This window comes from Microcoleus sp. N9_A1 (assembly GCF_036701795.1).
Classification (GTDB): domain Bacteria; phylum Cyanobacteriota; class Cyanobacteriia; order Cyanobacteriales; family Microcoleaceae; genus Microcoleus.
Genome location: NZ_JAUBRI010000014.1, coordinates 8,192 through 65,862, shown reverse-complemented (window position 1 = coordinate 65,862; position 57,671 = coordinate 8,192). Strand labels below are relative to the sequence as shown.

At 46.7% G+C, this 57,671-nt stretch carries 46 protein-coding genes, 2 tRNA genes and 1 pseudogene (1 of these 49 cut by a window edge); 26 read left to right on the top strand and 23 right to left on the bottom strand.

Annotated features, from left to right (window positions below):
* On the bottom strand, positions 1-248 hold the 5' portion of the coding sequence (locus QUA58_RS09215) for a sugar ABC transporter substrate-binding protein (protein ID WP_333393802.1). 1,036 nt of this gene lie to the left of the window's left edge; only the first 248 of its 1,284 coding nucleotides appear in the window; it begins with the start codon at positions 246-248; the stop codon falls past the left edge of the window.
* Positions 249-688: 440 nt separating this feature from the next.
* Here QUA58_RS09215 and pilM point away from each other — a divergent pair, with 440 nt between their 5' ends.
* The 6 genes from pilM to QUA58_RS09185 all read left to right on the top strand — a co-directional run bounded on the left by pilM (position 689) and on the right by QUA58_RS09185 (position 9,021).
* On the top strand, positions 689-1,783 hold the full coding sequence (pilM, locus tag QUA58_RS09210) for a type IV pilus assembly protein PilM (protein WP_333253435.1): 1,095 nt from the start codon (positions 689-691) through the stop codon (positions 1,781-1,783).
* Positions 1,784-2,210: 427 nt separating this feature from the next.
* Positions 2,211-3,116 (top strand): PilN domain-containing protein, encoded by a 906-nt coding sequence (locus QUA58_RS09205; protein ID WP_333393770.1) that lies wholly within the window; start codon positions 2,211-2,213, stop codon positions 3,114-3,116.
* Positions 3,113-3,916, top strand: coding sequence for a pilus assembly protein PilO (locus QUA58_RS09200; RefSeq protein ID WP_333393769.1), 804 nt, complete (start codon positions 3,113-3,115; stop codon positions 3,914-3,916). Before QUA58_RS09205 ends, QUA58_RS09200 begins: the two co-directional genes overlap by 4 nt.
* Positions 3,917-4,295: 379 nt before the next feature.
* Positions 4,296-6,683, top strand: a complete 2,388-nt coding sequence (locus tag QUA58_RS09195; RefSeq protein WP_333393768.1) for an AMIN domain-containing protein — start codon at positions 4,296-4,298, stop codon at positions 6,681-6,683.
* Positions 6,684-7,413: 730 nt separating this feature from the next.
* Positions 7,414-7,722: an HU family DNA-binding protein gene (locus QUA58_RS09190; RefSeq protein ID WP_333253437.1), complete on the top strand. Its 309-nt coding sequence runs from the start codon at positions 7,414-7,416 to the stop codon at positions 7,720-7,722.
* 15 nt (positions 7,723-7,737) lie between these two features.
* Positions 7,738-9,021 (top strand): aminotransferase class I/II-fold pyridoxal phosphate-dependent enzyme, encoded by a 1,284-nt coding sequence (locus QUA58_RS09185; protein WP_333393767.1) that lies wholly within the window; start codon positions 7,738-7,740, stop codon positions 9,019-9,021.
* Positions 9,022-9,149: 128 nt separating this feature from the next.
* On the opposite strand, the gene QUA58_RS09180 is transcribed toward QUA58_RS09185, so the two are convergent.
* Entirely contained in the window at positions 9,150-9,386 is a 237-nt protein-coding gene (locus tag QUA58_RS09180; protein WP_333393765.1) for a hypothetical protein, read from the bottom strand.
* A gap of 15 nt (positions 9,387-9,401) precedes the next feature.
* Between QUA58_RS09180 and QUA58_RS09175 the strand changes: the two genes are divergently transcribed.
* Positions 9,402-10,880, top strand: coding sequence for an NAD(P)/FAD-dependent oxidoreductase (locus QUA58_RS09175; protein WP_333393764.1), 1,479 nt, complete (start codon positions 9,402-9,404; stop codon positions 10,878-10,880).
* A 184-nt stretch (positions 10,881-11,064) separates the two neighbouring features.
* Positions 11,065-11,487, top strand: coding sequence for a hypothetical protein (locus tag QUA58_RS09170; protein WP_333393763.1), 423 nt, complete (start codon positions 11,065-11,067; stop codon positions 11,485-11,487).
* On the opposite strand, the gene QUA58_RS09165 is transcribed toward QUA58_RS09170, so the two are convergent.
* From QUA58_RS09165 to QUA58_RS09150, 4 genes are all read right to left on the bottom strand, one after another.
* On the bottom strand, positions 11,460-12,761 hold the full coding sequence (locus tag QUA58_RS09165) for an FAD/NAD(P)-binding protein (RefSeq protein ID WP_445301868.1): 1,302 nt from the start codon (positions 12,759-12,761) through the stop codon (positions 11,460-11,462). The genes QUA58_RS09170 and QUA58_RS09165 overlap by 28 nt on opposite strands.
* Before the next feature lie 159 nt (positions 12,762-12,920).
* Positions 12,921-13,007: transfer RNA gene (locus QUA58_RS09160), tRNA-Ser, on the bottom strand.
* Between the two features lie 60 nt (positions 13,008-13,067).
* Positions 13,068-15,683 (bottom strand): ComEC/Rec2 family competence protein, encoded by a 2,616-nt coding sequence (locus QUA58_RS09155; protein ID WP_333393762.1) that lies wholly within the window; start codon positions 15,681-15,683, stop codon positions 13,068-13,070.
* A 367-nt stretch (positions 15,684-16,050) separates the two neighbouring features.
* A complete protein-coding gene (locus tag QUA58_RS09150) occupies positions 16,051-16,533 on the bottom strand; it encodes a DUF4079 domain-containing protein (RefSeq protein WP_333253398.1) in 483 nt (160 codons plus the stop codon).
* 252 nt (positions 16,534-16,785) lie between these two features.
* Between QUA58_RS09150 and QUA58_RS09145 the strand changes: the two genes are divergently transcribed.
* Positions 16,786-17,832, top strand: a complete 1,047-nt coding sequence (locus QUA58_RS09145; protein WP_333253400.1) for an endonuclease/exonuclease/phosphatase family protein — start codon at positions 16,786-16,788, stop codon at positions 17,830-17,832.
* Between the two features lie 829 nt (positions 17,833-18,661).
* Here the strand turns inward: QUA58_RS09145 and QUA58_RS09140 are convergent.
* Positions 18,662-19,000, bottom strand: coding sequence for a DUF1815 family protein (locus tag QUA58_RS09140; protein WP_015176985.1), 339 nt, complete (start codon positions 18,998-19,000; stop codon positions 18,662-18,664).
* Between the two features lie 317 nt (positions 19,001-19,317).
* Positions 19,318-20,049 carry a RadC family protein gene (gene radC / locus QUA58_RS09135; protein WP_333253405.1) on the bottom strand — a complete coding sequence of 244 codons (732 nt, stop codon included), beginning with the start codon at positions 20,047-20,049 and terminating at the stop codon, positions 19,318-19,320.
* Positions 20,050-20,288: 239 nt separating this feature from the next.
* On the opposite strand from radC, the gene QUA58_RS09130 reads away from it, so the two are divergent.
* The 9 genes and pseudogenes from QUA58_RS09130 to QUA58_RS09090 all read left to right on the top strand — a co-directional run bounded on the left by QUA58_RS09130 (position 20,289) and on the right by QUA58_RS09090 (position 31,747).
* The gene (locus tag QUA58_RS09130) at positions 20,289-23,222 is read left to right on the top strand and encodes a TonB-dependent siderophore receptor (RefSeq protein WP_333253407.1); all 2,934 of its coding nucleotides are present in this window, start codon (positions 20,289-20,291) and stop codon (positions 23,220-23,222) included.
* 14 nt (positions 23,223-23,236) lie between these two features.
* Positions 23,237-24,205 carry an iron-siderophore ABC transporter substrate-binding protein gene (locus tag QUA58_RS09125; protein ID WP_333253409.1) on the top strand — a complete coding sequence of 323 codons (969 nt, stop codon included), beginning with the start codon at positions 23,237-23,239 and terminating at the stop codon, positions 24,203-24,205.
* Positions 24,206-24,209: 4 nt separating this feature from the next.
* Positions 24,210-24,611, top strand: coding sequence for a DUF1636 family protein (locus QUA58_RS09120; protein ID WP_333253411.1), 402 nt, complete (start codon positions 24,210-24,212; stop codon positions 24,609-24,611).
* A 27-nt stretch (positions 24,612-24,638) separates the two neighbouring features.
* Positions 24,639-26,420 carry an ABC transporter ATP-binding protein gene (locus QUA58_RS09115; RefSeq protein WP_333393760.1) on the top strand — a complete coding sequence of 594 codons (1,782 nt, stop codon included), beginning with the start codon at positions 24,639-24,641 and terminating at the stop codon, positions 26,418-26,420.
* Positions 26,421-26,524: 104 nt separating this feature from the next.
* On the top strand, positions 26,525-27,556 hold the full coding sequence (locus QUA58_RS09110) for an iron ABC transporter permease (RefSeq protein WP_333393759.1): 1,032 nt from the start codon (positions 26,525-26,527) through the stop codon (positions 27,554-27,556).
* Positions 27,553-28,593 (top strand): annotated as a pseudogene (locus tag QUA58_RS09105) (FecCD family ABC transporter permease). The gene QUA58_RS09110 and the pseudogene QUA58_RS09105 overlap by 4 nt, the downstream one beginning before the upstream one ends.
* A gap of 105 nt (positions 28,594-28,698) precedes the next feature.
* Positions 28,699-29,517, top strand: a complete 819-nt coding sequence (locus QUA58_RS09100; protein ID WP_333253417.1) for an ABC transporter ATP-binding protein — start codon at positions 28,699-28,701, stop codon at positions 29,515-29,517.
* Positions 29,518-30,447: 930 nt separating this feature from the next.
* Positions 30,448-31,464, top strand: a complete 1,017-nt coding sequence (locus tag QUA58_RS09095) for a succinate dehydrogenase/fumarate reductase iron-sulfur subunit (RefSeq protein WP_333393757.1) — start codon at positions 30,448-30,450, stop codon at positions 31,462-31,464.
* A 94-nt stretch (positions 31,465-31,558) separates the two neighbouring features.
* Entirely contained in the window at positions 31,559-31,747 is a 189-nt protein-coding gene (locus QUA58_RS09090) for a chlorophyll a/b-binding protein (protein WP_333253423.1), read from the top strand.
* Positions 31,748-32,203: 456 nt separating this feature from the next.
* Here the strand turns inward: QUA58_RS09090 and QUA58_RS09085 are convergent, their stop codons facing one another.
* The 4 genes from QUA58_RS09085 to QUA58_RS09070 form a co-directional block, all read right to left on the bottom strand.
* A complete protein-coding gene (locus QUA58_RS09085; protein ID WP_333253425.1) occupies positions 32,204-32,821 on the bottom strand; it encodes a pre-peptidase C-terminal domain-containing protein in 618 nt (205 codons plus the stop codon).
* A 230-nt stretch (positions 32,822-33,051) separates the two neighbouring features.
* Entirely contained in the window at positions 33,052-34,500 is a 1,449-nt protein-coding gene (locus QUA58_RS09080; protein ID WP_333253427.1) for a trypsin-like peptidase domain-containing protein, read from the bottom strand.
* Between the two features lie 178 nt (positions 34,501-34,678).
* On the bottom strand, positions 34,679-35,809 hold the full coding sequence (locus QUA58_RS09075) for a redoxin domain-containing protein (RefSeq protein WP_333393756.1): 1,131 nt from the start codon (positions 35,807-35,809) through the stop codon (positions 34,679-34,681).
* Between the two features lie 275 nt (positions 35,810-36,084).
* On the bottom strand, positions 36,085-36,897 hold the full coding sequence (locus tag QUA58_RS09070; protein WP_333393754.1) for a Ycf66 family protein: 813 nt from the start codon (positions 36,895-36,897) through the stop codon (positions 36,085-36,087).
* 118 nt (positions 36,898-37,015) lie between these two features.
* Between QUA58_RS09070 and QUA58_RS09065 the strand changes: the two genes are divergently transcribed.
* Positions 37,016-37,186 carry a hypothetical protein gene (locus QUA58_RS09065; RefSeq protein ID WP_333393752.1) on the top strand — a complete coding sequence of 57 codons (171 nt, stop codon included), beginning with the start codon at positions 37,016-37,018 and terminating at the stop codon, positions 37,184-37,186.
* Here QUA58_RS09065 and psbX read toward each other — a convergent pair.
* Positions 37,183-37,302, bottom strand: a complete 120-nt coding sequence (gene psbX, locus QUA58_RS09060; RefSeq protein WP_193975715.1) for a photosystem II reaction center X protein — start codon at positions 37,300-37,302, stop codon at positions 37,183-37,185. The two genes, QUA58_RS09065 and psbX, sit on opposite strands and share 4 nt — an antisense overlap.
* 124 nt (positions 37,303-37,426) lie before the next feature.
* Between psbX and QUA58_RS09055 the strand changes: the two genes are divergently transcribed.
* Complete coding sequence (locus tag QUA58_RS09055; protein WP_006634856.1) at positions 37,427-37,711, top strand: YggT family protein; 285 nt, start codon at positions 37,427-37,429, stop codon at positions 37,709-37,711.
* A gap of 105 nt (positions 37,712-37,816) precedes the next feature.
* On the opposite strand, the gene accC is transcribed toward QUA58_RS09055, so the two are convergent.
* Positions 37,817-39,169 carry an acetyl-CoA carboxylase biotin carboxylase subunit gene (accC, locus tag QUA58_RS09050; protein ID WP_333393751.1) on the bottom strand — a complete coding sequence of 451 codons (1,353 nt, stop codon included), beginning with the start codon at positions 39,167-39,169 and terminating at the stop codon, positions 37,817-37,819.
* 228 nt (positions 39,170-39,397) lie between these two features.
* Between accC and QUA58_RS09045 the strand changes: the two genes are divergently transcribed.
* The 5 genes from QUA58_RS09045 (at position 39,398) to QUA58_RS09025 (ending at position 40,808) form a co-directional block, all read left to right on the top strand.
* A tRNA-Leu gene (locus tag QUA58_RS09045) sits at positions 39,398-39,481 on the top strand.
* A 20-nt stretch (positions 39,482-39,501) separates the two neighbouring features.
* Positions 39,502-39,681, top strand: coding sequence for a hypothetical protein (locus QUA58_RS09040; protein ID WP_333393750.1), 180 nt, complete (start codon positions 39,502-39,504; stop codon positions 39,679-39,681).
* Positions 39,682-39,831: 150 nt separating this feature from the next.
* Complete coding sequence (locus QUA58_RS09035) at positions 39,832-40,044, top strand: helix-turn-helix domain-containing protein (protein WP_006634859.1); 213 nt, start codon at positions 39,832-39,834, stop codon at positions 40,042-40,044.
* 37 nt (positions 40,045-40,081) lie between these two features.
* Positions 40,082-40,480 (top strand): DUF433 domain-containing protein, encoded by a 399-nt coding sequence (locus QUA58_RS09030; RefSeq protein ID WP_333230798.1) that lies wholly within the window; start codon positions 40,082-40,084, stop codon positions 40,478-40,480.
* Positions 40,473-40,808, top strand: a complete 336-nt coding sequence (locus QUA58_RS09025) for a DUF5615 family PIN-like protein (protein ID WP_333393748.1) — start codon at positions 40,473-40,475, stop codon at positions 40,806-40,808. The genes QUA58_RS09030 and QUA58_RS09025 overlap by 8 nt, the downstream gene beginning before the upstream one ends.
* A 35-nt stretch (positions 40,809-40,843) precedes the next feature.
* Here the strand turns inward: QUA58_RS09025 and QUA58_RS09020 are convergent, their stop codons facing one another.
* The 9 genes from QUA58_RS09020 to QUA58_RS08980 form a co-directional block, all read right to left on the bottom strand.
* A complete protein-coding gene (locus tag QUA58_RS09020) occupies positions 40,844-42,397 on the bottom strand; it encodes a hypothetical protein (RefSeq protein WP_333393747.1) in 1,554 nt (517 codons plus the stop codon).
* A gap of 17 nt (positions 42,398-42,414) precedes the next feature.
* Positions 42,415-42,771, bottom strand: coding sequence for a hypothetical protein (locus QUA58_RS09015; protein WP_333393746.1), 357 nt, complete (start codon positions 42,769-42,771; stop codon positions 42,415-42,417).
* Positions 42,772-42,784: 13 nt separating this feature from the next.
* The gene (locus QUA58_RS09010; protein ID WP_333393745.1) at positions 42,785-46,291 is read right to left on the bottom strand and encodes a CHAT domain-containing protein; all 3,507 of its coding nucleotides are present in this window, start codon (positions 46,289-46,291) and stop codon (positions 42,785-42,787) included.
* Positions 46,292-46,371: 80 nt separating this feature from the next.
* Positions 46,372-47,049, bottom strand: coding sequence for a DNA-binding response regulator (locus QUA58_RS09005; protein ID WP_333393744.1), 678 nt, complete (start codon positions 47,047-47,049; stop codon positions 46,372-46,374).
* Positions 47,050-47,570: 521 nt separating this feature from the next.
* Complete coding sequence (locus tag QUA58_RS09000; RefSeq protein WP_333393743.1) at positions 47,571-47,930, bottom strand: hypothetical protein; 360 nt, start codon at positions 47,928-47,930, stop codon at positions 47,571-47,573.
* A gap of 34 nt (positions 47,931-47,964) precedes the next feature.
* Positions 47,965-48,330 carry a papain fold toxin domain-containing protein gene (locus tag QUA58_RS08995; RefSeq protein WP_333393741.1) on the bottom strand — a complete coding sequence of 122 codons (366 nt, stop codon included), beginning with the start codon at positions 48,328-48,330 and terminating at the stop codon, positions 47,965-47,967.
* Between the two features lie 142 nt (positions 48,331-48,472).
* On the bottom strand, positions 48,473-49,744 hold the full coding sequence (locus tag QUA58_RS08990; protein WP_333393740.1) for an FAD-dependent hydroxylase: 1,272 nt from the start codon (positions 49,742-49,744) through the stop codon (positions 48,473-48,475).
* Positions 49,745-49,956: 212 nt separating this feature from the next.
* A complete protein-coding gene (locus tag QUA58_RS08985; RefSeq protein ID WP_333393739.1) occupies positions 49,957-53,463 on the bottom strand; it encodes a PAS domain S-box protein in 3,507 nt (1,168 codons plus the stop codon).
* Positions 53,464-54,042: 579 nt separating this feature from the next.
* Positions 54,043-55,176, bottom strand: coding sequence for a serine/threonine-protein kinase (locus QUA58_RS08980; protein ID WP_333393738.1), 1,134 nt, complete (start codon positions 55,174-55,176; stop codon positions 54,043-54,045).
* A gap of 498 nt (positions 55,177-55,674) precedes the next feature.
* Between QUA58_RS08980 and QUA58_RS08975 the strand changes: the two genes are divergently transcribed.
* On the top strand, positions 55,675-57,671 hold a 1,997-nt coding region (locus QUA58_RS08975), incomplete at its 3' end, for a calcium-binding protein (RefSeq protein ID WP_333276543.1).

Below are 57,671 nucleotides of genomic sequence, written 5' to 3'. Positions count from 1 at the left end.
CTTTCCATAGCAGACCAAGGAACGTCCACCCAACGCACCTTCACCCCCGGATTTTCCGCTTCAAAACCGGCGATCGTCTTGTTGAAATACTCAGTAAACTGAGGTTGAAGCTGCATAGTCCAGAACTCGATTTCCTGCGTATTATTTGCCTGGGAATTAACAGCAGGCTTGCCGCAACTCACCACCGCAGCCAGCAGCAGCCCCACCAGTCCAAAAACAGCAAACAGTTGCCAAGATTTACGTTTCATAGAATAAAATTTGAGAGTTATGGGAACCGTCAGACAAAAAAGCGTGAAGTGAAGCGAAGCTATCCCCTTCCCCGCAGGGGTTCCCGAAGGGTAGGGTAGGGAATCGCCCGAATCAAGCGCGATCAAGTCAGTAACAGAGTTTTGTATCTGGACACCGCGATCGAGAGAGTCGGTTTTTGTGTAAAATCGGCAGTTTTTAGGTCGATCGAGCTGGAATTTATTGACATTCGCAGCAGAATAGCTATTGTCAAGTAAATTGGATAGCATAAAATCGGAACTAGCGATCGCGCAACACAGACTGAGCTGTGCAGCTACGGCGGGATACCGAGATTACAGCACTCTTGCGGCAGTTGGAAACCAACCCTCCAACACGCCTGGGCGCTGAATCAGGCTGGCCAACTACAAAAGAAAAAAATAGCAATTATCGGCGACCCAATCACATGGTTAACTTTTTCAAAGGTCTACTTTCCCAACGCCAGCCAGGAATCGGGATCGAAATAGCCCCAGACCGCATCAACATCATTCAGCTCGAAAAGAAAGCTCAGGCATTAAAATTAGGCATCCTAGCCTCAATAGAAGTTCCAGAAGACTATATACAAGAAGGACAAATAGTCGATCCGCCGGGAATGGCAGAACTCATACGCGCCGTCCTCGCAGAAAACAAAATCAAAGCCAAGCGAGTAGCCACAGCCATTCCCGGCCGCGAAGCCGTCATCCGCCTCATCCCTGTTCCCGCCGAGCTCAACGAAGAAGAACTGCGGGATTACATGAACGCAGAAGCAGGACTGTACTTGCCGTTTCCCAGAGAAGACGCCGACGTAGACTATCAAAAAATAGGCCTTTTTGTAGATGACGACGGCGTAGAAAAAGTGCAAGTCGTGTTAGTAGCAACCCGCAGAGAAGTTACCGACACATACATCGAAACCTTCAAAGAAGCCGGACTGATTATAGACGTACTAGAAGTAACCAGTTTTGCCTTAATCCGCACCCTCAAAGAACAACTGCAACAATTTTCCTCCCAAGAAGCAGCAGTTCTCACCGCCATAGAATTTGACAGTACCGAGTTAGCTATAGTAGTGGACGGCATACCTCAGTTCAACCGTACCATCCCGATCGGCACCTACCAAATCCAGACCGCCCTCAACCAAGCCATGAACCTGCCGCCAACCAGAGACACCAGCGAACTGCAAGGCATGACCCTGCCCGTCACAGATACAATGGGCGCATCGGGAGACGCCAATCCCGGCACAAATGCAATGATTAAAGTATTGGGAGAACTAGCAGACGAACTGCGCCGCTCAGTAGACTTTTACCTCAACCAGAGCGAAGAACTCGAAGTAGCGCAACTGCTGCTAGCAGGCCCGGGAGCTGCGATCGGCAAACTAGACGAATTTTTTATGCAAAGATTAAGCTTGCCCGCATCTCAAGTCGATCCCATCGAAACCCTAGGACTCGAAATCAGCGAAGAAATTACCCCAGAACAGCGAGCAGGTTTAGGAGTCGCCCTAGGTTTAGGACTAAGGGAGGTTATGTGAACTAACAGTTTTAGATGAGAGAAAAACCGATTTGAGAATTTTAGGTAAAAACCCCTGCCAAAAGAAGAAGGCAGAAAGCAGAAGGTAAAATATTGGAGGTAGAAGGTAGAAGGTAAAAGGTAGAATATATCTGAGGTAGAAGCAGCCCCTTCCTTCAGTAGAAGGCAAAAAGTTGTTTCTTTCTTCCCTAAATAAATCCTTCACTTGTACCAACAATCTTGGGTTCTGTCTAAAATCTCAAATTTCAAATTTAAATCTATAGCAACAGCCAAGACTGTTAGGACATTCTTAATTGCTCAAACATAAGCGGTAGAGCACTTTTTCCTTCTACCTTCTACCTTGTACCTTTTACCTTTTACCTTCTGCTTTATGCCTTCTGCCTTGTGCCTTCTGCCTTCTTCCTTCTGCTATAAAAACGAGTGAAGCCATGTACAGCCTAGATATTAATTTTCTCAACGACCGTCCGGACTACAAACCCGTCGCAGCAGCCAAAAGCTCAGCTAGAAAAAGTTCTGGCGGAGCCAAAGACCAACTGCCCCTAATTGGGGCGGCGCTGTTTGCCTTCGGCATCAACGCCGCAGTCATGGGCACCTGGTGGTGGGCGACTAATGAAAATAACAAGTTGACCGAACAACAAACCACCATCGACCAAGAACTGGCAACGTTAAACACTCAAGCTAACGAAATCAAAGCCATCAACGCCGAAACCGACCAAGTTACCGCCGAATACAAAGCATTAGCCGGAGTATTCGAGCAAATTAAACCTTGGTCGGCGATGCTGCAAGACCTCAGTGCCCGTACTCCAGCGGGAGTGCAAATTGGCAAAATCGAGCAAATCGACCCGAGTCCCTCCCCCGTTGCAGCAGCACCCCCACCCCCCGTAGCCACCCCCGCAGCCAGCCCGTCCCCAGGGGCGAGTCCGTCTCCAGCCAGCCCCGCCCCGGCAGCAGCTCCCCCCCCTGTCGTCCCGCAGCAGGCAGCAAAAATACAAATTTCAGGGATAGCCAGTACCTTTGCTCAAGTTAACGACTTTATGTTGCTAGTCCAGCGCTCCCCTTTCTTCCTTAACACCGATACCAAACTGATAGCGGCCACATTAAAAAACAACCCTGCACAATTACAAGTGCGTAACCAAAACGCAGCACCACCAGAACTTCCCAAACTGCGACCGGTGGTGGAATATAAAATTGAAACGACGCTCAGCCCGACGGGAGCCTCCGAGTTGCTCCCCGAACTCCGCAGCAAGCAGGCAGACGGGCTAGCAATACGGATAGAAACACTTCAAGAAAAAGGAGTGCTAGAACCACAAAAACCAGAGGTGAAAAAACAATGACATTAGCAAATGAGTATGTTGGTCCTAGCGGACAAGCAGAAGAGACAGGGACTCAGGAAATATTCGGCATTAAGCTGACACCCCAAGTCCAAGCCATAGCCATCGCGGTTCTCGGCCTCGTCATTGCCGGCGGCCTCGTCTACAAATTCGTACTGCCCGACTTCCAAAAACTTAGCGAAAGCAAGCAAAAACTTAGCGAAAGCAAGCAAACGCAACTGCAATTGCAAGCTCAAATTCAAAAAAAGGCAGAAGCAGAAGCCAAGCAAGAAGAAGCAAAACAGCGCCGGGCCCAAGTGACGGCAATGTTTGCCAGTGACGCCAGCGCCAACACGATTTTGCTTGACATGACCCAACTGGTTAATAGAATCAACGCCGGGGTGCAAGGAGATGACCTCAAGGCTAAAATTACCAAATTTGAGCCGGATATGCCCCCAGCAGCAGCAACCGCCGCGCCGGGAGCTCCAGACCCTGATATTCTGGCCGATACCTCCTTCGGGCCGTCCCTAGCTGGCAAGCTCAGACGCAAAAAATTTAAGGTAGAGTTTGAAGGCACTTTCGCTCAAACCCGCAATTTTATGCGTAACTTGGAGTTGATGCAGTCGCTGTTGGTAGTGAGGAATTTGAAATCTGAATTGCTAGCATCAAATCAGCCAATTGAAGTTGACTTTTTGAAAGGGAAAATAGTTCCTGTGGAGCAGCCGCCAACTAAAATTAAAACTGCTTTTGACTTGCACGCACTGCTGCCGTTAAAGCAAGAAGAAAAACCTCCAACTCCGGCTCCGAGTCCTGGTGCTAAGTAGCAGTAGTGGGGCGGATAGATTATTAGCTATTGTTCCCAACTCGCTCTTTCACAAGAAAGGAGAAGGCAGAAAGTTGAATTTGGAAGATTGAAGGTAGAAGTAAAAAAAATATGAATGCCACACAAACATTTTTTATATGGCAATCAAAAATTTGCTCTAAAACCTAATTTCTTCTAATACCAGTTTCCCCAAAAATGGAACTGTAGGATAGCTTCTAACCCTTATGTCATCAGTTATTCCCAATTCTTTAATCGAAAATCGAAAAGGGGATAACTTCTCCCTTCCAAAAGGCTCGAACCCTTGAATCTTTCAGTCAGTTTAGCAGCTAGCGACAAAAGACTGCGAACAACAAATAACAAAGTGTAGTAGAGGAGAGAACGTGAAACAGCATCTACGGTTAAGTGGAGGACTCTTGGGCAGCATGGCCGGAGTTCTCGTAGCGCAAGCCCCCGTCTGGGCGGCGCCGACTCAAGTCACAGGAGTGCAAGTAAGTCAAGCCAATAATGGGGTAAATATTGTCCTAGCTACTGAAAAGGGCGATCGCCCGCAAGTTTTCGCCATCAATAACGGCAATACTTATCAAGCCACAATTATCAACACCCAGCTCCGCTTGCCACAAGGCAACAGCTTCCGTCAAGATAACCCCGCTCCGGGCATTTCTTCAGTAGAAATCAGCCAGGTAGAGGCTAACAGCATCCGCGTTGTGGTAGCCGGCACCAACGGAGTTCCCAACGGACAAATTGTGCCGGGACAAGGCCAAAGCATCGTTCTCAGCGTTGCCGGAGTTGGCGGCACAGCACAGTCTGCCCAAACTGTACCCCCGCCGCCTCCGGGACTGCCACTGAGCCAAACAGCTCCCCGGCCGGCTCCCCAAGTCCGCACCTCGCAAGCCCCAGGCGTGATGCTGCCAAATCCAGAAGTTACTGTTACCAGGAACGATCGCCCGCCCCTCCCCAGCGAAATACAATCCCAAAGCAATCAAGCTGCGCCTTTCCAACCGCGGGCAGTTGCTCCGCCCTTGGGAGATATCGCAGTGTCTAACATCGCCCCCGGCGCGGGAAATATTGAACTGAGTTCGGGAGAACGCATCCCCCGCTTGGTGCTGCGGGATGCCCCAGTCCGGGACGTTTTGGCTCTGCTGGCTCGCGCTGCTGGCTTGAACATTGCTTTTACAGGCGGCGGGGCCCCTGGTCAACCTGGCCAGCCCGCAGTGCCTGGTCAGCCAGGAGCTTCCGGCTCGGATGAAGGGCCAAAGATTTCCTTGGACATCGAAAACGAGTCGGTGCAAGATGTCTTTAATTACGTGCTGCGGCTCAGCGGATTACAAGCTAACCGCCAGGGGCGGACGATTTTTGTAGGGACTAGCTTGCCGATCGACTCGCGCAATATTATCATTCGGACTTTGCGGCTCAATCAAGTTCGCTCTACGGATGCGGCTAACTTTTTGAGCGCTCAAGGGGCGGAAACTCAACTGCCGATTACTCGGGTGACTATTCAAAGCGTGGGCCAGGGAAATGCGGCGCGGGATGTGGAAATTCGGGAACCGGACATTAAGGCGATCGGCGCTAAGGACGGCAACGGGCCGCTGTTGCTGAGGGGACTGTCGGTGCTGGCGGATTCTCGGCTCAATTCCATCACTTTGGTGGGAGATCCGCGCAAAGTGGATATTGCCGTAGCTTTCTTGACTCAGCTAGATCTGCGCCGCCGTCAAGTGGCTGTCAACGTCAAGGTGATCGATATCAACTTGTTGGGAAATAACGAAACTAATAGCAGTTTCTCTTTCGGAATTAATAACAATTTCTTTGTCAATGACGGCGGGGTGGCAAGTCTCAATTTTGGTGGCATCAATCCGCCCAGTGAGGGTGATGCCCGAAACGGGATACTCGCTCGACCGATCACCGACAACCCCCTAGGAACCCCGGACGTTTTCTACGATGCGAACGGCCGGCGTATCGTGCCGTTTACAGGTCAAGGTCTCGAAGGCCCCGCCAAAGGTGTGTTCCTCCGACCGACAGCCCCAGTTACTAATGACCCCACGCGAGTTGGAATTGAGAATTATGAGCCAGGATCGAGGGACGCTTCGGGAAGTGCAGACTTCGCCTTGTTCCCCCTGTTCCAATATCCCAGGAGGTTCCTGTCGGCGTTGCGGGCAACTATTGAGAGCAACAATGGCAAAATCCTGACCGATCCGACTCTAGTGGTTCAAGAAGGGGAAACGGCGAATGTGAATATTACTGATGAGGTGATTACTAACATCACACAGCAAACGCAGAGCACCGGAAATACAAGTACCACAACAACGACGGCCGTCAAAGACAGGGCGGGTTTGCAGTTAGGGGTGGCGATTGACAGGATTGACGATAATGGCTTTGTGTCTCTGCGGGTGAACCCGATTATCAGGACACCCGGCAGGACTCAAGACCTTTCGACTGGCGGGAACGTTAATACGATCGCTCTGCTGGGCGAGCGATCGTTGCAATCCGGGCTAATTCGCCTGCGGGACGGTCAGACTTTGATTGTTTCGGGGATTATCCGAGACGAAGAACGGACTACAGCGAACAAGATTCCGATTTTGGGAGATTTGCCGATTATCGGTTCGCTGTTCAGGAGAACCAATAAGACCAACCAGCGGGCGGAGTTGATTGTATTGCTGACTCCGCAGATTTTGGATGATAGCGATCGATCGAACTTTGGCTACCAAAACAACATCAGTCCCGACGCACGCCAACTGTTGCAGCGCAGTCAGCCCGTCCAGCCGAGACAGTAGGAACGAAGGAAAAATGCCTTGCTGTCAACTTTCCACGCTCTTTCCCCTGAGTCCCAAAGTCCGACAGTCCGACAGTCCGACAGTCCGACAGGGGTTGAAACCCCTGCCTCACAGCTAAAGTCCTCTAAAAGAGGACTAAAGAACTCATTAGTCCTCTGCAAAAAGACTATAAATCACTCTTTCAGTCGTCTTCAGACGACTTCAGCTATGAGACAGGGACTTCAGTCCCTGGCGGGTTTCGGGAGAAGGAAACAGCCCTGCCCCACGGGGGAAAGAAAGAGGGGAAAGAAACAAGGAAGAAGGAAAAAACTTTTCCTTTAGCCCTTGACAAATTACATTTTATTCCTTCTATTTCTCCTTTTTTATGCTTTCAAATCCACCGAGGCGAGAAATCTTCTCTCCAAGGTGGTATTTTTTTACTTAAATTTTGGGATTAATTACAAAAATTAGCAAGTTCCATATAAATTAAAGGTTCCACCGATCCATAACGGTCGGCAAGACTTTAGAATAATGCAGTGAAAATTAGATGCTGTGGGGTTTTCAGCAGTTAGAAACAAAAATTCCTTTTCTGACCAATTACCCTAGGGTAATTGGTATTCAGCAGGAGTTGTGATTCGGGGAAGCGGACGGGAGCAATCGGGAACCACCCAAACCTCCCAAGGCACACCTCAATCCAGTTGATAACTCACAGCTAATAGTTGAACTAACTCTGTTTAACGTAATTTTGCAAATCCAGAAGGAGTTGGCAATGAACAAAGGTGAATTGGTTGATGCAGTCGCGGAAAAGGCTACCGTGACGAAAAAACAGGCAGATGCTGTTTTGAGTGCGGCCCTTGAAGCAATCATGGAAGCTGTCTCCAATGGCGACAAAGTGACGCTGGTCGGTTTTGGCTCGTTTGAGTCGCGGGAACGCAAGGCCCGCGAGGGTCGCAATCCCAAAACTGGCGACAAGATGGAAATCCCAGCAACCCGAGTTCCTGCATTTTCCGCAGGGAAGTTGTTTAAGGACAGAGTTGCACCGCCGAAAAACGCAGAATAGCTGGCGAACTGAGTCTTGATTAGACCTGTACACGGTGGGAATTTAGCTTGGGCAGCCGCACTGGCAGGCTGCCCTGCCTCTGCTATTCTCGATTTTTCTGCCAGTATCAGTCCTTTGGGCCCTCCTGAGTCTGCCCTGGCTGCGATTCAATCACACTTGAGCAGTCTGACGGCTTACCCTGATCCGGATTATGGAGAGCTCAGGACTGCTTTAGGTGAGGCTTTGAATGTTGACCGGGATTGGATTTTGCCGGGGAATGGTTCGGCGGAATTGTTGACTTGGGCGGCTTGGGATTTGTCGAAGCTGGAGGCGACTTATTTGGTGACTCCGGCTTTTGGCGATTACTCGCGGGCTCTTTCGGCTTTCGGGGCGAAGGTGATCAAATGTCCTTTGGATCTTCAATCTTGCACCATTTTCAAAAACGGGCAAGATGCCCATTCCACAAGAGATGAATTTTCTTGTGGAACAGGCATCTTGCCTGTCCCTAAACAAGTAATTGAGCATGGTGCAACATCTCAGTTGGATCTGAAATCGTTGGGCGCTGGGGCAGGAAACGAGTTAGTAACGGATGATTTGTCGGTTTCTAACCGTTCCCTTGTCTCCCCTTCTTTCCGTCTCCCGGTGCCTCTTGCTCTCGATGCCCCCTCTCGACGAGGTTTGCTCCTGAACAACCCGCACAATCCTACGGGTTTGCTGTTTGCTAGGGAGGCGATTTTGCCTTATGTGAAGCAGTTCGGTATGGTGGTGGTGGATGAGGCCTTTATGGACTTTCTACCGCCTTCTGAGCAGGAAACTTTGATCGATGCTGTTGAGGAGTTTCCGAATTTGGTGATTTTACGATCGCTCACTAAATTCTATTCTCTGCCGGGACTGCGGTTGGGCTGCGCGATCGCCCATCCCGATATTCTGCGCCGCTGGCAGCAGCAGCGCGATCCTTGGCCTGTGAATGCTTTGGCTGCTGCTGCTGCTGCTGCTGTGGTTCGAGATGCTGCTTTTGAGCTGCAAACCTGGGATTGGCTGCCTCTTGCTCGCTTTGAGCTGTTTGAGGGTTTGGCTAATTTACCGGGTTTGCAACCTTTTGCAGGGGCGGCTAATTTCTTGTTGGTTGAGTCGTCTATGTCGGTTTCTTCGATTCAAAAAAGTCTGTTGGAACGACACCGGATTTTGATTCGGGATTGTTTGAGTTTTCCTGAGTTGGGCGATCGGTTTTTTCGGGTGGCTGTGCGCTCCAGGGCGGACAATCTGCGGCTGATTGCTGGACTTACGGATGTGATTAGTCAGTTGACTGTTGTCAGTTGACTGTTGTCAGTTGACTGTTGGCAGTTGACTGTTGTCAGTTGACTGTTGTCAGTTGACTGTTGTCAGTTGTCAGTTGTCAGTTGACTGTTGACTGTTGACTGTTGACAACAAATAACAAATAATACCATTTACGATTGCATCGGAATAATATATTTGGATGATATAGCGTGCGAGCGAGACGCTCGCACACTCATAATTCCGATGCGGCCGGATTTGATATAACAAATAACAAATAACAAATAACAACTGCCAACTGCCAACTGACAACTGCCAACTAACAACTGCCAACTAACAACTGCCAACTGCCAACTAACAACTGACAACTGCCAACTGACAACTGCCAACTGACGACTGCCAACTGCCAACTGACTTCTTTATTTATGCTTGACTATGATTTAGTGATTATTGGTGGAACTCCGGCCGGACGTTATGCTGCTTTGACTGCAACTAATTTCCCGGCTCGCGTTGCTTTGGTGGAACCGTTAAGTAATTCGCAAGATTTACCGACTGGGGGGAAAGAGTCGATCGACCTTGGTTTGAGATACAGCCAAACTTTGAGGGAGGCTGCTCGTTTTGCCCACCAGATTAGCCGCCCACAGTTCGGACTTCGCCGAGATCTGGCTAATTCGGAAATGCCGATCTCATTGCAATTTAACGGGGTTAATCAGTGGGCTGACGGTGTTGTTTCTAATTTGTCAGAAATTGACGATCTCAGCGTTTTGGGCGCTCGCGGGGTTGATATTATTTTTGGTAGCGGCGAGTTTGTTGCGAAACCGGATTTGGCTTTTGTTGTGGGCGGGCGAAAATTGCGATCGCTCTGTTATTTGCTAGCTTGTCCAACTCTGCCGGCGATTCCCAATATTGAAGGACTTTCGTCTGCTGGCTTTTTTACTTCGGAAACTGTCGGGGAATTAGCAAAACTTCCACAGTTGCCTAAAAGTTTGGCTGTAATCGGTGCAGATCCCAGCGGTGTCGAAGTGGCTCAGACTTTTGCTCGGCTGGGGGTTGCTGTCACTTTGGTAGTGAAAAGTTCGCACATTTTGGCTAAAGAAGACCGAGAGGCTGCTGGGTTGGTTCAAGCTGGAATGGAAGCTGAAGGAGTGCGGATTCTGACTGCTACTGAGGTAACTCAAGCTAGGGTGATTGAGGGTAAAAAGTGGATTCAAGCTGGGCCAAGGGCGATCGAAGCTGAGGAGATTTTTCTGGCCGCCGGTAGAGGGCACAATTTTTCCTCATTAAATCTCGAAGCGGCTAAGGTTAAATTCAGCGATCGCGGGGTGATTTTAAATGAAAAGCTGCAAACAACAAATCATCGCATTTATGCGATTGGCGATGTTGCTGGGGGTTATCCGTTCCTTCACATCGCTAATTACGAAGCTGCGGTTGCTGTGAAAAATGCTTTGTTTTTGCCGCTGTTTCAAATAGATTATCGCGGGATTCCTTGGGCGATTTTTTCTGATCCGCAGTTGGCGAGGGTTGGCTTGACTGAAGCGCAAGCAAGGCGCCGTTTTGGAGACGATCTCATTGTTTGTCGGGAATATTTCAAGAATGTTGAAAGAGCTCAAATGTCAGGGGATACAACTGGTTTTTGTAAGATTGTCGGGCGTCGGAACGGGGAGATTTTGGGAGCGAGTATTGTGGGGCCGCAAGCTGCTGAGTTGATTCACGCGATCGCTTTGGCTGTGCGTCACGGGATGAAGGTTGAGGCGATCGCCCAACTTCCTTATATTTGGTCGAGTTTTTCGGCAATTAACGGTCAAACTGCTGCTGTTTGGGAGTCGCAGCGCTTGGGGAGCAATACTTTTATGCAGAATTTCTGGGAGAATTTGTTTCACTGGCGCAGGTATTGGAAAAGATAGTTTTGGGCATAGGGCATAGGGCATCAGGCATCAGGCATTGGGCATTGGGCAAACAGGGCATCGGGCATTGGGAAGTATATTTCTATTCAAAGCTATTGATTTAGTGGTTAACTATGAATATGATAATCAATGTCAAAACTTGAAACACAGTCTAGATACGCTCATAATATCCGAGGTTTGATTCATGGATTGCAAAACAGCTACTTTGGTTTACGAAACCGGAAATCCCCTGGAAAAGATTCGCGAGATTTTTCCTGAAGCTTGGCAATTTTTGACACATCAGTCTTTGGCTTTTGTTGCCGGGAAAGATGATGAGTTTGATGCGGAAATTAAAAAGTCGATCCTCTCCGAGGGCTGCGCTAACGGCAAAACGCCTTTTGGGTTCAGAATTACTCACCGCGATGATACTGAACAGTTGACAAAAGATATTTCTGAACTGTTGGGCGATATTACTTCTCGGTTGCTTTTAGAACAGCATTTTTCTCAAGTTGTGGGTCGTCCTCTCTATTTCAGCACGATTTGCTGTTCTAGCCACCTGACTGCCGATCGCCAATTGACTCTGGATAAGGTTTTGCCGATTCAGCGGGCTGCGGTTAAGTTGCAATAGTCGTCAGTCATTCTAATTATGGCTGGCGAGAGTGCAATGCTGGATTTGACGATCGCCGGTACAATGCGATCGCAGGCCATTCTCGCCCCTGAAAGGTTTCTGGCGACAGGGCCCACTTGCAGCGCTGCTAAACCACCGGTCAAAAATAATTCGCATCCGGGCCAGCGCAGGTGTTTGTCTAAAACTGGCAAACCTTTAACTATTTCAATGGGATGCGTTTCTAGCATTTCTTGGAACAAAGGTTCGGCTGCAATGTCTAGTTTAGTGCCAGTTGCTAGCCAAATTCGATCGGCAAATAACGTCTCTCCACCGCTACAATCAACAGTCCATCTGTTATTTTCCCACCGAATGGCAACAACTTCGCACTGTTGGTGAAAACTCAGTTGTTCGCTGTGGGAAAGCCGGCGCAACTGTGTCATAATTTCAGGTGTCATCGAGCCGCCGTTGCGAGCTTGTTGAATAATTTCCCAACGCTTCTGACAATCCGCTTCGGCCTCGAATCCTTTCAGGTATTTTGGCCCCAACCAACCGGGTTCGGCATCAAATAGTTTTTCTTGGAAAGAGCGCCTCGTCATTAACAAAACTTTTGCTCCTCTGGCAATTGCTCCTACTGCTAAATGTCCGCTGGTTAGTCCGCCGCCGACAATTAATATTTGTTCTCCTTGTAAGTGCAAACTTGGCAAATCTACTTGATGGGAGTGGCGAATTCTTTCGGCGGGATGCTGTGTTTGAATTTGATTTGCCCACGCTGGTAAATGCGGTTTTCCACTTCCGGCGGCGACAATTACTCGGCGGGCGATCGCACTTTTTCCGTCTTCAAACCACAGGCGGAAACGGCCGGATTTCGGCTGAATGCGGGTAACTTTTGCTTTGATAACTCGATCGCGCAATTCCCACTTTTTAACTGTATCAGCACAAAATTCCTCAAATAACCGACTTCCGGGTAAGTCGTAGGGGGGGAACAATTCCGAGGAGCGATTTTCGGCAAACCTCCGCAATTCATAAGGGTTGGGAGCTGGGTGGTGCACTGCGGGCGATCGCAAATGCTCAATTTCTAATGCTGCAAATTGCCTCCGCCACTGGGTCAGCCATTCGCCGCTCGGATCGAATGCTAAAAGTTTATCCCGGAGGCTGTTGCGTTTTTTCAATATGTGTGATAGCAGCGTCAGGGCGTGGGGCCCAGCGCCGATTAAAGCTAAATCAATTTGGGGCGGCGTGGTTTCTGAGTTCGCTTGCATGAGAACTGCTGATTTGCGAATGATAACAATTCTCATTATAGGTCGATCGTCAACTTTTTCGCTTTGTAGCCCCGCAGCACTTAAAAAAAGTCGGGGTTCTGGGTGCTCTATTTTTTTTAAGTTGTTCTACTTACTAAAAAACCCGGTTTCTTTAAGAAACCGGGTTTTAAAATCCCCTAAAAATAGATTTTTAAACGGAGAGGGTGGGATTTGAACCCACGTTAGAGTCACCCCTAAAGTAGTTTTCGAGACTACCGCATTCAACCGCTCTGCCACCTCTCCAATTGATTTGAGATGTGAGCTAAAAGTATTTTACCGCACAGTGCGCCACATTGTAAATCTTTAAAGAAAAGAAGTTTGATTTTCTTCTGATTCCATAGTGGTCTTAAATCCGTCTGCTGGAGTCCACTGAAGGGCTCCGTCGCGCCCTGTCCAGAATATTTGGGTTTTGCTTTGGCGCAGTTGGGCTGCGGTTTCTGGGTCGATTTCGTTAGCAAATGCGATCGCCACTTGTGGCCCAACCGCGCTTAATAACTCAGCCGTCAGGGCTTTTCCTGACCACCACAGCACTTGAGCCGGCTTCAAGGTTCCCGTTGCTGTCAATTTTTTTTGCGCTTCCGGTGTCATTTCACCGACGAGCAACCAAGTTCGATCGCCCACCAGCAATTCTACCACCGGAATCTCCGCATCCACGAACTGCAACCGCGTCGAACCCAGATCAATTTTGCTGTTAGTTTCTAAAGGAATGTAAACGCCTTGGCGAGATTGCACAGCCGTGATAAATTCCTGATTGTTGCCACGGTGAATTTGTTTCGGAGCATTATTATCATAAAATGTTTTAATTGGCAAGCGTTCTAGTAATTTTCCCCAACCACTGCTCAAACCTAAATGACCGTGAGTGGCGATCGCAAAATTCACAGAATTAACTCCTTGCTGCTGCAAAAAAGGCAACACTGTAAACCTTACGGTATTTTCATCACCGCTATTAATTAGCGCCACTTTTCCCCGATCTTGAATTACTAAAACTGGATCGCCAGATGTCGCCAGCAAAGTAACTTGAAATAAAGATGTTTGAACGTGCCAAGCTGGCAAAACTATGATACTTATTCCCGCCACAAGCGCCAGCGGTAAAATCCAAACCGAAGAGATACGCAACGCAAAAACTCGGCTTTTCCCTTTCTTCCCTCTCCCCTTTCCCTGATTTTTCTTCCTTCCTACTTCCTGCTTCCCTGTTTTTTCTCCCTTCCTTCTTCCATCCGTTACATCCGTTACATCCGTTACAAAATCCGTTGCCGAACTTCCCCCGACCCAAACCCAGCAAATTAAACTGTAAAGCGCGATTAGCTGAAACACCGATACTTGACCCACAGCTACCGAATTACCGGGTAATTGCGAGAAATATTGGGCGATCGCAATTAGCCCTTTCGCCGGATAGTCCAGCAGTTGCGCTAAAACACTTCCAGCAGGCGGAAAAATCAATCCAACTAAAGCGCTAACCATCCCCCCAATACTCAAAATCCACAGCAAAGGAGCCGCAATAATATTAACTAAAATGCTGTAAGGTGATACCACACTAAAAACATAAAGTAACAGGGGCAGCACCCAAACAGAAGCGGCGATCGGAACCACCACAATTGAAGCGATAGCCGGTGGCATCCAGTCCAACTTTGCCATCAGCGGCGGCGCTGTCACAACTAACCCCAAAGTCGCCAAAAAACTCAGTTGAAAACCTAAATCCCAAATCCACAAAGGGTTAACTAGCAGTAAAATAGTAGCAGCGATTAACAGCAATCCCAACGGCTTAACTTCGCGGCTCAACACCAAAGCAAATAGTGTGCCAAATCCCATCAGTGCGGCGCGGCAGATTGAAGCTTCAAAGCCTGTCAATCCGACGAGCAAAAATAAAGCGCCGACGCCAAAACCAAATTGTAACTGTTTGGAAAAGCGCTTAGTTAAAGCTATAACTAAAGCCAAAACCATCGAAACTTGAGTGCCCGAAGCTGCGATCGCGTGGGCCAATCCCGCTTGCACAAAATAGTCGCGGATGTTGTAAGGTAAATCAACTGCTTGTTTGCCGAGGGCGATCGCACTTATCAATGGCCCTTCGGGAACATTTAACTGCGATAGTTGCGATCGCACGATCCGCTGCCGCATCGCTTGAATTTTCGATGGCTGCATCCCGCTTGACTCCCAGAAAGCAGTCGTTTGGCTGTTAACTCGATTGACATCCGCGATCGCCTTTTCTCTCTTCCAGTCAATTTGACGACCTTTTAGCCCTACAAAAGCTCCTTCTCTGGCTAAATATGTTTTAAAATCAAAAGCCCCTGGATTCGACGGTGGCTGCGGTTTGTACAAGGAACCCACAACTGCGATCGTATTGTCGGCGTACAAACCAGTTGCTTGCAGCAGCGGCACTGTAACGTAGAGTTTGCCGGATACTGGGCGGTTTACAACTGCTCCTCCCTCGCCGCCGTTGATTTCGCTAACTAAATCTGTTTCTAGCCAAAATTGCGATCGACCCGATCGAGTCAATCGAGGCGTACTGACAATTCTACCGCGAACTGTCACCGCCACTTCTTGAGTGTTCCCAACCGCCGGAATCAGTTTGCTGATGTCATCTATTGCCGGTTGGGGCGATCGAACTGCCAAATAAATGCTAGCTAGAAATGCCAGCAAACCCGCAACTGCCCACACCCATTTCGCTCTCGGCAGCATCTGCAACAAACTCAATTCTTCCCCAGTCTCTAAGGGTTCATTAAGAGCATTTTCTTTTTGTCTGCTGCGTCTAGTCTTGGTAACTTTGACCGAATTTCTAGCAAATTTTCGCAACAATTTCGGCAGGGCGATCGCCACAGCTATTCCCAAAGCAAGTATCCCGTATCTACCCCAAGAAACCGCTGTAGAAATCAATCCCAGAATGTAGGCAAGACAGAAAATGACACCCGTTGCTTGATTCATTAATTAGTAATTCATATCAATTCCGGTTGAACCGGAATGACTGTTGACTGTTGACTGTTGACTGTTGACTGTTGACTGTTGGCTGTTGACTGTTGGCTGTTGACTGTTGACTGTTGACTGTTGACTGTTTGGGCATTTGAACAATACCGATGCAACCGGAAACGATATCAGAGGGGGAATATTTCAGGGAAACCTATGCGGGACTTATGCACTCATCACCAAAGAAACCGGGTTTTTCAACCGGGATAAATGGTTAAACGCCCTGTATTTCGATAAAAAACCTGGTTTCTGGCTACCGATGCGTAAGTTATGGCAAAATTTCTTTCCTTACATTCTTTCCCTTCCCGTTCCCCTTCCTCTTCCTCATCTAAATAGACAGCCCCAATTTTAAACCGAAAGCCGCGTGCAGCACCATAAGTGCAAGAGCCGTCGTGCCTAAATAAGCGTGAACCGCGCGCAGTGCTAGCTTATTGCCCCCAAAACCCGTCAGCGAAATCAAGCTGCCAACAGCCAGTAAAACCAGCACTGTCGAACCCGTCCAAAAATGCGGGCTTTCCATGACTGGCTGGTGCTGCATCACCAGCGACAGCAAGCCGCCTGTATAGCCCAAAGCTAGAAACAGAAACATCCACGGTGCAAGCTTGCGGTGATCCGATCGACTTTTGAGTGCGACATCTTTATCGGCAGCCAAACGTCCCTGCCATCCCGTATACCCGACAAAACTGCCCATCGCTACAATCACGATCCCCATCATTACAGGATGTCCCCAATGGGTAATTGGTTCGGGAATTCCCAGACTGCGAAATTGACTGGCGATGGGTTCTAGTAGTTCACTGAGATTATTTATCATTTGCTTGAGATTCCTAACTTCGCGATCGCTAATTTTGATTTAACCAACAACTTACTCTAAATAGCAATATACCGATCGCGATTTTCAATCACTGTTTCCAGCCAGAAGTCTGTATAAAATAAAAGAGCCGCACATAGAAGAAGTGTATTCCCTAGCCTCAGCAGGGGAGTGGCCATTTCAGTTAATTTGAGCTGACAATATCCTGTTTTTTGTCCCGACAACAGTAATGAGGATGCTATTGCAGACCGCGTTATGATTAAGCCTTACCGATTTTTGCAGCGAATTACTCAACTGCTCGCCTACGCCTACTCAGCACTGATTGTCGGCTATCTGATTCTGAGATTGATCTTTTGGGACAGGCTGTGGCCGATTGCCTTGATGGGGGATTTTGTTCCTTGGATTTTCTTGCCAATCTTCCTACTGCCAATTCTAGGGTTTTTTCTCATCAAGAAACGCTGGTTCGCGATTGTTTCCTCTGTGGCTGGTATATGGCTGCTGGGTTGGCTACACGTCACCTACTTTTCTCCCCAGCCGACGAACATCAGTGACTCCCAGCCAACGCTCAAGGTTTTTTCTCTCAACCTCGGCTGGCATCACCACTCCCCACAAGCTTTGGTTAACCTAATTCAGGAAGAAAAACCAGACCTCATTTGTTTGCAAGAAATTAAGGAGGATTACGCCACAGAAGTATTCTCTAAGTTGACCGTATTATACCCGCACCACCTGGGGCGCGGATACCATGTGATTCTCAGCAGATATCCCATTCGCTCTTTCCAAAAGTTACGGCTAGCCGGTGGGAACGAACCACAGGAACGAGCTATTATCCAAATGAACCAGCAAGATGTTGTTCTTTATAATATTTCAACAACCCCACCGTGGTTTCGCCAGCATAAAATTTTGCCTTTCCTCAAAATCCCAGTTTACGAGTACGGCGACCGACCGGCACAAATTCAAGATTTAGTGCGACGACTCCAGAAAGAAACGCTGCCGACTATTGCGGCGGGGGACTTTAATCTGACTGACCAGTCTCAAGACTACTATTATTTGAAAGCAGTTATGCAAGATGCTTTCCGAACAGCAGGAGTGGGTTTTGGCTTTACTTTTCCTCACGGATGGGATTTGAGTTTACTGGTTAAACAGTTAAACTGGAAATTAACTTTTCCCCTGGTAAGGCTTGACTATGTTTGGTATTCTCACCACTGGGGGGCAAAATCAGCCAAGGTTTTACCGCCAATCGGTTCAGAGCATCTGCCGGTATCGGCCCAACTGGGGATGCAACCGGAATTTGGACGAGTGTAGGGGGTTGGGAACACTTTGGTGGGGCCGACCACAAGGGCATTGGTATCAATTTAAGCTCCGGGCCGTGATGCTGTTGGCGAATCCGTGAAGGGTGACACCTCACATTTGCTCCCGTCGCACCCCTCTTAGATCGTGTCCCGATAATTGCCCGCAATTAATTTTTCTATCCTTCTTCGTCTTTCTTCTTCCTTTTTGGCGTACTTGGCGTTTTGGAGGTTCATTATTAAACCCTCCAAAGAAACCAAATATTGATTCGCCAACAGTTTCATGGAATTCGCGACTATACAAACAGGGAATGTTAGACAAAGGAAGATGTTTTCAACCAAGCACAGACTAATGGCTCGAATTAAGCCTTACCGACTTTCAGTTGACTGCTGAATCGCCCCTATGCCATAGCCCTGTGTCTGCCTTTCCCCCAATCTTCACAGCCTCATCCTCACTCTGGATGTTAAATTTTACCTGCCTGCTCAAAGTTAATTTCAATTCCTTGACTTTTGAATGGCCAAGTGAGAAATTAACATCGCAGCCGACGAGCATTCGCACTTCTACAATTTTGCTGATCGCTCTCAAGGGAGAATCTACTTCGGGAAAAAAACTAGAGGTTCCAAGTTTGAGACTTCTGGCATAAAGTATGCCGTCTGCCCAGGCTCACTTCGATCGACTGATCGCTAAACAGTTTCAAGGCACCCTGATAGCACCCTTGTCTGTTGAGCAGCCATAGCTGTGCACATAAATGAACCCTCTCAACTAACTCGCTGGGGATTCGGTTTTAGCAGACAAGCACTGACTTTCTTGCGTCGCCTTCCTCGGAACCGTGCAATCGCTACACTCACTGCGCCGTCGCTAAAGTAGCTTCCGAAGGTTGGATTTGATACTTTACGAGATTTGCCAGTTCTTGTAACTGATTAATCGCTTCGGCACCTTCTAGTTTCATCAGTTCGCGGTCGTCCCGCATCTCAGTCCAAGTGATACCGTAATCTGACACTAAAAATCGAATCAGATGGTTGTCCGTCAAACTGACCATAAATGAGGCACTGTTCATCTGACCCCCGCAAGTGTAGCAGGATGCCAGATAACCCCGATGCTCTAGCACGATCGCTAAAGCTTGGAGGTTCATTACCAAATCTTGAACGAATTTACGGTGTTGTTCTGCAAGTCTCAGAAACACAGTTCTCCTCCTATCACCACACCGTTTATTTTACACCCAATTTAATAATCTCTTAAGCATTGGGCTTTTAGGTGCTGGTTCAGTATATGTTTAGTATGGTCTAAAAAAATCGGATTACCGACCTCTTCAGCCTACCTATACTAGATTAACCGAGTTGCGATCGAAACTAAGTATCAGCAGCGACATTCAATCAAAACAAGCTGCCCTCACGGAGTCCAGCCCCAAAATCCCCCTGCTAAGACGGCTGCTTCAGCCCTCAGACAGACCAAAGATACAAATAACTAATCAGACCTATGCAATTAGTTAAGTAGACAAGTTCAATCGCCCTGCGGATACTCATCCCAAAGCGTCGTAGTCTGCCGCAAACTCCGAAAATCGCCATTCCCCAAAATCAAGTGATCAAGCAGCGGAATTGACAAAAACTGCGCTCCCGCCAGCAACTGTCGCGTCAAAGCAATATCCTCCGGGCTTGGATCTACAATTCCCGAGGGGTGATTGTGGGAGATAATCGCCCGCGTCGCCCCCTGGCGGATCACCTCGCGAAAAATATCCCGTGGGTGAGCCAAAGTTTCCGTTGCTGTGCCGATCGTAATTATCTGAGTTCCCAGCAGCCGATTTTTCACATCCAGCAGCACCACAGCAAAGCGCTCCTGAGACTGCCACATCAAATCCTGACTCAGCGCATCCGCCGCCGCTTGCGGAGAGTCAACCACCGCCATATCCGGCGGGCGCGACTGAAACACCCGCTTGCCCAACTCCACCGCAGCCAAAATCCCAGTCGCCTTAGCAGGCCCGATCCCGTGAATCTGCGTCAACTCCTGAACGCTAATATTCCGCAGCACTGCCAGAGGGTCGCGCTGGTGCTGGCTCAACTGATTTAAAATATATTGTCCCAACCCCACAGCCGAAAGTTTACCTTTTCCCTGACCGGTACCCAGCAGAATCGCAATCAATTCCGCAGTCGCCAAACTTTTCGGGCCGCCCGCCATCAGCCGCTCCCGCGGCCGTTCACTCGTTGGCAAATCGACAATTCTCAAGCTGTAAGTCATAGATGCACCAGCATTGCAAGCTCAACAATTACACCAGTTTAGCCGATCGATTTCCATCTTCAAATCAGTACAATCACCGAAAAAAGCCTTGATCATTAACCGAGGCTGTTGGCGCGTGCAAATCTAACCTAGCGTTTCGCAAGCGATCAACTCTCGATCTCGATCGAGCTTAAACGGATCGCCATTCGCGATAAAATTATTGATAATTAATCTCATTAATTTTTAGATATCATCCAGTCATGACCATCACCCTGACGATGAAAGAGGATTGGGAACTGTGGGCAGAAGCTAACCACAACAGCCTCCAACCACCACAACCAGAACCATTTGAAATCCTCTGTGAAATGCCCAAGCAACTCGGTAAAGGCTATATACGGGATATTGAGGTGCATCCTCATCTTTGGCTGGCGATTTTGGACTGTGAATATCACGATGATGTCCTACATAAAATCCCTGAATGGCATCACCCACTGCAATTTTGCGTTCTCCTTTCCGGCAAAGTCATAGACGAATACGGGGGGCAGTTAGGGGAAGGATATACGTGTATTTCTGGTAGCGGTATTCAACGCAAAATGCTTACAAAATCCCCCAAATCTCGACACGTGGGCGTTGACATTCATATGCCTCCTGACTTGCTGGCAACTTTTTTCCCCGATGAAACAGGAGAAATTCCCCAGCAGTTGCGTCTGTTGGCAAAGGGTAATGATTGGCAAACTTTGCTGTACCCGGAAACTACGGCGGCTATTCAGGGAGTAGCACAGCAAATTGTCAACTGTCCTTTCCAGGGCATGACAAAGCGGATGTATTTACAGGGTAAGGTGTTGGAACTAATGGCGTTGCAGTTAGCTCCCATCTTATCTGCTCAACACGGACTGCAATCATCGCCGCGATTGAAGACAGACACCATCGCCCGGATTCATCTGGCTAGGGAAATTTTAGTGGCACGTTTGGAGAATCCGCCGTCATTGCTGGAGTTGGCGCAAAGTGTCGGGGTGAGCGATCGCACTCTGCAACGTGGATTTAAAGAACTGTTTGGCAAAACAGCATTTAGCTACCTGACAGAGAAACGTATAACTTCTGCGACAATTGCGACGCAGCCACCGGAAACACCTCCAACTGAAGAAAAGCCAAGGAGTGAAACACCGGAGGAGACACCATCAGCGCAGCAGGATGACCCGATTGAGTTGGTGGTGACGGGCGATCGAGATGCCTATCGTGTTCCGAATACTACGACTGGGACAAAAACTGATACACCTTTGAGAGACATTCCCCAATCGATTCAGGTAGTGCCACGTCAGGTGCTGGAAGACCAAAATGTTACCCGTCTAGATGAAGCTATCAGAAATGTCCCCGGAGTGATTAACACCTTTCCTCCTAACTTCGCCAATGGTTCTTTTTTGACGATTCGAGGTTTTGAAACCAGGGACGATCAAGGAAATGTACTCAGAAATGGTTTGCAAGATTCTATTGGCGCACGTCAAATAGACTTTTCCCACATTCAACAAGTCGAAGTTCTGAAAGGTCCAGCTTCAGTGCTGTTCGGACGAGGCGTTCCCGGAGGCACTGTCAACCTGATTACAAAACAGCCTCTACGCGACCCCTTCTATGAGGTCAGTGCCACGATCGGGAACTATGACTACTACCGTGGCACAGTCGATCTATCAGGACCGCTAAACGACTCTAAGACCGTTTTATATCGACTGAACGCAGCTTATCAGAACATTGGCAGCTTTACCGACTTTAGAGAATCAGAAAGAGTGTTTGTTGCGCCTGTCTTGAGTTTTGCGATCGGCGATCGAACAAAATTGACGGTGGAAGGAGAGTATTCCTCTTCAGAAAACGGAGATGATCTAGGTTTACCCGCTGTTGGTACGGTACTACCAAATCCCAATGGCAGAATACCACTAAACCGCACTATTACTGAACCGTTTGCTAAACCATTTGATGTACAGCTTTATCGAATTGGCTATACGCTTGAGCATCAATTCAGTGATAGTTTGTCGCTGCGAAACGCATTTCGAGTCTCGTCTTTCACTGCTGCACAAGAACAAATATTTGGTATTAGCCTTGAGCCTGATAATCGAACCTTAAATCGTGGCTTTAATGCCAGGACGTTTGATCAAACTAGCTATAACTTTGCAGCAGACCTGATTGGTAAATTTTCAACAGGTTCAATTCAGCATCAGGTAGTATTCGGAGTTGATCTGGGTAGATTTGATAACTCATTCACAAATACTGGAAGGTCGATCGCGCCACTCGATGTATTTAATCCAGTGTATGGTCAGCCATTTGGTAATGTTACCTCTAGCTCTGCTACTGGCTTTGTGACAGATGCGTTGGGTATTTACATTCAAGATCAAGTCACGCTAACTGAGAATTTGAAGTTACTATTAGGTGGGAGATTTGACACTTTTAAGCGGACAGACAATGATTTTTTGACAAACACGGAAACAAGCACATCAGGAGATGCGTTTAGCCCGCGTGTCGGCATTGTCTATCAACCTATTCAACCTATTTCGCTTTATGCCAGCTATAGTCGATCGTTTACCCCTGTGACTGACATTGCTGCTGATGGCAGTACGTTTCAGCCTGAACGAGGAACCCAGTATGAAGTTGGAATTAAGGCAGACTTAAACAACAGACTGTCTACAACCCTTGCACTCTTTGATTTAACTCGATCCAACGTCTTGACAACTGACCCGAATGACCCAAGCTTCTCCATTCAAACAGGTGAACAACGCAGTCGAGGCATTGAACTGAATGTTGCAGGCGAAATCTTACCGGGATGGAACATTTTTGCAGGGTATGCCTATACGGATGCCAGAATTACCAAAGACAATGCGTTACCTATCGGTAATCGCCTACTCGCACCTGAAAATAGTTTCAACCTATGGACAACTTACGAAATTCAACAAGGTTCTTTAAAAGGTTTCGGTGCGGGTGTAGGCTTCTTCTTGGTAGGGGAACGTCAAGGAGATATAGAGAATAGTTTTACCCTTCCAAGTTACCTGCGGACGGACGCCAGCATCTTTTACAAACGAGAACAATTTCGGGCAGCACTCAACATCAGGAATCTATTCAATGTGGATTATTTTGAATCTGCCTTTGATAGCTTTTTTGTTTTTCCTGGTGAGCCATTCACTGTGCAGGGTACAATTTCTTGGCAGTTTTGAGTAATCAGATATCCATGAAACTTTCTCTACACCGCCTGGTTTTTCTATTGTTATTGGGAGTTTTGACATTTACACTTGTTTCAGCTTGTAGCAGAAATATTGACAACAATGCTACAAGCTTGAAGCAACCATTGGAAAATTGCCGACTCGTGCAACATGTGATGGGTAAAACGTGCATCCCTCGCAATCCTCAACGAATTGTGACTCTATGGATGAGCACTTTTAGTAGTGCTTTGGCATTGGGTATTAAACCCATTGCATATATATGGATTCCAGGTGAGCCTTTTCCAAAGTATCTTCGGGACAAAGTGGATGGAGTTGAATTTGTTGGAAGCCTCAATGAACCAAACTTGGAAAAGATTTTGCTACTGAAACCTGATTTAATTTTATCGAATACTCGGTTGCAAAATATCTACAAACCGCTAACTGAAATTGCACCTACTGTTGTCTTAGATTACCCTGCTCCACCTCCTCCTTGGCAAAAACACTTAGAAGACATTGCAAAGTTGTTAGATAAGGAACAGGAGAGTAAACAGTTAATAGGCGAATATTGGCAGCGGATTGACAAACTCAAACAAGCTTTGGGCGATCGCCGAAAACAAATTAAAGTATCAGTTGTAAGCATAGATCCGTCCTATGGAATGTTTATCTACGGGAATAAACATCCTACTAGTGGAGTTCTAAACGATATTAAATTACAACGCCCACCAGGACAAAGTGGAGATTTCTTCGTGAAGAGTAACATTTCTCAGGAACGTTTGTTTGATATAGATGGTGATGTTATTTTTATTTCGGCTCTGGGAGGGGAGGCTGCCAAAAAGAGTTTAGAGAAGCTGCAAGAAAAACCTTTGTGGCGACAACTCAAGGCTGTTCAGAACAATCAGGTTTATTTTGTAGACTCTGCACACTGGTATGCTTTTGATGTTCTGGCGATGAATGCCGTCATTGATGACCTCTACAAATACCTCGTCAACACACCCTAAACCTATGCCCAAACATACCCTCTTCATCTGCAAATCCTGCCACAGTTCTTCTGAAAAACGACCAGATAATCCACCTTTTGACGGCAATATTTTACTTGACAAATTGAACACTTTATGCACCGAACAATTCCCAGATAATGAAATTGAAATTCAACCAGTCGGATGTTTATGGGCGTGCAATCATGGCTGTGTTGTATCCGTCGCCAGTCCAGACAAACCCACCTATCTCTTCGTCAATCTCACCCCCGGAGAAAGTGCCGCTGCATTACTAGATTTTATGCAACTGTATATCAAAAGCCCTAAAGGAACTGTAGTTTGGAAACAGCTTCCTGAACTGTTAGAATCTGCTATTTTCGCCCAAATACCCCCTGTATTAATTAATGAAAATCCAGGTAATTCTCATTAATTATTTTCTCTAAATTCAGCATTTACCATGACCTCTTTGCCATTAACCAAACAGCATCCCCTCCTACGTTTATTACACTACGCCAAAAACTACCGCCCTCAAGTGTGGACTGCTGTAACCTTTACCATCCTCAATAAAATCTTCGACCTCGCACCATCCTATTTAATAGGTGTCGCCGTAGATGTCGTAGTGGAAAAAGAAAGTTCTATCATTGCAAAAATAGGGATTACTAATATCATTGGACAATTGGCAATCTTATCATTATTAACTTTACTAATTTGGACTTTAGAATCACTATCTGAATTTATTTACGATCGCCTGTGGCGCAACCTCGCCCAAACTATGCAGCACGAACTACGTCTTGATGCCTACAGCCATTTACAAGAACTAGAACTGAGCTACTTTGAAGAACGCTCTACAGGCACACTTTTGTCAATATTAAACGATGACATCAATCAATTAGAAAGATTTCTAGATTCTGGGGCGGCTAGTATTCTACAATTTATCACCACTATTTTAGCTGTAGGCGGTTCATTTATTCTCATTGCCCCCAATGTAGCTTGGTTGGCAATACTACCTACACCCTTCATATTCTGGGGTTCATTAGCATTCCAAAAACGACTCGCACCCCGTTATGCAGATGTCCGCGACAAAGCCGGATTTATCAATAGTCGTTTAGCTAATAATCTCTCAGGGATTGCCACAATTAAAAGCTTTACTGCTGAAACCTACGAAAGAGGTCGTGTCCTTACTGAGAGTGAAGCCTATCGCCGCAGTAACGCCCGTGCGATCGCTCTTTCTGCTGCTTTTTATCCGGCGATTCGATTAGTAATTGTAATCGGTTTCATCGCCACACTGTTTTTTGGTGGGGTTGCAGTGGCGAATAATCAGTTAACTGTGGGAACTTACGGTTTCATGGTGTTTATTGTCCAGCAGTTACTGTGGCCTTTTGCCAGTTTGAGCGAAATTATGGACGAGTATCAACGGGCGATGGCTTCAATTAAACGAGTTATGGGGTTATTAGATACTCCTGTTGCTATTCCCACAGGGAAACATCCTTTACCGTTAAAAACAGTACGCGGTGAGGTGCAATTTGACAAGATCACCTTTGCATACAACGATCGCACCAACGTACTGCAAAATTTATCATTGCACATTCCCCCTGGTGCAAATATTGGTATTGTTGGTGCAACTGGTTCTGGTAAAAGTACCCTAGTTAAGCTACTGTTACGCTTTTACGAAGTCCAAGGCGGACAAATCCTGGTTGATGGTATCGATATTCGGGAGTTACAACTTGGGGAATTACGACGCTGTATCGGTTGGGTGAGTCAGGATGTGTTTCTGTTTCACGGTACGGTGGCAGAAAATATTGCTTATGGTAGCTTTGATGCTAGTCACAACGAAATTATCCATGCTGCCAAATTAGCCCAGGCTCATGAATTTATCCTGCAACTACCCCAAGGATACGATACTATCGTTGGCGAACGCGGTCAAAAGCTTTCAGGTGGACAAAGACAAAGAATTGCCATAGCCCGTGCTATTCTCAAAGACCCGCAAATTCTGATTTTAGATGAGGCGACTTCTGCGGTGGATAATGAGACGGAAGCGGCGATTCAGAAGTCGCTGGCGATGATTACCCAAAATCGGACGACAATTGCGATCGCCCATCGTCTTTCCACAATTCGCCACAGTCATTGTATTTATGTGATGGAACAGGGTCAAATTGTCGAGCAGGGTAAGCATGAGGATTTACTAGCACTTGATGGAATTTATGCTAGTTTGTGGCGCGTACAATCTGGGATTCTTTAATACTTGCCTTAGATGGAATGGCCTACAACCACACCAAATAATTGGATATGTCCCCGTTCAATCTGATCGTTAATAAACAGTTAATTATTGAGAGAGTGCATAAAATGACAAAAGGGTTCAAAAAATCGTCTAGAGAATGGAAAAAGCCCCAAATATCACCCTTAGCTGGTCTGGTTTTGGGAGTGGTTATCTTGTTGATTTGCTTGGTATACAGTGTCACTTTAGGTGCTGCAGAAATACCTCTGGAAAAGATTTTTACATCTTTTATAGCCTTTGATGGTTCCTACGATCACTTAGTAATTCAGACAGTAAGATTACCGCGATCGCTCATTGCTATACTCGTAGGTTCAGCCTTGGCAGTATCAGGAGCGTTAATGCAAGGTTTGACGCGCAACCCCTTAGCAGATCCAGGGATTTTGGGTATTCAGTCGGGGGCTGCATTGGCTGTAGTTGCCACAATTTTTGTTTTTGGTAGTTCGTCCTTAAATGTTTTAACTATTGTGGCCTTTTTGGGTGCAGGAGTCACAGCAATGTTAGTCTACTTCCTTGGTTCTCTAGGAAAAGGAGGGCCTACACCATTGAATCTCACAGTAGCAGGCGCGGCGCTCACGGCTCTGATTTCTTCCCTGACTACTGCTATCCTGATCGTCAGTCAACGCACCTTAGAAGAAATTAGATTTTGGTTAGCAGGTTCACTGGCTGGGCGCGATATCAATATGTTCTTGCAAGCATTACCTTTCGTCGCCCTTGGATTAGTCGTTGCTTTTGCCCTTGGTAGACAAATTACTACCATGAGTCTCGGTGAAGATGTAGCAAAAGGCTTAGGTCAACAGACAGCTTGGGTCAAAATCATCACGGCAATTAGCGTTGTTTTACTGGCGGGAAGTGCCGTATCTATTGCGGGGCCAATCGGCTTTCTCGGCTTAGTTGTTCCCCATATCGTGAGATTTTTCATCTTTGCTGATTACCGTTGGATTTTGCCTTATTCCGCAGTGGTAGGTGCAACTTTACTTTTGGTTGCAGATATTACCGCCCGTGTATTACTTAAACCCCAGGAATTACCTGTGGGAATAATGACAGCACTCGTTGGTGCACCCTTTTTTGTCTACTTGGCTAAGTCAAAGGTGAAGAAATGAAGTTAGATTGGCTCGTCATCCGTTCCGAAGCGATATCTTTTCGCATAGACCGACGTGTACCACCAATGCTGGTATGTTTGGCAGTAGTGATTGTAGTGGCGATGGTGATGAATGTGGGCAGAGGTGAATATCCGATTTCGCCCTTGGATATCGTCAAAACTGTCTTAGGTTTAGATACAGGCAACCCAGACCATGCTTTTGTGATTCACAACCTGCGTCTACCCCGCACCCTTGTCGCTTTTATGGTAGGAGTGGCGTTTGCTATTTCTGGCACTATCTTTCAAGGTCTCACACGCAATCCTTTAGCTGACCCTGGTATTATTGGCATCAATGCTGGGGCGAGTTTAGCAGCAGTGACAGTAATTGTCCTATTTCCATCAGCACCGATTTATACATTGCCTGTTTCAGCCTTTGCAGGTGCAATGCTTATGGCGATTTTAATTTACTCGCTGGCTTGGAATAACGGTAGTTCGCCGATTTTACTAATTTTAATGGGTATTGGCTTGTCTGCGATTGCCAGTGCATTCACCAGCTTGATGATTACTTTTGGGGAAATTAGTGATGTTAGTAATGCTTTGGTTTGGTTGGCTGGCAGTGTCTACGGACGCACTTGGGAGCAAGTCTTTTCCTTCTTACCTTGGTTGATTGTTTTTGTACCGATGGCGTTGACATTGGCAAGACATTTGAACGCATTAAATTTAGGAGATGATGTCGCCAAAGGTTGAGGTACTCGCGTGGAATGGCAACGTGGTTTGCTAGTGCTGGTGGGTGTAGCTTTAGCAGGTGCAGGAGTCGCTACTGCGGGAATGATTGGTTTTGTCGGTTTAATTGCACCTCATTTAGGCAGACAGTTGGTAGGTACAAATCATGAAGGGTTAATTCCTACTTCTGCATTGTTAGGGGGTGTGATTGTTGTGGTCGCAGACTTGTTAGGAAGAACGCTGTTTGCACCTATCGAACTTCCTTGTGGCGTGGTAACTGCTGCTATCGGGGCTCCTTATTTTCTTTTTTTGTTAATTCGGAACCGCAACAAATAAGGAATTGGGGACTGGGAACTTGATAAAAATCATATTTTATCAACCCAAAAATTAGGTTTTCCTAAATCCAAAATCTCAAATTAAAAGTTTAAAATGGTATCACTTATGAAAGGACTATCAACCAGAGGTTTATCTTTAGCTTATGATGGTGTGCCAATTATCCGAGACTTAAATTTGGCCATTCCTACCGGACAAATTAGTGCTTTAGTTGGTGCTAATGGTTGCGGTAAATCAACTTTGTTAAGAGGTCTGGCCAGACTTCTCAAACCATATCACGGTACAGTATATCTTGACAGCACTTCAATTTTTAAGCTTTCCACCAAGGAAGTAGCGCAGCAATTGGGTATTTTGCCTCAAGGGCCCGTAGCACCGGAAGGGTTAACAGTCAGAGATTTGGTAGCACAAGGACGTTACCCTTATCAAAATTGGTTGCAGCAGTGGTCAGCCAAAGATGAAACAATTGTGCAACAGGCACTTTTAATTACAGATTTACTGGAGTTGGCAGATAGAGCATTAGATACTTTGTCTGGTGGACAACGACAGCGAGCTTGGATTGCAATGGCACTAGCACAGGATACAGATATTTTACTTTTGGATGAGCCGACTACTTTTTTGGATTTGGCGCACCAGATAGAAGTTTTAGATTTGTTGTATGAGTTGAACCAAAGTCAGGGAAGGACAATTGTGATGGTATTGCATGACTTGAATCAGGCGTGCCGTTATGCTGATTATCTAGTTGCTGTCAAAGATGGTCAGATTTTTGCGGCTGGGGAACCGAAAATGGTAATGACTGAGGAGATGATACTCTCAGTTTTTGAGTTAGAGTGTCGTATTATTCCTGACCCAATTTTGGGTACGCCAATGTGTGTGCCGATAGGACGTAAGGGGAAGTTAATTTCCTCGGAAACAAACGCGTGCGAGTAGCAATGGAACAAAAATGTAGGCTAACGACTGATAAGTCTGATTCAGCCACTCCACGATCTCCCGATAACTTTTGAATCAGACTCGATCGTTCTATCTGGCTAGCAGTGCGACTAATTTTTAGTTGTTGCTCGCCTTCTCTCTGCACTTTCGGCGATCGCCAGAATCAGTTGGCGTGCCATAACTAATGACCTCTAAACAGTATCTTTATTCTCTGCAACTTCATGTAAAATTGGTATCAGAGGAAAAAACTAAACCTAGCGACCTTTACCAGTAAAAAATAGAAGTAATCCTGGACGCAGAAACCGGGTTTATTTTACCAAAATACGCAGTAAATGAGTAGAACCTACTATTTTCCTTAAAAAACTCGGTTTCTCGCCCCAACCGGGCGTAAGTCCTGGTAAAATTTATCGTAACGCTGCCAGAAAAGTGAGAAGCATACCCAGCTACCTTCAGCGCAAAGGTGCGCTTACCTTAAATTCTGGCCATTCAGTTGAGGCCAGCAGCCCCGATGAAACTGGTTGTGGCGCCTTAGGTGCTGTAACCCCAAGCAAAACGAACGAAACTGCCATCAAGCCGCCGTACAAGGCAGCCGATCGCTTGCGAGTTCCCAGTCCCACCCATTGAGGATTTAGCAGACCCAGACAAAAGGCCGGCGTTGAAAACATGAAAGTTAATACAAACAAGCTGGACATCACGCACCTCCAACTAGCGAATTGCAGCGATTAATTACTTTTATCTCCAATTAATAGCTCACAAATCCGCTTAAAAAAGTGGAAATTTAGAATTTATAACTTGAGAATTATTGATGTTTATCAAACAATAATAAAGTTTTAAAAATCTCTTACTTTAGGTAGTTGTTAAAAAAATAAGAGCTTTCTATAGAGTCCAAAATTTTAGCTTAAAATAGACACTAAATTCCTTACTCAAAATATGAAAGTCCGCTTTAACGTAGTCCGCCAAAATCAAAACGAGGTTCCCCGGGTTCACACTTACACCCTAGATGTGGAAGAGAGCAATACCATCCTCGACTGCCTCAACAGCATCAAGTGGGAACACGACGGCACTTTAGCTTTTCGCAAAAATTGCCGCAATACAATTTGTGGCAGTTGTTCTATGCGAATTAACGGTCGATCGGCTTTAGCTTGCAAAGAAAATGTGGCCAGCGAACTCGCAAGACTTGACAAAATAGCCCAGTCCAGCTCAGCAGAAATGCCTACCGATTTCATCCCAGAAATCACCGTCGCCCCAATGGGAAATATGCCGGTAATCAAAGATTTGGTCGTCGATATGACGAGTTTTTGGGACAACCTCGAAGCAGTTGAACCCTATATCAGCACAGCCTCGCGAGCAATTCCAGAACGCGAATTTCTGCAAACTCCAGAAGAGCGATCGAAACTCGACCAAACTGGCAACTGCATCCTCTGCGGCGCGTGCTATTCTGAGTGCAACGCCCGCGAAGTCAACCCGGAATTTGTCGGCCCCCACGCCCTCGCCAAAGCTTACCGCACGATCGCCGACTCGCGCGACAGCGAAACCGAAAATCGACTGGAAAAATACAACGAAGGCACCGCAGGCGTCTGGGGATGCACCCGCTGTTACTACTGCAACTCGGTTTGTCCGATGGAAGTCGCGCCGATGGATCAAATTGGTAAGATTAAACAAGAGATTCTCGATCGCAAAGACGAACAAGCCAGTCGATCGATCCGCCACCGCAAAGTCTTGATCGAGCTCGTCAAAGAAGGCGGCTGGATAGACGAGCGCAAGTTTGGCATCGAAGTAGTAGGAAACTACTTCCGCGACGTTAAAGGTTTGCTGAGTCTGGGCCCGTTGGGTTTGAGAATGATCGCCCGCGGTAAATTCCCGCTGTCCTTTGAGCCTTCCGAAGGTACCGAAACCGTGCGAAATCTGATCGAATCGGTGCAAGATTTAGAAAAGTCAGCAGATTAGCGATCGGCTGTCATTTTCCTGGTAAATTACAAGTTGTGCGATCGCAAAGCTTCCCAAAAGTCATCACTCAAAACACGAAACTAAAAACTTTTAAATGACTGCTAAAACCCCTCCCTCCCCAAAACCGACAACTCCCAATACTCTAAAACCAGAACCAGCCTTTGGCTGGAATGCCTACGCCGAACAAATTAATGGACGATTTGCCATGGTGGGATTCGTGGGACTTTTGCTGCTAGAATTCTTCACCCGCCAGGATTTTTTTACCTGGCTGGGTTTCCGTTAAATTAATCAAAATAAATTAAAAATGGAAGCTGAAAAAATATCTAGGGCTTGCTGAAAAAGCCCACAAATCGAATCTAGGTGCCAAACAGCTTGAAAAATGGGAGATTCGGAGATGGGTTCCCAAATTTACTCCACAATTTTCCACCGAAATCCAAGGATTTTGAGCCAAAAAACGTCATAACGAGAGCACTTTTTTGTGTTTAAAAATCTTGAAACCCTTGGCAGTCATAGCTTGTAGTTCTATTCAGCAAGCCCTATCTATATTTCAGCTTCCATTCTCTTTTTAAGAGTTATTGGAAATACAGATTATAAAATTATAAGCGCAAGACTATAACATTTATAGTTGCATACAAACAGATGAATTTACCAAAGTGGATAGTAGTTGCTTGTAGTGCGATCGCCCTTGAATTATAGGGACACGGCAATGCCGTGCCCTGACTCCGAAGTTTCGTTCAAACTAATTTCCAGTTGTTTCGCGGACGGTCAAACTGTACTTGCCTCTACCTTTTGGAGGCGGATCATAAGCATTGACAATGACGCGATAGCGACCGTTCGCAGACAAGGTAACAGTAAGTTCTGAATTGGAATTTTGCTGCGTCGCATCATCATTTTCTGCAAGTAGCTCGCCCTGAGAGTTGAAAATAGCGAGATAAGTATCAAACTCGGTACTTTCTACGGTAACAACCACTTTCTGACCCTGAATGCCTTCAAAGGTATACTCGTCGTACAAACTGCTGTCCGAAGGCAGTACAGAAGACTTAGCAGGGGTGAGTTCTCCGTTTTGCTCTAAAAGGACTTTAGATGAACCCGCATCAGGACTCGGCGAAGGTTCTACAGTTGGGCTCTGAGTTGGCGAACTCTGTGGTGATGGCGACGGGTTGGGGCTTGCTTGAGCTAAAACAGCCTTGTCAGCAGGCTTCGCATCAGTTAAATTTTGAGGAAATTCTGCTGAAATGAGGGTGGAACTGCTGTTAGCAACACCTGAATTTGAAAGTGACAGGGAGATAGCCGGCTTGCCAGAAAAAGTAGCTACCAGAGCAATTGGCGCGATCGCCCAAAATCTAACTTGACGCATGAATTACCTCGATTTGCAACGAAGAAGGAAGTTCGGCAACGGATTCTGTAACGGATTTAACGGATGGAAGAAGGAAGTTCGGCAACGGATAAGTGTAAAGGATTTAACGGATGGAAGAAGGAAGTTTGGCAAGGAGCACTGTACAAGATTTAATGGATGCACGGAAGCAGGAAGCAGAATAATTCGACTAATTACCTATTCCCGATTACCCATTACCTTTTTCCCCATTTTTACCGGACTGTTAGAGTGTAACGACCCCGGCCCGAAGCATCGTAAGCATTGACAATTACGCGATAGCGACCCGTAGCAGGCAAAGTAACGGTCAGAAACGAATTTTTAGTCGAATCGCTCTCATCGTCATTTTCTGCCACTAATCGGCCGTTAGGGCCAAAGATAGCCACATAGGGATCAAAATCTGTACTTTCGAGGGAAATGGCTACAGACTGACCAGATCGACCTTCAAAAGTATACTCGCGATACAGACTGTTGTCAGACGGCAATACTGGGCCGCCTGCGACTAAAGCGCCTTCTTCTTGCAAAATCGCCCGAGAAGGCGCGGTAGGAGCACTCGCTTTCAGTTCTAACGTATAAGCCCCTGACTGCTTAGCTTGGTAGGAATTGGCCACTAACGTGTAAGTCCCGTCTGCAGGCAGCCTGACTGTAATTCTGGCGTCTTTACTGCCTGCCCCGTCATCGTCTTGTGCGATTTCGCGCTGGTTGGGCCCGAGCAAAATTAAATAAGGGTCAATTTCTTGACTTTTCATTTCTATTGTGACTTGCTGGCCCGCTTTTCCATCAAAGGAGTAGAGTTCAAAAAAGCTGTTGTCAGTGGGTAGAACGCTAGACTTTTCGGTGAGGAGGCCGCTGACGGCGGGCCCGTTTAACGCAACTTTTTGAGGTGATTTGTTGCCAAAGGGCGATCGGGCTTGAGCCACGCGGGGAGCTCGCCCTTCTCGTACTGCTGTCAGGAAAGCCGGTACTTTGTCTGCGGAAATTGCAAAACCGATACCGATATTACCTCCACCCCGACCGCGAGTAAAAATAGAAGTATTGACGCCGATTAATTCTCCTGAACTGTTGAGCAGTGGGCCTCCTGAATTGCCGGGATTGATGGCGGCGTCGGTTTGAATTAAGCCCCGCTGCTGGTCGATGCGGCTGACGATTCCGACTGTAAAAGTACCTTGAAATTGACCGAATGGATTGCCGATCGCAAATGCTTGTTGCCCGACTTTTATCGAACCTGGACGGGCTAAAGGAATGGTGGGCAAATTGTTTTGACCGCGAATCTTCACCACGGCTAAGTCTAGACCGTCTTCGCCGAATCCGATGACATCGGCGACAAGTTTTCTGCCGTCTGACAAAATGATATTGACGGTACCGCCTGCCGAAACAACGTGGGCGTTAGTTAACACCATGCCGTCGGGGCTGATAATTGTGCCACTGCCGTTAGATTTATCTGTATCGACGGTAACAACCGCCGGACTAGCCTTTTCGTAGACTCGAATATTGGTTTGTTCTTCGACAGTTTGGGCGATCGCACCCTGGGAATGCACCGAGTTAAATTCCGTTAAATCTGTTGATTGTCGCACAGGGGATGTCGTAACAACTGCAGTAGCGCTGGTTGCAACCCCAACCGTTAAAATTCCCGATACTGCTAAACTTAGAAGTTTGAAATTCATGGCGATCGATTATTATTTAGCGATCGGTAGCTAGGAATTAGGTTTTGTGGCTAACCGCTAACTACCTTCTGTAATTATTTTAGGACTTGTACAGCGTCCGTGAAAAATCAAGGCCCTCAAGAGCGATCGGTTTTGACGTAATTGGGCGATGATCGAAACCCAAATCCTCAGAAGAAGACTATCCCTCCGTAGTTTGGGCAATTCTAGAATCCGGTGCGTCAGCTAAATACTTAAAATTAGCTTGTCGTACCGCAGCATCCTCATTGCCGTAGAAAAAAGACAGCAAAGCAAAACGCTGGCCACTAATCACCGGCGTCGCTTCGTGCAGCAAAGAACACGAAAAAATAATCGCCGTGCCAGAATCCCCCTTATAACCGTGTGGCGCGTACTCTGGAAACCGTAAAAATCCCCCCGTGTACTCTCCCACATTCAAGTTTAGTGTCATCGCAAACCTGCGGTGCAGCGTAGCTTTGCTAGTGTTGTCGCGGTGCGGCATAAAATAACCGCCGCTTTGGGCATCGTAACAGCCCACCAAATACCGCTCAAACCTAGTGATTGTAAACTGGAAAGCTTTTTCTACTTCCGGCCGCACCCGGCGCAAAATAATTGCATTCAATCGCTGTTGCAACTTGGGATCTTCAATAAAGAAATCTCGGCGCTTCTTGAAAGTGTCGTCGTGGAGGCCAACAGTTTTCCCGTCCACTTGCCTCATAAAGCCCGACGGACTGCCACCGTAAGTTTTGTACATATCGATTAAACTGCGGCAAGATGCTTTGTCCAAAACGTTAGGAATTACCAACACCGGGGCGTGGCGAGTGGCTGATCGGGCTTCCTCAATTGGGGGCAAAGTTTTGAGAAAATCTAATACTTGCTGGGCGTGTTGGTGCGGTTCGCCCATCGGCAAAATATTAACTACCTGAAGGTTTTCGTTGAGAACAAAAGTTTGTGGTGCATAGTGAACTCCGGCAACTCCATTTTCTTCGACATCTCGGGAAACACCGTACTGCTGACTGACTTTTTTGTCTAAGTCCCAGAAAAAGATGAATGACGGAGCAATTGTTGTTGGTCTGTTTTGTTCTTTATCTGCTGGGTCAACGCTCACTCCGAACAGCGGTACTTGCAAGCTTTGGAATTCTTCTGAAAGCTCTTGAAAGCTTTTGAGGATAACTTGGATTTGTTCAAAAGCTGCACTGGCAAAGAAAAACAGCACGACTCGCCGGCCGCCAACAGTCGGGAAATGAAATAAGGGGTTATTTGTAGAAGGAATGGAAAACCAGGGAGCTGGATCTCCTATTTCGAGTAATGGCATCTTGCGGATTTGAGATTTGGGATTTTATATTTAGATTATTATGCTGTCGATTAGTTCCAGTGGTTCGGTATGTTAAAATCGTTTCTTTACAAAAAAATTAGCTTTTATTTGTGTATATCTGCGTTTTTCTGCGGTTTCACACTCGCAATTTACAGTCTTTTTAAGCAATAAGTCTAATATCTGAGAATAAGTAGATGGGGTTCAATAAACGCAACTTATTTTTTTGCCGGCGGGTACGATAAAAGTTTAGTTTCACCCATCTACTTAGTGTTTGCCTATTTGTCGAAATTGGGGGAATTATCCGGTTGGTCTTCCGGGTATTCTACAGGTCGATACTCCACGTAATCTGATGGCGGTGCTTCTACGTCGCGGTTGCTGGGGCGAGACCTCGATGATTCCGTAGGACGGGGTTTTTTGGTTCTCGGCGGCGTATCGGAACTGCGGTTTTCCGAAGCAGGGGGGCGACTGCTGCGGCTGCGGGTCGGTCTTTCTTCGGGGTTCTCTGGAACGTCCCAGTTGTCAGACTCTTGGGTTGGCGGGGCTTCTGGGCGAGAGGGACGTTTGCGCGAGGACGATCGATCGGGCGAGTCGGGCCTGGAGGTGTTAACACTGCCGTTGCGATTCGAGGGACGGCGGCGGGGTTCGTCGTCGTAGGCTTCCCGAGAGGAACGGTAGTCTTGGCTGCCTCTGATCCGGGGACGCTGCGGATAGTCTTCCTCTGGTTCTAGCTGTTCGATTTCGGCATCGTAGCCGTCGTAACCGTAAGCGTTGCTGACCGGTCGCTCTTCATCTACGTATTGGGCGCGAGTTTTGGCTTGGGCTGTGGTCGCTCCTCGCAGCTTGATGCTTTCTGCTGCAAAAAATATGGCGGTACCGCTGAGCAGAAATTGACCGAATGCCAGAATTGGGTCAAGCCGCCATCCTTGAAATAACAGAATACCGCCACACAGCAGACCGACTGCTGCAAAAAAAATATCGTGGTCTCGGGCTAGTTTGGGACGCCACGATCGCAGAAAGTACAGTCCTGCCCCTGCTACTGCTAGGATAATCCCTAACAGGCTGCTCCAGTTCAATCCTAAATTGACCATTAGCCTATCTCCTATGTCTTTCCTATGTTAGCGAGTTCGATTTTACATCTATCATTAAGTCTGCCAGTCCGACTGTGCTTTCTGGGGTAGCGTCCGGTCAGGGGTTTCAGCTTGGGAAGTGAACAATATAATAATGAGTTTAACGGGAAAAAACCTCAGCGAAAGCCGTCAACTGAAGGTTTTGCCTTCACAGTTGCTGGTAGCCGAGGTTTCGGAAGCGGGGAAATGCCCGATGTGTAGTCGAAAATTGACTTTCACGCCGGACTTAGAAACCCCGCTGAGTTTTTAGGTGCGCTTGATTTTGTCTTTTTGGCTGATGAAGATCAGGGCGATCGTTGCTGGAATCACTACCAGCGCAACGCCCACCAGCAGGCTGTACAGAAAATTAGCGAGTGAAGGAGTCATAGATTGAAAGCCTTTGTTACAACAATTTGATTTTTATTAATTTTATACTTTCGATCGCACCTGTGAAACGGTTAAAATTATGAATAGCAGACTTAACAAAACTTAAAATTTCGAGATAAGACCCATGACTGGTATTACCGTTGCAAGTTGGATTCTGGGCTCTGTCCTAGTCGTGATGACCTTGCTGTTTATTTTTCGGATCGTTCTGACTTGGTATCCCGAGGTAAACCTGAGCAAGTTGCCGTTGAGTCTGATTGCTTGGCCGACGGAACCTTTTTTAGCCGTAACTAGAAAGATTGTGCCGCCGATCGGCGGGGTGGACATTACGCCGATTATTTGGGTGGGTATCTGTAGCTTGCTGCGAGAAATGATTCTCGGTCAGCAAGGGCTGCTGACGATGATGATGTAAGAGTCAGCGGGCATGGGGCATGGGGCATGGGGCATGGGGCATGGGTTAGTTGCCAACTGCCAACTGACAACTGACAACTGACAACTGCCAACTGACAACTGACTACTAACTGTTTTGACCCATGAACTGTTCGACGAAATTGGTGTAAACTTCGCCGCTGAGAAACTCGGGGGAATCGAGGATTTTTTGGTGGAAGCCCAGGGTGGTGGGGACGCCGGTGATGGCGCACTCCCGCAGGGCGCGTTTCATCCTGCGGATGGCTGTCGGTCGATCGCGCCCCCATACAATTACTTTACCGATTAAAGAATCGTAGTAAGCGGGTATTTCGTAATCGGTGTAAACGTGAGAATCCATCCGCACGCCGGGGCCACCGGGAGGCAAATAACCGCTGATTATGCCGGGGTGAGGGCGGAAGTTGCGATCGGGGTCTTCAGCATTGATGCGACACTCGATCGCGTGGCCGTTGAGAATTACTTGGTTTTGCTTGATTTGCAGTTTTTCGCCTTGGGCGATGCGAATTTGTTCGGCTATCAAGTCCAGACCTGTAATCATCTCGGTGACGGGATGTTCCACTTGGATGCGGGTGTTCATTTCCATGAAGTAGAACTTGCCCGATTTGTCAAGCAGAAATTCGACAGTGCCTGCACCCGTGTAGTTGATGGATTTGGCGGCGGCGACGGCGGCGTGACCCATTTGATCTCGCAGTTTCTGGGTGAGGGCTGGGCTGGGGGCTTCTTCGAGGAGTTTCTGGTGTCGGCGCTGAATCGAACAATCTCTCTCCCCGAGGTGGATGACGTTACCGTAGTTGTCGGCGAGGATTTGGATTTCGATGTGGCGGGGTTTTTCGATGAATTTTTCGAGGTAAAGTCCGGGATTGCCGAAGGCTGCATCGGCTTCGCCTTGGGCGGCTGAGAATAGTTTGGGGAGTTCGGATGCTTCTCTCACTAGCCTCATCCCCCGACCACCACCGCCGGCTGTGGCTTTGATCATCACAGGATAGCCTATGTCGCGGGCGATCGACAAAGCTTCGCGATCGTCCGCCAGCAATCCTTCGCTACCGGGAACTGTGGGGACTTTCACCCGCTGCATAGTTTCTTTGGCGGTGGATTTGTCGCCCATCGCCCGCATTGCTGCCGGAGAAGGCCCGATGAAGGTAATTTGATGGTCGGCGCAGATTTCGGCAAATCGGGCGTTTTCGGCGAGGAAGCCGTAACCGGGGTGAATGGCTGCGGCGTTGCGCGTCAGGGCCGCCGAGATAATGTTGGGGATGTTTAAATAGCTTTTGCTGCTGGTGGGGGGGCCGATGCAAACGGCTTCGTCTGCCAACTGGACGTGCAGGGCGTGTTTATCTACGGTGGAGTGAACGGCGACCGTGGCAATCCCCATTTCCTCGCAAGTCCGCAATATGCGGAGAGCTATTTCTCCCCGATTAGCGATTAAAATTTTCGAGAACCCCATCTTCGCTGCTTAATTCACTCAATATTCTGTACAATAATGCCTTTCGGTATGTTCTGGATAATCGTTTTGCAGAAATTGTTCACAAAAATTTATTTTACATTTTGCTGGTAGTGGTGCTATGATTGTAAATCGGCGGTGTCAAAGGGCAAGTCACAAGTTAAATGTCAGGAACCTCAACCTGTGAATCTTTAACTCGTAACGCAAAAATCCCGGAGATTGCTAGAAAGAGCGGATGTGGCGGAATTGGTATACGCGCACGCTTGAGGTGCGTGTGGCATTATGTCCTTGCGAGTTCGAGTCTCGCCATCCGCATTGAATATGTAAAACAACTGTTGACAGTTTTGGTTGTCGGCAGTTGTTTTGTATTGAGTGGTTTTTCCACAGAGTCGATCGAGTACCGTAGGGTGCGGATTCATCAGATATCTTTAAGTGCGATCGAACTTCTGACAGATCCGCACCCTACAAAATACTGTTTAACTGTCGATCGACTATTAGACCTCTTGCAAAAATAACTAGGACGGGCAAGATGCCCATCCCACAAGAGTTATTTTTTCTTGTGGGATGGGCATCTTGCCCGTCCAATAAATTTATGAAAAAGACTTTTGCAAGAGGTCTATTGTGTTTGAATTAAAAACATAGATACTTATCGTTTGTCAAGTAGAATGGGGTTAGTTAGGTTCCGAATCCGAGAGTTGGCTGACGAAAAAGGATGGACGCTAAAGGATGTTGCCGATCGATCCGAGGTTCCGTACAGCACAGTCAGGCACTATGCTCGATCGGAAGGACTAGCAACGGTTGATATCACATCCATTCAAAAGATAGCTCGCACCCTCGATGTTTTGATTGAGGAGTTGATGGAAGTTGTTAAAGAATGAACCGATGAAATTATATTAGCAAACGGAAGTTAGATCGATGACATCCTACGCCTTAAACTTACCCGTTCAGTTACAGCAAGAAGCTGAAAAATTGGCAACACTCCAAGGCATTTCGTTCGATCAGTTTATCCTCTGGGCTGTAGCCGAAAAAGTCGCTACCCTCAACCAGCGGAATGACGATCCGGCTTTTCCTGAAATCACCTATGTGCGCGGCGCTAGTGGCGAACTCGTTCCCGTTTTGCGCGGCACTCGGTTGCGGGTGCAAACAGTAGTCATCGCAGCGCAGAAATGGGGTTTTTCTCCAAACCAAATTGCCACTGAGTATGACTTAAGTGAAGATCGAGTGAACGCTGTTCTCGCTTTTTATGCGGCTCACCATCAAGAAATAGACGCATCTATTGCCGCTGAGCAAATTATCGAAGCTGCTAATGTCTAAACCGCTATTGCATCTAGATGCCGATACCTCTATTAAAGCTTTGCAAGCCGCCCTTTTATCTCGCAGTCACGATGTCACTCGGACACCGACTGAGTGGATGGCTTTAGATGCTAGCGATGAGGCTCAATTGCTAGAAGCAACAGCGCGAGGGCGGTGTATTTTTACGTTTAATATCCGGGATTTTCAGGTTTTAGCTCAGCGTTATCCCGAACATGGTGGCATCATTTTGGCTGCTCAAAACAGTTGGACATTATCTAGTCTAATTGCTTCGCTCGATCGCCTGCTTTCAGAAACACAATCTGCTGACTGGAAAGGGCAAGTCCGCTAGCTTATAGCTTAATCAGTGGCGAACCTAATCCTATCTTATCGAACTTCTGTATCTCTGGTCGATCGCACTTCTTCCGCTTCCCGTAAAATATCATTAACTGGTTGACTTTGGGAACCAGATACACTTTGCCTATCGGATGATGATTTTAGCACTTTACGAGCAGTCAGCAAAGCAAGCCCTCCCAAGACTCCACCGCACAAGCAACTAATTATAACGGCACTAAAGAAAGGATGAAGCGGCAGAGGATGCTGGAAAGAGGGTGATGCCCAAGGTTTGTCTACAGCCAAGGTGTAGCTGCTGGAAACAACCCCCGCAACGCCTATACCCACACCGACAACGGCTATAGTTATTTGTAAATTGCGATCGCGATTATTCTCATTTTTCTCGTACTTTACCTGTTGTTTTTGAGCATCAACTTCCACAATACCCCGGATAGTTTCAATCATCTGTTGAAACAATTGCTTTCCTGCGGTAAGATAACTCATATTCAGTTTAATTTGTTGCCGAAAAGTCTTGCAACTCCCGTCAATAAATTCTTGTAAAAAATCTAAGTTATCGATTTCTTCTACGCTGCAATCGCTAAGTTTTTTGAGCCAATGACTATAGTTTTTAGCATTCGTTTTAATTGCAATCTGGTGAAGTTCTATATCTCGCAAATACCGCGCATAAGTTAACCCGATTTGAGGGAGTTCTGTCAGCCAGCCTTCTAGTTGTTCCAGACGTTGCTCTATATCTGATTTCAAATGGCTAAATTCTGCTACTTTTTCCTCTAATTGACTGTACAGTTTTCTCGCTTCCTCGTTGCACAGATGCGCTTGGTGATAAACATAAATAATTTTACTGCGGCAGCATAACAAATTGAGCAGCGGACGGTAATAACTACCTAATTCTTCTATCTCTGAAGTTTTTTCATCAGTATCTAACCAGACTAGGAGATGACACTTTAATCTCGGATCTTCTTGACTGTTGTCAAATTCAAAAATGGGACTACCTAGCAGTTTGCCTTCACCGATGAAATATGGTTTTGGTTGTTTAAGTTCTGAATTTTGAAACAAAGCGTCTACACAAGCTACTGCTAAATCTTGATGATTGCCAGCAAAATCAACAGGTTTGGCAAATAATACTAGGGTTTGTCCCAGTGACGCTTGGATTTCGCAAGGTAGCAGACAACCTTGAAAATTTAGGTTGCTGAGTTGGTTGATTTCTACTGTTAAATTAGGGGAAAATAGGCTGAAGTCAAGTGCGTAAGTGTCATGAAGTTGCAGCGGGTAAATTAGACCTGTTAGGGGCAGTTTGTCCGGTTGGCTAACAGTTGTAAATGACACAAATCTATCGCCATTTGACTCGTAAAGTTCAAGATGGTCGCTCTGTGGGCTATTTTCGCTGTTGCTATTGCTCAGTTTTTCGGGTAAAGAATCGAGCTGCGGATCTGTTGGCAGCAGGTGTCCCAAAGCAGCGCATTTCTGCCATAAATGGTCAGAATTGTCTACAGGTTGTTTATCCCCTTTTGCCAGGTTTTTGCACAAATGAAAGGCAAACAGTGTTAGTTTGGGGTTGGCAAGTTTGCCTGTCAATTCAGGATTGTTCATCAGCTAGAGAATGAGTGCTATTTTGACTGGTTGGGAAAACTTTCTTGGATAGCATTTAATAGCGTTTCTCTGGAGACTTTGGGAGGTGGTGGCGGTGGTGGAGCTATCGGTTTGGTTGTTCCTGGAAAGCGATCTTCCGTTGATTGGGTTTCTCCTGAAGACAACTCTTTGCGAGTCTGGCGCAATGCCTGTTTAATGTCGGTGTATTTGGTACACCATGCAATGAGGTCATCAGCAAGTTCATCCTCTGTTTCTCGAAAATTAGCACTTGCTTCTTTAAGGTCTTCATGCCGATTCTCATTCAACAAGAGAGATTGCTGATTTTTGATTAGGTGTATGAAAGCGTTGATATTCTTCAGACTATCTTCGAGCATTATTCTCAGATTCCTATTGACCAACTGAACAAAATGCAGCCCAATGGTAGGGCGATTGAAAAGGTCGTATTTCTCTAGCGCCTATGTCATCAAGCATATCGTATAGGGCTTCTTTTTGGGTGAGACGTAGGGGAAGTTGGCTTGTCCACTCTTGTAAGTTTTCTGTGGTAGCATCCCGCAGCCAAAGTTGAGCAGTGTTAAGGGCAAGAGTAACACTTAACCCGGCTTTGAGAAGCTGATAAAATTTTATCATCAAAAATGAGGTTGACAAATCGTTGACTGACCACAGCGTCGGGACTACACTCGAACTGCCGGCTACCAGGAAACCGCTAGGTAAGCTGATATATTCATCGCTGATGCTGCTAAAGTCGCTGATGCCGGTTTCGCAGGCGGAAAGCACAACTAGACGGCATTCTCGGAAGTCGAGGGCAAAGATATCTGCTAAGGTGAGGCATTTGGTGAGGTCGAGAATTTTGCCATTTCGTAAGGGTAGATAGCGAGTGGGGTTTTCTTCTGGAGAAGGCGGGGGTAATTCACTGTCGGCTAGCAGTAAGGCCGATCGCAAAGGTTGTTGAAAGTTAAAATAGCCGTGACAGCTAAAATGGGCGCAGTGGGCGATGCGGAGGCGGCTGTCATCTATGACCGATTTTTTGGCATCATTTTTGACGAGGATATCTTTGGGGTGGAAATGCTGACTAATCGCTGGCACTTCTAAGTCTGTAAATGGCAGGTTTTCGGTGGGGTTTTGGACGGCAAATAGGTGTGTGAAATTGGGGCGTTTTCGCCTTTGTGCCTGTTGCAGCAGTTGGCAACTGGGAGAATAGCGGACACCTTGTTTGAAGCAATCTAGCACACAGGGATTGGTGGGTTCAGGAGACTGGGTTTCTGGGTTAAAGCGCTGCCAGATTTCAGGGCTAACCGGCAAGGCGTGAAGGGGGAACAGGTGCAGGAAACGGTGGGGAATTAAAATTAATTGATGGCAGTGTTTTGGTACTCTCCCCAGAATTTCATTGAGATGCAATATTTCAGATAGGCTGTGGAGGCGAGGGGCTAGGTTTTGCCGCCATTGGGTTTTATCTTCCTTTTGGTAATCTCTGAGATATTCCTCGCGCCAGTTTACCAAGGCTTGAAAGTCGGCTTTTGAAGATTGCCAGACTATAGGAGTTGGTGATTGAGGAGTGATGATGAATGTGAGGAATTTGTCGCCCAGGATGTACCACTCAACGATAGCAGTGTTTTCTGCTGTGAGGGCTTGAATATCGCTGTAGAGGATGCTTTTAACTTCTTGAGTCAGCAGGAAGTCGGGGTCGATGGGTTGGATGTCGCGGACGAGCAGTTCGTCGAGTTGTTGCCGCAATTGGGTGAGATTGGTAGAATCGCGGCTGGTACTTTGTAGGGTATCGATTTGGAGGCTGCGTTCTCCCGATATTGTGCCGCTGTTGCTGTTACGATTTGTCTGTTCGTTCTCTAGTCGGCGCTGTTCGGCATCAATTTTTCGACGCAGGCGCGAGAGTTCGTTGATAACGGTTTCGGGAATATCGCCTTTGGGGTATAAGTCGCGGGTGGCGAGGAGTTCGACGAGGTTGCGGGTTTTGCTGCGCTCGGCGTATTCTACGGCTTTGGTGTAGTTTTTTAGCTTGAGGCAAACTTCCACCGTATTGAGATAGAGTTTATTCCATTCTTCGGCGAGTTTTTGTTTGGTTTCATCTCCAGAATGAATCTCACCCCGTAGGAATTCTACGGTATCAATAGCGGTGGCAAAAGTATTGTAAGCTAGCTGCAAGTTGGGAACTTCTCGATAGGCAAGCCCTAAATTAAATAAGGTTCCAGCATGGTCTTGCGGGAAAGCTTCGCGAGTACGAATTGAAAGTGCATCTCGGTAACAAAGGATCGCCCGTTCCAGATTATCCGCCCGCGAACCGTTGATTCGGGCATAGTAGGCAACAGCTAGGTTATTTTGAGTCAATGCCCAATCTTTACGGAAATCCTCAAGGGTACGAACTGTTAAAGCAGCCTCATAAAAGCCGATCGCCCGTTCCAGATTATCCGCCCGTGAACCCTTGATTCTGTAACTGTAGGTAAGAGCTAGGTTATGTTGAGTCATTGCCCATTTTTCACGGAAATCCTCAAGGGTAAGAACTGTTAAAGCAGCCTCATAAAAGTCGATTGCCAATTCCAGATTTTCCGCCCGCGAACCCTTCATTCTGTTTCTGTAAGCTTCTCCTAGGTCATTTTGGGTCAATGCCCATTTTTCACGGAAATCCTCAAAGGTACGAACTGTTAAAGCAGCCTCATAAAAGCCGATCGCCAATTCCAGATTATCCACACGCGAACCGTTGATTCTGTATAAGTAGGCAGTAGCTAGGTTATTTTGAGTCAATGCCCATTTTTCACGAAAATCCTCAAGGGTATAAACTGTTAAAGCAGCCTGATAAAAGCTGATCGCCCGTTCGAGATTATCCGCCCGTGAGCCATTAATTCTTTTACTGTAGGTAAGAGCTAGGTTGTGTTGAGTATCTGCCCAATATTCACGGCAATTCTCAAGGGTAAGAACTGTTAAAGCAGCCTCATAAAAGCCGATTGCCCGTTCCAGATTATCCGCCCGCGAACCGTTGATTCTGTATAAGTAGGCAGTAGCTAGGTTATTTTGAGTCAATGCCCATTTTTCACGAAAATCCTCAAGGGTATAAACTGTTAAAGCAGCCTCATAAAAGCCGATCGCCCGTTCCAGATTATCCGCCCGCGAACCGTTGATTCTTTGATTGTAGGCCGCAGCAAGGTTATTTTGAGTCATTGCCCAATCTTCACGAAAATCCTCCAGGGTATAAACTGTTAAAGCAGACTCATAAAAGCTGATCGCCCGTTCCAGATTATCCGCCCGCGAACCGTTGATTCTGTCACTGTAGGCAACAGCTAGGTTATTTTGAGTTTGAGCATATTTTTCGCTTCCCGGTTCCCGATTATTTAAAACTATTTGATAACCAGTAATGGCAATTTCCAGATTATTCGCTCTACTTTCCAGCGGAAAGTCACTAATATGAAAACTTAAATTTTCAATCATGGCGATAATTAAACTAATTGTTTCTGGATTTTCGACGGCAATTAAATTATGTCCCACTTGCTGTAAAATCTCGGCAAAACGGGTATTAAGGAGATATTGCCGTTGATCCAGCATCTGGTAAATTACTTTAATATCGCTATTGCTATCTGCTTCTGCTTGCAATAATTCTAGGATAAAGTTTGAATAATCTTGTGAATTTTCACCTTCAGAGTTATTGCTATCTCCTTCATCGTTCATTCCCAAACAATTAGCGATTTGAGTGGCAGTTTGTAATAAAAAATTAGCCTCGTTTTCTCGATTATTTTCCGACAATTGGGCTGCAACAGCTACCATCGTCTGCACTAACTCAGCATCCACCAATTCCAAGTTTGCATTCAAGATTTGATTTTCTTCGCCGTTGGGGCAAGTCAGGAGTGTTTGAATTAGTTGCAGGTAGGCTTGGGCGCGGGTTTCTTCCATTGTGGGGAGTTGTCAGTAACACCGATGTTTATTTTACCATGATTGGTGGTTTGGCGGTTGACGCTCCCCCGTATCAATTTCTACCCCATCCCGAACAAGTAATCGAAATTACCGTCTCCCACAGAGTTTTTAAGCGTATTGATTATTTTCCTTGCATTATCGTGAGGCCCTTCAATATAACAAGGTTTTCCATTGCGACCGAATTTCAAGCCAATTTCGCTGGTTGATTCTCCTAAATGAGCCTTCGACTCCTCGAAATCGCGATGCGGTTCAAAGCCTAATTTTTTGGCATAAGCGATCGCGCCCCAAACCAGGGCTTGTGCTTGCTCTAAACTAATCTCCTCGTATTCTTTCCCAAACTGCGAGTAAGAAAGGTGAACGAAATTTTTATATTGGCTATCGTTGCAGTTACGTGGCGGGATGACATCCTTGACTCCCAAACACCAGTAGTCGATCAAATAAGAGGCTGTTACAAAACGATTGTATCCCTTGGAACGGGTAACCACCACTAAACCCAAACCGCTCGCTTCAGAGGTTTCATTCCCCAACAATACCTTCGCAAAATTTACATCCACGAGACATTGAGCAACGGGCAATAACTCTCCTTTTTCGGCGCTAGCGAGGGCTGTTTGTTCTGCATGAGATTGAAGAAAGGTACTGACTTCGGATGCTTTCAATCCTAACTTTCGGGCAATTTGTTTGGGCGTTAATTGGCGATCGCGCAGGTTGAGAATTTCTTGTTCTTGTTCGGGCTGCATGGTTTGTCTATTGCCGTCAGGGCTGGGTTTGAGCTCAATACGGTTCAGTTAAAACTATTTATTCCTCGGAGATCCCCCTAAATCCCCCTTAAGAAGGGGGACTTTGAGTAAGTTCTTGTCCCCCCCTTTTTAAGGGGGGCTAGGGGGGATCGAGCTTAACTGAACCGTATTGGGTTTGAGCTTAGTCGATCATTGTACCGCGTTTTTGCGACCAACTTCGTAATATTGCAAAGATTGAGGATAAAACCCAGTTTCTTTGATGGTGCGAGTGGCGAGAAACCTCGGTTAGCCCGATAGTCCGCCAGGGGTTGAAACCCCTGTCTCATAGCAAAAGTCCTCTTAAAGAGGACTAAAGAGTTTTTCATTTTTATCTCGGATTTTCAGTCGGTTTCAACCGACTTTCGCTATTAGCCAGGGGTTTCAACCCCTGGCGGTTGTGGGCGACAGCGCGGAGGTCAAAAACCCGGTTTCTTTGATTTTGAACCACAGATGATGGCGGATATACGGTATTTCACGATTCACTATCCAGTTGTTAAATTACCCACTTTTTCCTTAACTTGCCCTACTTCTGAATGGCTATCTCGCTGCAAAAACTCATCTAGCAACTCATAAAAACGATAAAAAGCTCGTTCTTCATTGTTAGTATAAAACTCGATTATTCTTGCCCATGAACCTGATGTTGATACTTCATATCGCTTTTGCAACCAGGGTTGAAAGTCTCCATAAAATTCCATTTCTTTTTCTGTGGGTTCAAATCCCAACTCTTCTCTAGCCGTTCTATAACCGACTATAAACATAAAAAGATCGGTTGCAGAAGCTCGTCCGATATACATTCCTGGTTTTTTATGAATTTTACTCAATATCTCAAAAAGTCCGCTCATCTAAATACTCTCCTTTTTTCAACCAAAAACATTTTTAGAAACCGTCTAATTCTTCAACTATAAACTCTCCTCTACGACAGGAAAAATCATTCACCCAATCTTCTTTAGACAGTCCCTCAGTTGACAAATTATCAAAAACCAGCCCGCGTACTTCAACTCCGTAGTGAGTTCCATTCGTTGTAATAGATTCATTTGCACCCCCGCCCGATTTTTCTAAGCGTGTACTTAAGATAAATTCTTCTCTATACCTAGTTTTGAGCTTGAGTAACTTACCCGCAATTCTATTTTCTCCCAGCCATTTTAACACGGCTTTGGCACACGGGTCACATTTAAGGATATCGTACTGGCTGACGATCGCACCAATCTCTCGATAAATCTCCTCATCTGAAAAATCGCTCACTTTCCCTCACACCCTCTCAAATCTTCCATCAAAGCTGAAACTATTTTAATTGAGATTAAGGCTAACTGGCATATATGAGGAATTTTAACCGCAGATGTCGGCGGATGTACGCGGATGGACGCAGATAAAACCCCGGTTTCTTCTAATTTTGCCCTAATTCTGGCGGCCGCCCCATTAAACCGGTCATCAAGCGCAAAGCTAAAAACCTCACTGGGGGAATTGTCCGCAAACACCACAATCCAAAGCGGCGAAATGCTACAATTGGCAGCCAAGTATTAGAAAATAATCTGTCTAGAAAATCTGTAAATCCTAACACGATTAAATTCTCTTTTTTGCGCCAGTTGTGATACCGTTTCAATACTCGCAAATCGCCGATGTCTTCGCCTTTTTGGTGCGCTTGCTGCAAGATTTGGGCGATCGCCCCAGCGTCTCGAATGCCCATATTTAATCCCTGGCCGCCCACGGGATGGCAGCAGTGGGCCGCGTCGCCAATTAGTGCTAATCTGGGCAAAACGTAGCGATCACTCTGCATTAACTGCACCGGAAACAAAAAGCGATCGCTCTCCAATTCCAAACGCCCCAAAAGCCCGCCCGTGCGCTGTTCCAACAAAGCTAAAAACTCTTTTTCATCCATTTGTTGCAAAGCTTTAGCTTCCGCGTGGGGTGCTGTCCAAACTACTTGACAGCGGTTCCCAGGTAATGGTAATACTCCCATCGGGCCGCTCGGCCAAAAGCGCTCAAAAGCGATATCATTGTGCGGTTTTTCGGCTTTAATGGTGATCGCAATGCAGGATTGCCAGTATTTCCAGCCGCGAGTGCCGATATTTGCTGCTGTGCGGATTCGAGATTTAGAACCGTCTGCGGCAACTAACAATTTAGTACGAATTGTGCGAGTTTCGCCGTTTTGTTTGATGTGAATTTCAGCGCTATTATTTAAATATTTTACATCTATTACTTCCGCCGGACAAACCCAACTAAAATTCGGGTTTTTTGCCAAAGATTCTTGCAAAGCTGACAGCATGACTCCGTGCTCGCCAACGTAACCTAAAGCTGCTTTTGGTACAGGCAATTTGCCAGTATTTCCCAAATCCGGGCGGTGGAATTCCACGACGCCGGGATAGTCGCCGTCGCAGAGGCTAATTTGCTCGAAGGTGGTGATTTGCGGCAAGATTTGCTGCCACACGCCGATACCTTCTAAGATCATTCCTGATAGTAAGGTAATTGCATAAGCTTGTTTTTTGGCTGCTGCGACTGCGGGGAGTTGGGTTTCGATTATGGCGATTTTTAAGCCGGAATCTTTTAAGGCGCTGGCTAAGGTTGCCCCAACTATGCCGCCTCCGACGATGGCGATGTCAAAGTCGAGTGTTGGTGTTTGAGTCGAGGCTGCGGTTGGAGAAAGTTGGTTTACGGGCATTTTCAAGGGATTTTGTCAAAGTTAATTGGATTGTTACTTTGTTATTGTAAAGAATTATTTCGATTTAGGGCGATCGAGAAGAGGAGACGGGAGATGGGGAGACGGGGAGATGGGGAGACGTTGAGAAATTTATGATTAATGACAACCATCAAGGATCAAATGCCCACTATCAACTGCCAACAGTCAACTGTCAACAGTCAACTGTCAACAGTCTAATGACTAATGACCATTTCCTTTGTGTTTTCGGTAGCCAGCGCCGATACTTCCTGGCGAATGGGAATCTCGATGACAAACTCTGCACCTTCCCCAGGCGTGGAAATACACTGCAATTTGCCTCGGTGTTTTTCAACTATAATCTGATAGCTGATTGACAGTCCCAAGCCTGTGCCTTTGCCGACTGGTTTAGTAGTAAAAAATGGGTCAAACAACTTGCTAATAACTTCTTGATTGATTCCCATCCCGTTGTCGGCAATCCGAATTGTTACTGTTTCTGAGTTCGCACTGGTGCTAATCCGAATTGTGTTGTGGTGAGAATATATTTCTCTGGAAGAATGACTGCTGTTGTACTCTTCGAGGGCGTCGAGCGCATTTACTAAAAGATTCATAAATACTTGATTGAGCTGACCTACATAGCACTCGACTTTGGGAAAATTGCCGTATTCTTTGATAATCTCAATAGCGGGACGAAGTACATTAGCTTTGATCCGGTGCTGCAAAATTAGCAAAGTGCTTTCAATTCCTTCGTGAATGTCTACTAGCTTCATCTGCGATTCGTCGAGTCGGGAAAAGTTGCGTAAGGATACAACTAAGTCGCGGATGCGATCGGCTCCTACTTTCATTGATTCCAAAATCTTCGTAAAGTCTTCCATTAAGTAATCAACTTCAATGTCTTCGGCTGCTTCTACAATTTCTGGGACAGGATTTGGGTATTTTTCCTGGTAAAGGTGGAGCAAACCGAGCAAATCTGTGGCGTATTGGGTGGCGTGGGTGATGTTGCCGTAGATGAAGTTAATGGGATTGTTAATTTCGTGGGCGACGCCGGCGACTAGCTGCCCGAGAGAAGAGATTTTTTCGGTTTGGATTAGTTGAGTTTGAGCTTGGTGCAACTCGTGGACAGCTTTTTCGAGCTCGGTTGCTTGCGATCGATACTGTCCCTCGGACTGCTTGAGTGCTTCCAAAACTTGGACTCGATCGCTAATGTCGGTGTGAGTTCCCACCCATTCACGAATGCTACCGTCTGCTGCTAAAATGGGGACGCCCCGCACCCAGAAGTGTCTGTAGCTGCCGTCTGCGGCCCGCAAGCGGTGCTCGACTTCGTAGAGACTTTTTGTTTCTATGGCCCGCTTCCAAGCTTGTCTGGTGCGATCGCGGTCTTCTGCGTGCACTGCTTCTATCCAGTTGTCCTTCTCTTTCCAACTCATGCCCGTATAAGCTATCCAATCAGGCTGAGGCTTATCGAAGATTCCGCTAGCGTTTGTCGTCCAAACCATCTGTGCCGTGGCCATTGCCAGCGATCGGTATCTTTCCTCGCTTAGACGCACAAATTCTTCGGCTTGGCGACTGGCTGTCACATCGCGCAAAATAGCTGTGAATATGATTTCGCCTGCCACTTCGAGTCTGGAAATAGAAGCTTCGGCGGGAAATTCCGTACCATCTTGGCGGCGGGCGAAAATTTCTTTGCGGTTGCCCATTGTTCGGGCTTGTTTAACGCCGCCGCCGAAATTGCTGACGAGATGGCTGTGAGGGGCGACAAAAGCTTCGGGCAACAGCAGGCTCAGGGATTGCCCGATCGCCTCAGCAGCCGTCCACCCAAAAATCCGTTCTGCACCTTGGTTGAACAGGATAATTTTTTGGTCAGCATCCACGGAAATAATCGCGTCGTCGGCAATTTCTAAAATGCCGGCGAAACGAGCTTGAGACAGTTGCAGCGCTTTTTCAGCTTGGAAGCGATCGCTGATGTCGCGGGCGATCGTCGAAATGTATGCGAGTTTGCCGCCCGATGCGGAGTGAGAGATGATGACTTGGCTGATGGGAATTTCAAGTCCTGATGGTGACACAAAGGCTGTTTCTCCGCTCCAAACGCCCTCGGAAATAGCGGTGGCGATCGCCTCTTTCAAGGTGCTGCGGGCTGACGCTGCTGTGAATTCTGCAATTTGTCGGTGGGATATATCTGCGTCTTCGTCGATACCCACCATTTTTCTGCCTGCTTTGTTAATGTAAATGGCGCGCCCTTCGAGGTTGTAGGTTCCTACAAAATCAGGGGTTGCTTCCAGAATTGCTGCCAGACTTCTGTTGGCAATTTCGGCTTTTTTGCTTTCAGTAATATCCCGCGCGATGGTAACTATACCGCTAATATTTCCTAGTCCGTCCCGGTAAGCACTTTTTGTAGAAAGAAATGTCCGCAAATTTCCTTTGACTGGCAGGTCTTCTTCGATTGCTTGCGTTGTTCCCGTTGTCATAATTGGGCGATCGGTTTTTCTAATTTTGTCGGCAATTTCCGGGTGAAATAACTCGCTGTCATGTCTGCCGATAATCTCGTCTACCGACTTGCCAATTATACTAGCTCCCGCAGCATTGAGCATTAGGTAATAGCCCTGAATATCTTTGACAAATAAGGCTGCTGGCGTACTATTGATGACGGCCATCAACAGGTTGTAGTTTTTTTGAAGCGCCTGCTTTGTTGTTTGAGAGTCGAAAATTTGCTGTTGCAATTGCTCGTTAGTGATTTGCAGTTGGATAGTCCGTTTCTCAACTTGAGTTTCTAAGTCTGATTTAGCTTTCCTCAGTCCCAGTTCCGCTCGATAGCGCTTCCGGTCTGCGCTGCAGAGAGTTTTGGCATTCTGCCAAATCAGAACAGTAAAAATAATCACGTTCAATACGCTTAACAGCGATATCCCTACCTCCGGCGTGTAGGCTTGTAACCGATCTCCCAATAGGATGAAATAACCAACTAAAGGCGGGATAATGATTGCCCGTGGCAACAAGCGCCTCGCCATGATTCCACCGGCGCGATCGCTCGTCATTACTGCTATAAATCCTCTCTCTGGACTGGTAAATAAAATGCCGAAGCTCAGCAACATAAATGCTGCGGAGGTGTGCAAAGCCATTCCTGTATTATTGCCAATTTGGTAAAATAAAGCTTTGTCGTAGAAATAGCCTATCAAACCCATAAATGCAATTAAAAATGCTGCACAGCTTAAGATTTGAATCCGCAGGTATTTAGGCCGATGTTCTGACAGCAGCAGCAGCGATGTTCCCAGCAATAAAAAAGCAGCAGCAGTATTCGGGGCCATGCGTCCTGGTGTTCCGGGGCTTGTCAACCTATCACTTTCTTTAAATAGCAGTTGGTCGATGCCTAAGTCTAAATTAAAGCTATATTGAACTAGGGTTAATAGGCTAATTAATATCATTAAAAATGAACATCCCAAAATTAAATATTTATGATTTTTTTGATACTTTCTTGCTGTTGATTTGGCGCGCCGGATCTGTTGGATGAATAGAGAAAACCCGCCCAAAATAAAGCAGACCGCAGTATTGACTTTCATGGTGACGAGTCCGGGCAGAATGCTTTTTAAGAGTTGCAGATCGAATATCCAACCCAAAATGACTGTACAGCCGATCGCCATTACTGCAATACTCGCTTTTTTGGAAAAAGACTCGACAGCAGCCATTCGGGTTGAGGGCGTTTGCAGTTGTTGTGCTCGTTCAAAAACTTCCAATTTCTCGATCCCTCAAATTATTTGGGTTTCTACGTATCCACGGTAACAATAAACACTGTATGTATATTGTTGCCCGCTATACAAAGCTCCTTAAGATTTTCTTAAGACTGCCAATCATAAAATATGAATTATTTTATCTAACTTTAGATAGATAGTCAACTGAAGATTGAAGGCTCTTATGTAGAAGGGATTCGGCAGAATTCAGTATTTTTTTTGATTGGAAGTTAAAACAAAAAATTCCTTGTTCCTTGTTCCGTGTCCCTTGGATCTCGGTAATTGGCCCCCGATTCATCGGCAAGACGGAGTGTTTTTACTCAGTACATCGAGGGATAATGGTAGCGGATGAATCACTCTGCTACAAAATCACTCGCATTATAAACCGGCTGCTGTGGCTGTGGGAAATGCGATCGGCAGAACAGATAAGACTCGGCGGTTGAAACCGCTCCTTGTCAAACAAAGTCCGCCTACGCGGACTAAAGAGGGGATATTAAAGTCGGATTTGGTAACTGTCAACAGTCAACTGTCAACTGTCAACTGACAACTGACAACTGACAACTGACAACTGACAACTAACCACAGTCAACTAACTCCTAAGTTTTGAAGTGCTTGCAAAGCTTCGGTTGCTGATGGGTAACGCTGGGGGAAAGCGTACAGCACCATCTGGTCTAAAACGCGAGCAAACTCCGGGGTGACACTTGCATTTTTCTGCCAGATGAGATTCCCTAAATTATCAACTCTGAGTTGTTTCGGGCGCATTCCTGTCAAGGCTTGAATCCCGATGATCCCGACAGCATAGATGTCGCTGCAAAATTTCGGCGAACCGATGGCTTGTTCGGGGGGAATGTACTCTTGCTGAGTGCCACCGCCGCGCGATTTGGTTTGACCGATGCTATTTTCCGAGGTGTTGATTTCTTTAACTGCCCCAAAGTCAATTAATACAATCTTGCTGTCTGATGCGCGCCTGATTAAGTTTTGAGGGTGAACGTCGCGGTGAATTACATCTTGTTTGTGAACAAAAACCAGCACTTCTAAGATATCTTTCAACAAAGCAATAACCCGCTCTTCTTCCCAGGGTTGACCTTCGATTAGTTCTTGATACAGGGGTTGTCCTTCGATGAATTGATAGACTAAATAAAAATACCCCTCTTCTTCAAAGCGAGCTAACAATTCCGGTATCCGATCGTGTTGGCCCAGTCGATATAACACCCGCGTTTCTCGATCGAATAGATGGCTGGTTCTCTCTGACTGGCTTTTCAGGCGCTTGACGAGACACAAAGGTCGATCGGGCAAATTTTCATCTTCAGCCAGATAGGTATCGCTGTACTCCGTATTCACCAAGTGTTCTCTAATTCGGTAACGCATCCGCAGCAGCTTTTGCAACATGGGATCGACAGAATTAGCTTGTTGTGTGCCTTTTTGTACAGCTCTCATGATGCAGTCCCAAAGATTTGCTCCGACTACTCTTTCTTCTTGTCCAATAATTTCTGCTTGCTTCAGTACCTTGGTGAGATCTTTCCACAAGTTGTAGCCGACATACCGCCCCAGGTAGCCCACTGTATACCCGCGGGCGATCGAATCGTTTTGCTGAATTTCTTGGTACGTCAAACCCGCTACAACGCCTCGAACGATCGACTGTTGCAACCGACTCAGGTGTTTTTCCGTTTGTTCGTATACCAGATTGTCCAAAAACAATATTGCTTCTTCTACTGTCATAGCTTCATGCGTTAAGTGATTGGTACAGGAGCCACGCATTTTTCTATCGCTAGATTCCTGTTATACAGGGTTTGACTTAACTTTGATAGCTTTGTCTACAGATTGAAATATATTTTTACAAATATGACTTTTATGACTTTAAGTTATGAATTTTATGAATTGACCTTCTAAGTATTTTATTGGATAATCTCAATCAACAAGTTTACAAAGGCGATCGAACTCATAATTTATGACATTTTAGACAACACCCCTGGGTGTTTAACCCCACGTTCAAGAAAACTTGATTAATGACTAAATCAGGACTTACGCATAAATACCAAAGAAACCGGGTTTTTTGGAAAAACCCGGTTTCTCAAAGCTCAAATGCAGTATTTCCGTAAAAAAACCAGGTTTCTGCGTCCAGGACTGTAAATGCTATTTCGATCGACCAAACCGAAATAACACAGTTTAAGCATCAGAAAATCCGCAATTCACAACATCAAATCAGGAAATGCAGTTATGGCACTTATCTTTGCACCTAATGACAATGACACTTTACTTACAGGAACTGCGAACGATGACGACATATACGGAGACGCAGGAAATGACACCCTCGTCGGCCAAGCAGGTATAGACTTTCTTTTCGGCGAAGAGGGCAATAACTCCATCCTCGGCGGACTTGGCGATGATATCCTGTTTGACGGACTCGGCGATTCGACTCTCAGTGGCGGTGAAGGCAATGATTTTATTGGCAGTGATGGCGGTAATGACCTCATGCTTGGCGAAGCGGGAGATGATACTCTCATCAGCTATGAGACTCTCGCCGGTGCGAACAAATCTAGTACCCTTCTAGGCGGATTAGGCGACGATGTAATATTTGGCGGTTTTGGCAAAGATTCCGTCGATGGCGGAGATGGTTTTGACTTGCTCGCAGGTTTCGATGCCGATGATTCTATTTCTGGAGGAGATGGCAGCGATTTCCTCTTCGGCAATGACGGCAATGACACTCTCAGAGGGGGACTCGGTGGCGATATTCTGGCTGGGGGATCTGGCAGCGATTTGATCGACGGCGGAGACGGTTTTGACTTAGTTTCCTATGCGGCAGCGACAACTCCAGTGCTGGTAAATCTCGTAACAGGGATAGCAACGGGAGAGGGAACCGACACTCTCATCGGTATTGAAGACATTTTTGGTGGCAGCGACAAGGACTCTCTAACAGGGAATACTAGCGTTAATTTCCTAAGTGGTTTGGCAGGCGATGACTTTCTGTCGGGATTGGATGGCGGTGACTTCCTCTACGGCGGTGATGGCAAGGACATCCTCGACGCCGGATTGGGCGACGATTTCCTCGATGGGGAAGCTGGCGATGATTCTCTGTCAGGATTGGATGGAGATGACTTCCTCTACGGCGGTGATGGCAAGGACATCCTCGACGCCGGAGTGGGCAACGATTTCCTCGATGGGGAAGCTGGCGATGACTCTCTGTCAGGTGGTGATGGCACTGACTTCTTGTTTGGTGGTGATGGCAATGACTTCCTCGGTGCCGGATTGGGCAACGATGTCCTGTCTGGGGAAGCGGGGAATGATACGGTTGATGGTGGAGAGGGTGTTGACTTTGTTTCTTATGGCGGTGCAACTGGGCCGGTAGTTGCTAATCTGACAACTGGGACGGCAACGGGAGAGGGAACGGATAGTCTCATTGGTATTGAAGATATTGAAGGCGGCAGTGGCAATGATTCTCTGACAGGAAATACTAGCGTTAATTTCCTAAGTGGTTTGGCTGGCGATGACTTCCTATCGGGATTGGATGGCGATGACTTCCTGTTGGGTGGTGATGGCAAGGACATTTTGAATGGCGGGGCGGGCAATGATTTTATGAGCGGGGGGGCTGGCGATAATTCCTTAAACGGGGGGTTGGGCGATGATTTTGTATTCGGGGGAGATGGCAATAATACTCTTGCTGGTGGCGGGGGTGCTGACTTCTTGCTGGGAGGGACGGGCAATGATGTTTATCAGTTGGATGGTACAACGGCTCAAGGTAGCTTCATTTCAGATATTGGTGGCACAAATTCCCTCAGCCTTCCGGGAGTAACGCTTGCGCTCACTTTGGCCCCTGGAACGACGGGCTTGGGACGAAATGGCACGAGTTTGGTGATTGATTTGAACCAAGATGGCGTGCTGAATGCTCAAGATGTGGAGATTTTCGACTTCTTTGCGGCGCCGACGGGGACTACTCCTGGTGCTGGTGTTATTCAAACGGTGGGCAATTTAAGCAGTACGCAAATTTTAAGTAGTGTTGTCTCGCCTCCGACTCCACCACCAACTCCGACTCCACCACCAACTCCGACTCCACCACCAACTCCGACTCCACCACCAACTCCGACTCCACCACCAACACCGACACCTCCACCAATTGACCCGATAACTACACCGACACCGACTCCAACTCCAACTCCAACTCCAACTCCAACTCCAACTCCAACTCCAACTCCAACTCCAACTCCAACTCCAACTCC

Coding starts and splice junctions, on each gene's coding strand:
- pilM (WP_333253435.1), top strand. CDS start 689: ATGGTTAACTTTTTCAAAGGTCTACTTTCCCAACGCCAGCCAGGAATC.
- QUA58_RS09205 (WP_333393770.1), top strand. CDS start 2,211: ATGTACAGCCTAGATATTAATTTTCTCAACGACCGTCCGGACTACAAA.
- QUA58_RS09200 (WP_333393769.1), top strand. CDS start 3,113: ATGACATTAGCAAATGAGTATGTTGGTCCTAGCGGACAAGCAGAAGAG.
- QUA58_RS09175 (WP_333393764.1), top strand. CDS start 9,402: ATGCTTGACTATGATTTAGTGATTATTGGTGGAACTCCGGCCGGACGT.
- QUA58_RS09170 (WP_333393763.1), top strand. CDS start 11,065: ATGGATTGCAAAACAGCTACTTTGGTTTACGAAACCGGAAATCCCCTG.
- QUA58_RS09165 (WP_445301868.1), bottom strand. CDS start 12,761: ATGAGAATTGTTATCATTCGCAAATCAGCAGTTCTCATGCAAGCGAAC.
- QUA58_RS09155 (WP_333393762.1), bottom strand. CDS start 15,683: ATGAATCAAGCAACGGGTGTCATTTTCTGTCTTGCCTACATTCTGGGA.
- QUA58_RS09150 (WP_333253398.1), bottom strand. CDS start 16,533: ATGATAAATAATCTCAGTGAACTACTAGAACCCATCGCCAGTCAATTT.
- QUA58_RS09145 (WP_333253400.1), top strand. CDS start 16,786: ATGATTAAGCCTTACCGATTTTTGCAGCGAATTACTCAACTGCTCGCC.
- radC (WP_333253405.1), bottom strand. CDS start 20,049: ATGACTTACAGCTTGAGAATTGTCGATTTGCCAACGAGTGAACGGCCG.
- QUA58_RS09130 (WP_333253407.1), top strand. CDS start 20,289: ATGACCATCACCCTGACGATGAAAGAGGATTGGGAACTGTGGGCAGAA.
- QUA58_RS09125 (WP_333253409.1), top strand. CDS start 23,237: ATGAAACTTTCTCTACACCGCCTGGTTTTTCTATTGTTATTGGGAGTT.
- QUA58_RS09120 (WP_333253411.1), top strand. CDS start 24,210: ATGCCCAAACATACCCTCTTCATCTGCAAATCCTGCCACAGTTCTTCT.
- QUA58_RS09115 (WP_333393760.1), top strand. CDS start 24,639: ATGACCTCTTTGCCATTAACCAAACAGCATCCCCTCCTACGTTTATTA.
- QUA58_RS09110 (WP_333393759.1), top strand. CDS start 26,525: ATGACAAAAGGGTTCAAAAAATCGTCTAGAGAATGGAAAAAGCCCCAA.
- QUA58_RS09100 (WP_333253417.1), top strand. CDS start 28,699: ATGAAAGGACTATCAACCAGAGGTTTATCTTTAGCTTATGATGGTGTG.
- QUA58_RS09095 (WP_333393757.1), top strand. CDS start 30,448: ATGAAAGTCCGCTTTAACGTAGTCCGCCAAAATCAAAACGAGGTTCCC.
- QUA58_RS09090 (WP_333253423.1), top strand. CDS start 31,559: ATGACTGCTAAAACCCCTCCCTCCCCAAAACCGACAACTCCCAATACT.
- QUA58_RS09085 (WP_333253425.1), bottom strand. CDS start 32,821: ATGCGTCAAGTTAGATTTTGGGCGATCGCGCCAATTGCTCTGGTAGCT.
- QUA58_RS09080 (WP_333253427.1), bottom strand. CDS start 34,500: ATGAATTTCAAACTTCTAAGTTTAGCAGTATCGGGAATTTTAACGGTT.
- QUA58_RS09075 (WP_333393756.1), bottom strand. CDS start 35,809: ATGCCATTACTCGAAATAGGAGATCCAGCTCCCTGGTTTTCCATTCCT.
- QUA58_RS09070 (WP_333393754.1), bottom strand. CDS start 36,897: ATGGTCAATTTAGGATTGAACTGGAGCAGCCTGTTAGGGATTATCCTA.
- psbX (WP_193975715.1), bottom strand. CDS start 37,302: ATGACTCCTTCACTCGCTAATTTTCTGTACAGCCTGCTGGTGGGCGTT.
- QUA58_RS09055 (WP_006634856.1), top strand. CDS start 37,427: ATGACTGGTATTACCGTTGCAAGTTGGATTCTGGGCTCTGTCCTAGTC.
- accC (WP_333393751.1), bottom strand. CDS start 39,169: ATGGGGTTCTCGAAAATTTTAATCGCTAATCGGGGAGAAATAGCTCTC.
- QUA58_RS09035 (WP_006634859.1), top strand. CDS start 39,832: ATGGGGTTAGTTAGGTTCCGAATCCGAGAGTTGGCTGACGAAAAAGGA.
- QUA58_RS09030 (WP_333230798.1), top strand. CDS start 40,082: ATGACATCCTACGCCTTAAACTTACCCGTTCAGTTACAGCAAGAAGCT.
- QUA58_RS09025 (WP_333393748.1), top strand. CDS start 40,473: ATGTCTAAACCGCTATTGCATCTAGATGCCGATACCTCTATTAAAGCT.
- QUA58_RS09020 (WP_333393747.1), bottom strand. CDS start 42,397: ATGAACAATCCTGAATTGACAGGCAAACTTGCCAACCCCAAACTAACA.
- QUA58_RS09015 (WP_333393746.1), bottom strand. CDS start 42,771: ATGCTCGAAGATAGTCTGAAGAATATCAACGCTTTCATACACCTAATC.
- QUA58_RS09010 (WP_333393745.1), bottom strand. CDS start 46,291: ATGGAAGAAACCCGCGCCCAAGCCTACCTGCAACTAATTCAAACACTC.
- QUA58_RS09005 (WP_333393744.1), bottom strand. CDS start 47,049: ATGCAGCCCGAACAAGAACAAGAAATTCTCAACCTGCGCGATCGCCAA.
- QUA58_RS09000 (WP_333393743.1), bottom strand. CDS start 47,930: ATGAGCGGACTTTTTGAGATATTGAGTAAAATTCATAAAAAACCAGGA.
- QUA58_RS08990 (WP_333393740.1), bottom strand. CDS start 49,744: ATGCCCGTAAACCAACTTTCTCCAACCGCAGCCTCGACTCAAACACCA.
- QUA58_RS08980 (WP_333393738.1), bottom strand. CDS start 55,176: ATGACAGTAGAAGAAGCAATATTGTTTTTGGACAATCTGGTATACGAA.